Source organism: Vibrio sp. 378 (assembly GCF_033339435.1).
This window is the reverse complement of sequence record NZ_JAWOUO010000007.1, coordinates 1-57,671: the sequence shown is the minus strand read 5'-3', so window position 1 is coordinate 57,671 and position 57,671 is coordinate 1. Positions and strand designations below refer to the sequence as shown.

The 57,671-nt window shown below is 43.5% G+C and carries 38 protein-coding genes (1 of these 38 running past the window's edge); 18 read left to right on the top strand and 20 right to left on the bottom strand.

Features of this window, described 5'->3' with window-relative positions; genetic code table 11:
- From R7Q48_RS14295 to R7Q48_RS14235, 13 genes are all read right to left on the bottom strand, one after another.
- A protein-coding gene (locus tag R7Q48_RS14295; protein ID WP_149192350.1) for a DUF3466 family protein crosses the window boundary here: on the bottom strand, nt 1–721 show its beginning. The gene continues 1,013 nt to the left of window position 1, outside the view; only the first 721 of its 1,734 coding nucleotides appear in the window; its start codon is at nt 719–721; its stop codon lies off the left edge, out of view.
- A gap of 7 nt (nt 722–728) precedes the next feature.
- Nucleotides 729–2,648, bottom strand: coding sequence for an ABC transporter ATP-binding protein (locus tag R7Q48_RS14290; protein ID WP_005377449.1), 1,920 nt, complete (start codon nt 2,646–2,648; stop codon nt 729–731).
- Nucleotides 2,626–2,868, bottom strand: coding sequence for a glutaredoxin family protein (locus R7Q48_RS14285; protein WP_017821808.1), 243 nt, complete (start codon nt 2,866–2,868; stop codon nt 2,626–2,628). The genes R7Q48_RS14290 and R7Q48_RS14285 overlap by 23 nt, the downstream gene beginning before the upstream one ends.
- A 21-nt stretch (nt 2,869–2,889) precedes the next feature.
- Complete coding sequence (rlmKL, locus tag R7Q48_RS14280) at nt 2,890–5,010, bottom strand: bifunctional 23S rRNA (guanine(2069)-N(7))-methyltransferase RlmK/23S rRNA (guanine(2445)-N(2))-methyltransferase RlmL (RefSeq protein ID WP_151514802.1); 2,121 nt, start codon at nt 5,008–5,010, stop codon at nt 2,890–2,892.
- Between the two features lie 486 nt (nt 5,011–5,496).
- Entirely contained in the window at nt 5,497–6,039 is a 543-nt protein-coding gene (locus R7Q48_RS14275) for a cell division protein ZapC (RefSeq protein ID WP_005377444.1), read from the bottom strand.
- A gap of 168 nt (nt 6,040–6,207) precedes the next feature.
- Complete coding sequence (gene pyrD / locus R7Q48_RS14270; protein ID WP_256903212.1) at nt 6,208–7,218, bottom strand: quinone-dependent dihydroorotate dehydrogenase; 1,011 nt, start codon at nt 7,216–7,218, stop codon at nt 6,208–6,210.
- A 311-nt stretch (nt 7,219–7,529) separates the two neighbouring features.
- The gene (locus tag R7Q48_RS14265; RefSeq protein WP_005377441.1) at nt 7,530–12,371 is read right to left on the bottom strand and encodes an NAD-glutamate dehydrogenase; all 4,842 of its coding nucleotides are present in this window, start codon (nt 12,369–12,371) and stop codon (nt 7,530–7,532) included.
- A gap of 201 nt (nt 12,372–12,572) precedes the next feature.
- On the bottom strand, nt 12,573–12,791 hold the full coding sequence (locus tag R7Q48_RS14260) for a DUF2835 domain-containing protein (protein WP_005377440.1): 219 nt from the start codon (nt 12,789–12,791) through the stop codon (nt 12,573–12,575).
- A 65-nt stretch (nt 12,792–12,856) separates the two neighbouring features.
- Entirely contained in the window at nt 12,857–15,463 is a 2,607-nt protein-coding gene (gene pepN, locus R7Q48_RS14255; protein ID WP_256903213.1) for an aminopeptidase N, read from the bottom strand.
- Between the two features lie 226 nt (nt 15,464–15,689).
- On the bottom strand, nt 15,690–16,355 hold the full coding sequence (locus tag R7Q48_RS14250) for a hypothetical protein (protein ID WP_005377438.1): 666 nt from the start codon (nt 16,353–16,355) through the stop codon (nt 15,690–15,692).
- 194 nt (nt 16,356–16,549) lie between these two features.
- Entirely contained in the window at nt 16,550–18,556 is a 2,007-nt protein-coding gene (gene prc, locus R7Q48_RS14245; protein ID WP_017634279.1) for a carboxy terminal-processing peptidase, read from the bottom strand.
- Nucleotides 18,557–18,573: 17 nt separating this feature from the next.
- Nucleotides 18,574–19,200, bottom strand: coding sequence for an RNA chaperone ProQ (gene proQ, locus R7Q48_RS14240; RefSeq protein WP_005377435.1), 627 nt, complete (start codon nt 19,198–19,200; stop codon nt 18,574–18,576).
- A 97-nt stretch (nt 19,201–19,297) separates the two neighbouring features.
- Nucleotides 19,298–19,771 (bottom strand): GAF domain-containing protein, encoded by a 474-nt coding sequence (locus R7Q48_RS14235; RefSeq protein WP_005377433.1) that lies wholly within the window; start codon nt 19,769–19,771, stop codon nt 19,298–19,300.
- A gap of 92 nt (nt 19,772–19,863) precedes the next feature.
- Between R7Q48_RS14235 and R7Q48_RS14230 the strand changes: the two genes are divergently transcribed.
- The 4 genes from R7Q48_RS14230 (at nt 19,864) to rsmF (ending at nt 27,163) form a co-directional block, all read left to right on the top strand.
- Nucleotides 19,864–21,660, top strand: a complete 1,797-nt coding sequence (locus tag R7Q48_RS14230; protein WP_005377431.1) for an ABC transporter ATP-binding protein — start codon at nt 19,864–19,866, stop codon at nt 21,658–21,660.
- Between the two features lie 24 nt (nt 21,661–21,684).
- Complete coding sequence (locus R7Q48_RS14225) at nt 21,685–22,935, top strand: paraquat-inducible protein A (protein ID WP_005377429.1); 1,251 nt, start codon at nt 21,685–21,687, stop codon at nt 22,933–22,935.
- Nucleotides 22,928–25,576: an MlaD family protein gene (locus R7Q48_RS14220; RefSeq protein ID WP_130544963.1), complete on the top strand. Its 2,649-nt coding sequence runs from the start codon at nt 22,928–22,930 to the stop codon at nt 25,574–25,576. The genes R7Q48_RS14225 and R7Q48_RS14220 overlap by 8 nt, the downstream gene beginning before the upstream one ends.
- A 150-nt stretch (nt 25,577–25,726) precedes the next feature.
- Entirely contained in the window at nt 25,727–27,163 is a 1,437-nt protein-coding gene (rsmF, locus tag R7Q48_RS14215) for a 16S rRNA (cytosine(1407)-C(5))-methyltransferase RsmF (RefSeq protein WP_149192330.1), read from the top strand.
- A gap of 283 nt (nt 27,164–27,446) precedes the next feature.
- Here the strand turns inward: rsmF and R7Q48_RS14210 are convergent, their stop codons facing one another.
- Nucleotides 27,447–28,280 carry a S1 RNA-binding domain-containing protein gene (locus R7Q48_RS14210; RefSeq protein ID WP_017633794.1) on the bottom strand — a complete coding sequence of 278 codons (834 nt, stop codon included), beginning with the start codon at nt 28,278–28,280 and terminating at the stop codon, nt 27,447–27,449.
- A gap of 192 nt (nt 28,281–28,472) precedes the next feature.
- On the opposite strand from R7Q48_RS14210, the gene R7Q48_RS14205 reads away from it, so the two are divergent.
- Nucleotides 28,473–29,825: a hypothetical protein gene (locus R7Q48_RS14205; protein ID WP_005377421.1), complete on the top strand. Its 1,353-nt coding sequence runs from the start codon at nt 28,473–28,475 to the stop codon at nt 29,823–29,825.
- Between the two features lie 33 nt (nt 29,826–29,858).
- On the opposite strand, the gene R7Q48_RS14200 is transcribed toward R7Q48_RS14205, so the two are convergent.
- Nucleotides 29,859–30,356 carry a DUF4442 domain-containing protein gene (locus R7Q48_RS14200; RefSeq protein ID WP_005377418.1) on the bottom strand — a complete coding sequence of 166 codons (498 nt, stop codon included), beginning with the start codon at nt 30,354–30,356 and terminating at the stop codon, nt 29,859–29,861.
- A gap of 372 nt (nt 30,357–30,728) precedes the next feature.
- Between R7Q48_RS14200 and R7Q48_RS14195 the strand changes: the two genes are divergently transcribed.
- A complete protein-coding gene (locus tag R7Q48_RS14195) occupies nt 30,729–31,787 on the top strand; it encodes a 3-deoxy-7-phosphoheptulonate synthase (protein WP_005390197.1) in 1,059 nt (352 codons plus the stop codon).
- Between the two features lie 21 nt (nt 31,788–31,808).
- Complete coding sequence (locus tag R7Q48_RS14190) at nt 31,809–32,291, top strand: YajQ family cyclic di-GMP-binding protein (protein WP_005377415.1); 483 nt, start codon at nt 31,809–31,811, stop codon at nt 32,289–32,291.
- Between the two features lie 101 nt (nt 32,292–32,392).
- Here R7Q48_RS14190 and R7Q48_RS14185 read toward each other — a convergent pair whose 3' ends face one another.
- Entirely contained in the window at nt 32,393–33,313 is a 921-nt protein-coding gene (locus tag R7Q48_RS14185) for a bifunctional precorrin-2 dehydrogenase/sirohydrochlorin ferrochelatase (protein WP_005390199.1), read from the bottom strand.
- 460 nt (nt 33,314–33,773) lie between these two features.
- Here R7Q48_RS14185 and R7Q48_RS14180 point away from each other — a divergent pair, with 460 nt between their 5' ends.
- The 6 genes from R7Q48_RS14180 to R7Q48_RS14155 all read left to right on the top strand — a co-directional run bounded on the left by R7Q48_RS14180 (nt 33,774) and on the right by R7Q48_RS14155 (nt 39,010).
- Nucleotides 33,774–34,802 (top strand): amino acid ABC transporter substrate-binding protein, encoded by a 1,029-nt coding sequence (locus R7Q48_RS14180; RefSeq protein WP_005377403.1) that lies wholly within the window; start codon nt 33,774–33,776, stop codon nt 34,800–34,802.
- Between the two features lie 73 nt (nt 34,803–34,875).
- A complete protein-coding gene (locus R7Q48_RS14175; protein ID WP_262601749.1) occupies nt 34,876–35,001 on the top strand; it encodes a hypothetical protein in 126 nt (41 codons plus the stop codon).
- Nucleotides 35,002–35,020: 19 nt separating this feature from the next.
- A complete protein-coding gene (locus R7Q48_RS14170) occupies nt 35,021–36,226 on the top strand; it encodes an amino acid ABC transporter permease (RefSeq protein ID WP_170890643.1) in 1,206 nt (401 codons plus the stop codon).
- A gap of 1 nt (nt 36,227) precedes the next feature.
- Complete coding sequence (locus tag R7Q48_RS14165; protein WP_005389988.1) at nt 36,228–37,325, top strand: amino acid ABC transporter permease; 1,098 nt, start codon at nt 36,228–36,230, stop codon at nt 37,323–37,325.
- 23 nt (nt 37,326–37,348) lie between these two features.
- Nucleotides 37,349–38,098, top strand: coding sequence for an amino acid ABC transporter ATP-binding protein (locus R7Q48_RS14160; RefSeq protein ID WP_005377400.1), 750 nt, complete (start codon nt 37,349–37,351; stop codon nt 38,096–38,098).
- Nucleotides 38,099–38,347: 249 nt separating this feature from the next.
- Nucleotides 38,348–39,010 (top strand): Bax inhibitor-1/YccA family protein, encoded by a 663-nt coding sequence (locus R7Q48_RS14155; protein WP_025766607.1) that lies wholly within the window; start codon nt 38,348–38,350, stop codon nt 39,008–39,010.
- Between the two features lie 76 nt (nt 39,011–39,086).
- On the opposite strand, the gene R7Q48_RS14150 is transcribed toward R7Q48_RS14155, so the two are convergent.
- Entirely contained in the window at nt 39,087–39,461 is a 375-nt protein-coding gene (locus tag R7Q48_RS14150; protein WP_005377398.1) for a chromosome partitioning protein ParB, read from the bottom strand.
- 908 nt (nt 39,462–40,369) lie between these two features.
- Between R7Q48_RS14150 and R7Q48_RS14145 the strand changes: the two genes are divergently transcribed.
- The gene (locus R7Q48_RS14145) at nt 40,370–40,699 is read left to right on the top strand and encodes a TusE/DsrC/DsvC family sulfur relay protein (RefSeq protein WP_005377396.1); all 330 of its coding nucleotides are present in this window, start codon (nt 40,370–40,372) and stop codon (nt 40,697–40,699) included.
- A gap of 2 nt (nt 40,700–40,701) precedes the next feature.
- On the opposite strand, the gene yccX is transcribed toward R7Q48_RS14145, so the two are convergent.
- Nucleotides 40,702–40,974, bottom strand: a complete 273-nt coding sequence (yccX, locus tag R7Q48_RS14140) for an acylphosphatase (protein WP_017634611.1) — start codon at nt 40,972–40,974, stop codon at nt 40,702–40,704.
- Between the two features lie 90 nt (nt 40,975–41,064).
- Between yccX and R7Q48_RS14135 the strand changes: the two genes are divergently transcribed.
- Nucleotides 41,065–42,468 carry a methyl-accepting chemotaxis protein gene (locus tag R7Q48_RS14135; protein WP_318132340.1) on the top strand — a complete coding sequence of 468 codons (1,404 nt, stop codon included), beginning with the start codon at nt 41,065–41,067 and terminating at the stop codon, nt 42,466–42,468.
- Between the two features lie 161 nt (nt 42,469–42,629).
- Entirely contained in the window at nt 42,630–43,823 is a 1,194-nt protein-coding gene (locus tag R7Q48_RS14130) for a class I SAM-dependent methyltransferase (RefSeq protein WP_318132339.1), read from the top strand.
- 70 nt (nt 43,824–43,893) lie between these two features.
- Here the strand turns inward: R7Q48_RS14130 and R7Q48_RS14125 are convergent, their stop codons facing one another.
- Nucleotides 43,894–50,814, bottom strand: coding sequence for a Calx-beta domain-containing protein (locus tag R7Q48_RS14125; protein WP_318132338.1), 6,921 nt, complete (start codon nt 50,812–50,814; stop codon nt 43,894–43,896).
- 401 nt (nt 50,815–51,215) lie between these two features.
- Here R7Q48_RS14125 and R7Q48_RS14120 point away from each other — a divergent pair, with 401 nt between their 5' ends.
- Both R7Q48_RS14120 and R7Q48_RS14115 read left to right on the top strand, forming a co-directional pair.
- Nucleotides 51,216–52,532 (top strand): TolC family outer membrane protein, encoded by a 1,317-nt coding sequence (locus tag R7Q48_RS14120; RefSeq protein ID WP_195723090.1) that lies wholly within the window; start codon nt 51,216–51,218, stop codon nt 52,530–52,532.
- Nucleotides 52,533–52,534: 2 nt separating this feature from the next.
- On the top strand, nt 52,535–53,149 hold the full coding sequence (locus R7Q48_RS14115; RefSeq protein ID WP_031781371.1) for an OmpA family protein: 615 nt from the start codon (nt 52,535–52,537) through the stop codon (nt 53,147–53,149).
- 88 nt (nt 53,150–53,237) lie between these two features.
- Here R7Q48_RS14115 and R7Q48_RS14110 read toward each other — a convergent pair.
- Nucleotides 53,238–57,671, bottom strand: a 4,434-nt coding sequence (locus R7Q48_RS14110) for an Ig-like domain-containing protein (RefSeq protein WP_318132337.1), incomplete at its 5' end; no start/stop codon positions are given.

Here is a 57,671-nt window from a genome sequence, read left to right as displayed (position 1 = left end):
CAGTAAAATTGCCGTCTGTGCTCCAAGCATGGCTTTGCACAACACTTGCGTCACCATCGCCAGTAAGAATATTTGGCTCTACTGGTGCAACTACGGTATTTCGTGTTTCTAATGTAGAAGTATTTTCTGTGCTAACTTTACTCTGATTACCGACAGCTGCACCATCCTCGGTAAGCTGGTTGATAACATTGTTATATTCATTTTTATAAGCAGCAGAATCTTCTTCTATGAACGCTAACGCATTAGAAGTAAAGTCTTTACTACGTTCTTTGTTCCACGGCGTCCAGTTTACTGAAGCCCAAGAGTCACAGGTGGAATAGCGAAGCTGGTTGTAACAGTAACGCTCAAAGTCTTTGAGTTCTTGGATGTAATAAAAGCCAGCGTCTAATCCGAATGGGATTTCTTCACGATAGCTGTTCCCATCCACGGCTTGTGTCGCTGAAATCGGTGTAGTGCGAGTTTCCATTGCAAGTTTAAACTGCTCTGGCGTGCAGTTTGCTGCTGCATCAAAGCAGCCTAAAGCGAAAGGTGAACCTGTTGAAGGATCTGTACCTGCATCGCCCTGTTGAATTGCAACCCCGTAAGCCGTTTGGTAGTCACCGTTTGAACCATGATCCTGAGGTGAAACCTCAACAACTTGATACAATGCCGCCTGTGCGTTCATTGTGGTACCAACCATCATTGCAATGGCGGTCAATTTGAATTTATTACTACAATTCATTGAATTCTTAACTATCCTGTTGCATTGCTTCGAGTTCTTCCCATCTCTCGAATGCGATTTCCAACTCCTGCTCTAGTGCAGCAAGCTGTTCCAATACCGGCTGAGTTTGCTCTACAGGTTTAGCAAAGAACTCTGGATCGTTCACTTGCTCCTGAAGGCTCTCGATATCCGACTCTAATTGTTCAAGTTTAGCTGGTAGAGCCTCTAATTCTCTTTGCAGCTTATACGATAACTTCTTCGAATTGTTCTTAGGTTGCGTAGTTTTGGGAGTTTCCTCAACCACTTTCTCTTTCTTCGTTGGTTTTTCAACCTGACTGCGCGAAGCAAGAACTTGGTCACGCTGCTGTTTAGCATCATGATAACCACCAACGAACTCTTCGATTATACCGTTACCCTCAAAAATCCAGCTGGTTGTTACTGTGTTGTCTACGAACTCACGGTCGTGACTCACTAACAATAATGTACCCTGATAATTGGCAAGCATTTCTTCTAAAAGTTCCAACGTTTCGATATCCAAATCGTTAGTTGGTTCATCAAGAATAAGTAAGTTGTTTGGTTTCAACAAGATACGGGCTAGCAATAATCGGTTTTTCTCACCACCAGAAAGTGCCTTAACCGGGGTTCTGGCGCGCTTAGGTGCAAATAAGAAGTCTTGAAGATAACTCAGCGCATGACGCTGACGTCCCCCAACCATTACTTCTTGTTTCCCATCCGCTAAGTTATCGATCACTGTCTTTTCTGGATCCAAAATCTCTCGGTACTGATCAAAGTACGCTACTTCTAATTTTGTTCCGCAGTGTAAACGACCAGACTGCGCTTCCAATTGCCCTAGTAGCAATTTAAGTACCGTACTCTTACCGCAGCCATTTGGTCCGATAAGTGCAATACGGTCACCACGCATGATGTTAAAGCTAAAGTCGTCGACAATTGTCTTGCCTTCGTAAGCAAAAGATACATTTTCTGCTTCAAATACAATCTTACCTGAACGAGAAGCATCATCGATGTTTAGGTTAACTTTACCTTGAACTTCACGACGGTCACGACGCTCTTCACGAAGCTTTTTAAGGGCTCGAACACGGCCTTCATTACGAGTACGACGTGCTTTAATGCCTTGACGAATCCACACTTCTTCCTGAGCTAGTTTCTTATCGAACTCAGCATTTTGCATTTCTTCGACGCGAAGCATTTCTTCTTTGTCATTTAAATACTGTTCGTAATTACCAGGGAAAGAAGCTAATTGACCGCGATCTAAGTCGACGATGCGTGTCGCCATCGACTTGATGAATGCACGGTCGTGAGAAATAAAGATGATCGAGCCTTTGAAGTCTTTTAAGAAGTTCTCTAACCATTCGATCGTTGTCACATCGAGATGGTTTGTTGGTTCATCAAGAAGCAATACATCAGGATCACAAACCAGCGCACGAGCTAAAGCAGCTTTACGTTGCCAGCCACCGGATAGATCGGTCAGTTTGGTTTCTGGGCTTAGTTTTAAAGCGCCAAGTACGTTCTTAACACGGTCATCAAAGCGCCAAGCGTTAGAATGATCAAGTTGCTCTTGAACTTTCGCCAAACGGTTAATGTTCTTCTCACTTGGGTCTTGAGCAACAAGATCGAGAAGATCGTGATAGATCTTCAATTGTTCGCCGATTTCAGCCAAACCGCCAGATACGTACTCGTAAACCGTACCCTCTTGATTGCGCGGTGGATCTTGTTCAAGCCGAGAAACTACTACGTCTTGAGTTATTTGAATCTTGCCATCATCCAACAAAATGTCGCCGGCAAGCACTTTCATTAACGTGGACTTACCTGCTCCGTTACGACCAACTAAACAAACGCGTTCGTTTTCTTGAAGAGCGAACTCCGCTTTATCTAGCAATGGGTGGTCACCAAATGCAAGTTGTGCGTTATGAATGGTAAGTAATGCCATTATTATCCAACCAATGTGTGAGTTGTTCTAAGTCAAACGGCCAGTTCAACTCAGAATCTTGATATTTTAAGACGGGTATTGTGACGCCGTAACGAGAAAATAGTACATCATCGAACGCAATATCGATGATATCTGTTTGCTCGGCCAAACCGACTTGGTCTACTAGAGCAAATGCCATCTCACAAAGATGGCATCCCTCCGTGCTATACAATATCAGCACGTATTAATCCTTTTGTTTATACTACGCGTGCGTTACTAGCCAACAGTTATGAATCTGTTTATTACGCGCAAAATCTAATGGTAACGTTTGAGAAGAAATATTCTGAGCCTTCAAACCCAATTCAGCGAGTGATTCTTCATCCATCTTGAAGTGACGTTTGTTATTTGAAAATACGATTGTGCCTTCACTTCTCAGTAAACGTTTGAGGTTCTTCATTAGCTTAATGTGGTCACGTTGTACATCGAATGATGTTTCCATACGCTTAGAGTTAGAGAACGTAGGTGGGTCAATAAAGATCAAGTCGTACTCACCTTTTGCGTTTTCTAGCCATTGCAAACAGTCCGCTTGTTCATATTTATGTTGGCGCCCTACACAGCCATTAAGCTGCATATTGTCTTTCGCCCAGTTCAAGTAGGTGTTTGACATATCGACAGTTGTAGTGGAACGCGCACCACCAACTGCAGCGTGCACTGTTGCACTACCAGTGTAAGCAAACAAGTTAAGGAAATCTTTACCCTGTGCCATTTCGCCAAGACGACGACGAGTGATCTTATGATCCAAGAACAGGCCTGTGTCTAGGTAGTCATGAAGGTTCACGATCAGCTTCACACCGTACTCGTTTACTTCGAGCGTCTCTGATACCTGACCTAATTTTTGGTACTGGCTTCGACCTTTCTGTTTCTCACGAACTTTCAGTACAACTTTGTTCGCTTCGACACCGGTCACCTGAATCGTCGCACGGATAATGTCCGTTAGACGACGCTTGGCTTTTTCTTCAGGGATGTTCTTAGGTGCTGCGTACTCTTGAATCACAATTTGATCGCCGTACACGTCGATCGCTACGTTATATTCTGGAAGGTCTGCATCGTAGATACGGTAGCAGTCTAGTTTCTCTTTACGCGCCCACTTGCCAATCTTGCCAATGTTTTTCTTCAAACGGTTTGAGAAGTCTGGTGCGATTTGAACGTTAGTATCTGCACCTTTAACTTCATCAGCGCTGCGCTCGGCAATGCTGTAGTTCTTTTGGTGACACGGTAACGCACCATTGTTCAATTTAAACTGTTTATCAGCGCGCATACGAAGGCAACTCAAGAGCTCGTCTGAGCTAGAGAAGATAGATGCTTTACATCCGCCAAACTCAGATTTTAGCTGTCCACCGAATGCGGTATAGAGCGCAATCAGCCCCGGCTCAGTTCCTAGACGCTCACCGTAAGGTGGGTTTGAAACGATAACACCGTGTTCAAATCCTGCGGGACGAGTAATAGTTGCAGCATCACCTTGCGCAAACTCAATCAACTCTTCAACACCTGCTCTGCGGGCGTTTTCTTGAGCGACTTTTAACACTTTGGGATCGTTATCGAATCCAAAAAACTTAGCGTCAACTTTCTTGACACCCCGTCTAGCTTGAACATTAGCCTCTGATTTAATCTCAGCCCAGGTCTCCGGTTCAAAGTCTTCCAAAACTTCGAAGCCCCATTGTTTGCGCTTAACGCCAGGTGCCATGTTGGCTGCCATCATTGCCGCTTCAATAAGCAAAGTACCAGAACCACACATTGGATCGAGTAATGGTTGATGCCCATCCCAGCCACAACGCATGATAATCGCAGAAGCAAGCGTTTCACGTAATGGCGCACGACCCGATTCTGGTCGATAACCACGCTGATGAAGACCACTACCTACCATGTCTATCCCAAGCAACGCTTTATCTTTATGCAAACGAACGTGAATACGAATATCTGGGCGTTCTTTGCTGATATTAGGACGTGGCAAGCCTTTATTCTCAAAGCAATCTACGATGCCATCTTTGACCTTCATAGCCCCGTATTGGCTATTTCTAATCTCACGGTTTGTGCCGTTAAAGTCCACAACAAAGCGTTTAGAGCTATGAAATTGGTTAACCCAGTTAATAGTGGAAGTGGATAGATACAAGTCCATGTCGTTGTTACACGTGAACTCAGATAAAACACGTACAAATCGAGACGCTAAACGGCTCCACAAACAACAGCGATAAACCTGTTCGTTTGTCGCTTTAAATTTTACGCCTGCCTGTACTGGTTTCGCATTTTCAATGCCTAGTTTAGTCAGTTCTTCAACAAGCAAATTTTCCATGCCATTTGAAGTTACCGCGAGATATTGATTCATAGTGTTCTTTCGCTGATAAAAAATGGCTTCAATTATACCTGACTTTACGATCAATGCCTCGTTTTTAAAGGTATTTTCCCACCCGTTAGTTCAAATCATCACCACTCAAATGATCTAAAACTTTCAACATCTTTAGTTTGAATGTTTTTCATTCATGAACGTATTTTGTTTCCTTTAGAAGAAGTGAATACTTATTTACATGCGTTTTGGTATACACCAGCAGGGATTGGTTGATGTAAATTACTTACAAACACCCTTTATAGGGGAATAAATAGGGTTGTTTTAGGCGCTAGGTTGCCTAATTAAAGGAGTAATCAAATTGAAATAAGTAAAATAAAAGTGACCAGCTTCATGTTTGCATGCATAGAAAACAAACAGTTTCATGGTCTTTCGGATTGGAGTGTCTGAGGAAAGGACAAAAAAAATCGACCCAATAAGGTCGATTAAGGCAAACAAAGGAACGAAATAAAGAAAAATTAAACAGCTTTAACCCACCATTGCCATAGGGGTCATTGCAAAGAGGTGGTTTGCACAAGCCATGCGATCATGCATTACTTTAATCGGCTGCCCAAATTGAAGCGCCTTATTGCCATCAAGAACAAAGGCTTCTTGGTTAACATAAGCACATAAGCTCGATGTTTCGCCTGGTTCTAGAACGATGAACATACCATCAGAATATTGATTTGTGAGAAAGACCATGTCCCCTTCTTGAGGTTCATAATCAGAGGACTGTGCATCGAAGAACCAGCTCTTAGGCTGTACAGGTTTATGAAAACGCTTTGCAGCAACACAATACAGTGTTAATTCAGCTTGGCGATATTCACTGATATCGAGACAGCGAATGCGCTCATTAAACGTTTGAAATGCGCTGGCGTCATCAACGGTAAATTCACTGTTTGAGAAGGCACAGTTAACCAACAATTTTCGGGATAGATTGGTTTGGAAAATCATTTCCTCCCCCAGATCCAGCATTAAGCAAGCTTTTTGCTCGTCAAAATACCAATTCCATTTGTCGCTGGGTTTAAGCATTATTCCGTTCTCTCTTGACTAGTTAAATCAGTGGTAAAGAGGTAAGACGCTTAATTACCTACTCGTGATTTTTAAATTCTACAAACGAACGGATAAAAAAAAAGAGGAAACAAAGTCCTCTTTTTTATGTAACAGGTACTGATTTTTCAGTAGTTTTTGATGTATATGTTATAGATTCTTAACAATATCACGTACGAGACCTGGGCCGTGGTAAATAAAGCCAGTGTAGACTTGAACAAGTTTAGCGCCTGCCATGATCTTTTCTTTGGCTGCAACATAGGAATCTACACCACCAACACCGATAATTGGAAGTTTGTCTCCAAGCTCTTCATGAAGCTTACGTACGACCTCCGTAGAGCGTGATTGCACAGGGCGACCACTCAAGCCACCTGCCTCATTGGCGTGTCTCATCCCTTCTACGATCGTGCGATCCAAAGTTGTGTTAGTCGCGATCACACCATCTATATTGTTTTTCAATAAAGAATCGCAGATTTGGCAGATTTCATCGTCACTTAAATCTGGCGCAATCTTTAATGCTAACGGGACATACTTGTTGTACTTCTCTGATAACTCCGCTTGTTTCGCTTTTAATTCGGAAAGCAGTTCATCAAGCGCTTCACCATATTGAAGTGAACGAAGACCTGGAGTGTTTGGCGATGAGATGTTTACTGCAATATAGCCAGCATACTCATACACTTTTTCCATACAAATCAGGTAGTCCTCTGCCCCTTTCTCAATTGGCGTATCTTTATTTTTACCGATATTAATTCCGAGAACACAATTGAATTTTGCTCGTTTAACATTCTCGATCAAATTATCAACGCCTAGGTTATTAAAGCCCATGCGGTTGATGATCCCTTCTGCTTCCACTAAACGGAATAAGCGTGGTTTATCATTACCTGGTTGTGGTCGTGGCGTTACAGTGCCGACTTCGACAAAGCCAAAGCCCATGGCATCAAATGCTTCAATACATTCGCCGTTTTTATCTAAACCAGCCGCAAGACCAACAGGGTTACGGAATGTTAGACCCATACACTCAACTGGACGAGTTGGTAACTGCTGGCGGTAAAAGAGATCAAGTGGTGTGCCGTTAAAGCGTTGGAAGTTCTTGATTGCAAGATCATGTGCCTTCTCGGCATTGAGTTGGAAAAAGCCAGTTCTGGCTAGACGGTAAAGCATTGTGCCTCCGAAAGAAAAAAGCCCCGTATAAACGGGACAATATTATTTACCGTTTTTCATCGTAATTCAATGAAAATGAACGTAATAAGTAAAAACCTATATCTTTATAAGATTTTTAAATATAAAACAAACAATTACAATCAAGTTTCTGCGATAAAAATCGTAACTAACCGCTTAAAAGCAATCGATTTCACTCTGTTTTAATTTCAATTCAATGTGACAATGTAACTATTTTCGTTCCAAATGTGAATAATAGATAATAAAAAGCCCCGTTAAATAACGAGGCTTTTACTTATGACTTGATTATTCCACTACTCTTTCGATGAGCAGTTGAGGTTTAAAAGTACTAGCTCTCGAAGTGCTACAGAGAACTTAGCAAATTCGTGTACTGAGCCAACTTTGAACTCGTTTAAGATACTCTCCCAGCGGTGCAACGATTGCTCGTTAGTTTCAATCCAATCTTCTAACGCAGCCATCACGTCAAGCTCTTCGGTTGAGCAGCCACAAGTCAGTACCTGAGCGGTAAGTTGACGTTGTTGCCAATCCAGATCTTCACGGAATGCCGCTCTTGCAAGTGCTTGCCAGTTGTTATCAACGGCTTGGCTATTAATTTGCTTCAAGAACCAATGCAACGATAAACGGTCACCCAAGTTAAAGTAGAGTTTCGATGCTTGCTCAACCGTTTTACCTGTTTCACTTGCTACTGATGAAATATCCAGTGCAGATTGTAAGCTTGATAAGCGGGCAACTTGGTGAGCGAGTTTCTCTTCAACCCCTTTCTCTATCCAACCTTGAGCCAACTCATTGTGTTCTTCAACTTCAGACTCAACTAACATAGTGTCTAGGGTTTCAGTGATAACATTGACATCTTGCTTGTAGATAGCAATCAACTCACCGACCGTGCATTTGCCGCTACGGTTACGAAGCAACCAGCGTGCAATTCGACGCAGTGCTCGGCGCACGTAAAACATAATTTCGTATTGAGCTTGCGCTGTCGCAACGTTATCAAGTTTGCGAGTTTGCTTGAGGATTTCTTCTAAATCAAAGATTTCTCTAGCCGCACTGTAAGCGTTGGCAATATCGACAACACTTGCACCAGTTTCTTCTTGCAAACGAGTAACGAAGTTACAGCCCATTTCATTAACCATCTGGTTAGCCAATGCTGTAGCGATAATTTCAGCTCGCAGCGGGTGATTAACCATTTGATCTTTATAGTTACGTCGTAACGCACTTGGGAAATATTCAACAAGTTGTTTTGCATGGAATTCATCATTTGCGATTTCATCCGTAACAAGTTGCTGTTTAAGTACCATTTTACCGTAGGCAACTAACACTGATAGCTCAGGGCGAGTCAGACCTAGTCCCTGTTTTTCACGCTCGATTAGCGTTTCATCATCAGGAATGTATTCGAGAGCACGGTCCAAGTACCCTGCTTTCTCCATAGTGTGGATGAATCGAATTTGCTCCTTAACAATGCCAACACCTTGCTGTTCAGTAACAGAGATCGACTCCGACTGACGGTAAGCATCATCCAAGACAATTTCACCCACTTCGTCTTCCATAGACTCTAGAATTTGGTTACGTTGCTTAACCGTAAGATCGCCATTTGAAACCAGTCCATTGAGGAAGATCTTGATGTTGACTTCATTATCCGAACAGTCAACGCCACCTACGTTATCAACGAAGTCCGTGTTCACTCGACCGCCAGTTAGTGCGTATTCGATACGACCAAGCTGAGTCATACCCAAGTTACCACCTTCGCCAACCACTTTGGCTCTTAAGTCACGGCCGTCAATGCGCAGCATGTCGTTAGCACGGTCGCCAACATCTGTATGAGTTTCTGTTGATGATTTAACGTAAGTGCCGATACCACCATTCCAAAGCAGATCGACTTTCATTTTCAAGATCATCTTTATCAGATCGTTAGGCGCTAAAGATGCTTTCTTAGTACCTAACATTTTCTGAATTTCTGGCGTCAACTGGATCGATTTTGATCGACGAGAGAAGATGCCACCACCTTGAGAGATCAAGTCTTTGTTGTAATCTTCCCAGCTTGATCTTGGCAAATTAAACAATCGGTTACGCTCTTCCCAGCTGCTGGCTGAATCTGGATTTGGATCAATAAAGATATGCATGTGGTTAAACGCAGCTTGCAATCGAATATGCTTCGATAACAGCATACCGTTACCGAACACGTCACCTGCCATATCACCTACACCGATTGCAGTAAAATCAGTGGTCTGACAGTTGATGCCCATTTCACGGAAGTGACGTTTAACAGATTCCCAACCACCTTTTGCGGTGATACCCATTGCTTTGTGATCGTAACCGTTTGAACCACCTGAAGCGAATGCGTCACCTAGCCAGAAGTTGTATTCTGCAGAAACAGAGTTTGCCAAATCTGAGAAGGTTGCTGTGCCTTTATCGGCAGCCACTACTAGATATGGGTCATCTTCATCGTGACGAACAACGTTTTGTGGTGGTACCACCTCTCCTTCAATGATGTTATCTGACACATCTAGCAGTGCACGGATAAAGCGTTTGTAACAACGCTGACCTTCCGCAAAAATTTCATCACGAGTGGTGAGAGATGGCTGGCGTTTACAAACGAAGCCGCCTTTTGCACCCACTGGTACAATTACAGTGTTCTTAACCTGTTGCGCTTTTACTAAGCCAAGAATCTCCGTACGGAAGTCTTCTTGACGATCTGACCAACGCAAACCACCACGAGCCACTTTTCCACCACGAAGGTGAACACCTTCAATATCTGGTGCGTAAACAAAGATCTCGAATGCAGGTACAGGCTGCGGAATCTCAGGAATATCACTTGGCTTCATTTTCAAAGATAACCAAGGCTTAGGCTGCTTATTCTCGTCTACTTGGTAGTAGTTGGTACGAAGCGTCGCCATGATCATTTCGATATAACGACGAATAATACGATCATCATCCAAGCTCTCTACACGATCCAACTGCTCTGTTAGCTTTTTAATTAGATCGTTTTGGCCTTTCTCGCTGCCTTTGTGTTTCGGATCAAATCGCTTGGTGAACAGCTTGACTAGACCTGTCGCTAAGTCTGGGTAGTGGCTTAGCGTGTCTTCGATGTACTGCTGACTGAATGGGAAGCCGACTTGGCGCATGTATCGTGCGTAAGCGCGAAGAATGGAAATCTCACGGCCAGATAAAGACGCACCTAATAACAATCGGTTGAAACCATCACTTTCAAGATTACCCGCCCAAATGGCAGCAAATGCTTGTTGGAAACGATCACGAGCTTCACGAAGGTCAACGGTTTTCTCGCTCTTATGCAGCATAGAGAAGTCAAGGATCCAGAAAGTCTGCCCGTTGTTTTTCTCGATCTCATATGGCGATTCGCCAATCACACGCAAACCAAGGTTTTCCAACATCGGCATTACGTCAGAAAGGTGAATTGGTTCATCACGATGGTATAACTTTAAGCGGACAGCTTTGGAATCTGCACCCTCTTCTTGAGGTCGGTAGAACAACATGCCAAGTTTATTATCATCACTTAACGCTTCTAAGCGCTCGATATCTGCAACCGCAGAACCTGGCATCATGTCCTCTTTGTATGAGCGAGGGAACGCACTCATATATTCTTTTGAAAGAGGAAGGCCTTTACTTTCACCAAAGTTAGCAATGATGGATTCTTTTAGTCTGTCATCCCAAGAGGTAGAAACTTCCATTAGATTTTGCTCGATCTTTTTCACGTCTACGTCAATGTTGTTATTGTCTACACGAACAATGTAATGTGTTCTCGCTAGTGGGCTTTCTGAGAAGTACGTTGTAAATTCAACCTCTTGCTCGCAACCAAAGTACTGCTTAAGAATGCGTTGAGTTTGACGACGCAATTCTGTGTTGTAACGATCTTTAGTGACATAAACCATGCAACTGAAGAAGCGACCAAATGGGTCTTTACGAACAAACAAACGCAGCAAGTCACGATCTTGCATTTGTACAACACCCATTCCCACCTCAAGCAGCTCTTCTTCATTAGCTTGAAGCAACTCGTCGCGTGGGTAGTTTTCTAAGATATTGTGCAATGCTTTGTATGAGTATGATCCGTGACGGTATCCACTTGCTTCAAGGATACGGTCAACTTTTTCGCGGATCAAAGGAATACTTTGTACCGCTTGGTTGTAAACGGCGGAGGTATATAAACCAGTAAAGCGATGCTCACCTATTACTTTACCGTTTTCATCAAACTTCTTAATACCGATGTAATCAGTATAAGCCGGACGGTGGATACGAGATGCTTTGTTACCTTTGGTGATGATCAGAGCGTATGGTTTTTTCGCTTCTAATCGCGCTGAATCTGATAATTCAGAGAGCTTGACGCTACGCACGCGCTTGTCATCAGCAAACAGACCTAGTCCTTTTTCTTTAGCAGGAACAAGTTCGGTATCACCATTGACCTCTTTTAAGTCATAATCTTTATAACCCATAAAGGTAAAGTTATGATCTTCTAGCCAACGAAGAAATGCGATCGTTTCATCCATACGATCAGTTTGGATAGAAACACGATCTTTATTTTTCTCAAGTTCATCAGTAACAAACTTAAGCTTATCAACCATCTGCTTCCAGTCATCAACGACTAAGCGAGTATCAGATAGAATTCTTAACAGCTCTTCTTTAAGCGCTTGCATCTCGTCTTTACTAGTAAGGCGGTCTACCTCTATGTGGAAAAGTGATTGAAGAACACCACCCTCACCGTTTACGTCTGTAACTTGGCCTTTTTTATCACGCTGAATCTGTGTTGGGTTATTCAACATTAGGTGACAAACAAGATCCAAACGCGCTAAAGCCATTTTGACTGAGTCCACTAAGAATGGACTATCTGGAACAACAATTTCTACGATTGTGTGTGTGGATTGCCAGCCTTGACGACTTACGGTCGGGTTAAATACTCGAACCGAAATCTCTTCTGGTTTTTTTTCATTGATATGGTGCCAAAGGCTAACGACAGCACCATAAAGGTCGGATTCGTTTCGCTGAATTAGATCATCATCAGCAATGTTACTGAATAAGTGTTGAGCAAGTTTAGTTACAAGCGTTTGGTGAGAAAGCTCGAGTTTGTCTTGAATCAGTTGGTAAACCTTTTCAAGCAGAACCGGCACTACATTTTCACGCGCGGTCATATTCACACTCCACATTAGAATTGTTGTTTTGTAGGGGGACTTAGTAGCTAGGTTGTTACCTTAGAAACTAAGCATAGGTAATGCATGTGCCCATTGTAAAAGCATAATTACAAATGTTTAACAACTAATCGTAGTGGTAAGAGGTGAAATGTCCGATTCTGTGACTAAGATTCCTATTTAACTCTCTGCAAATACAATACATCACAGAGTTTCTAACTTAAGAAACTTATTATTTTGGTCAGTTGTTAGTCTAAACTGGCCTCTAACGCCCAATTGACTAAGAAATGGTCTAAATCTCGCGGCGGGTAACTGCAAACGCAAACCGTTGTGTGTGACAACTTGAACAACACTTGCCGCACCAGAATAATGAGATAAAAACGTTTGATATGAAATGTTGAGATTGAAGTAGTAATAGTTCATGAAGTGAAAACTAAGTGACATAAACAAATAAGGTGGTCTTAATGACCACCCTATTGTGTTGTTTACTATTCGTCTAGTGCTTTAGTCACTTTTTCGAATAGATCTTTAGCAAGATTATCCATTGCTTTGAGCTTTTCAAGTTCTGCACGAATCATTGCTTGGCGAGCTTCATCGTATTTACGGAACTTAAGCAAAGGATCAATCATTCGAGAAGCTACTTGTGGGTTCGAATCATTTAGTTGGCGAAGAATTTCACCGGCAAACTGGTAACCTACACCGGATTTATCATGGAAACGTACAGGGTTCGCACTTAAGAACGAGCCAATTAAGCTGCGCGTACGGTTCGGATTTTTCAAACTAAATGCTTCGTGGTTCATGGTTGCTTTTACTTTTTCAAGAGCATCCTCTGCAGGATTGCTACCTTGAAGTGCAAACCACTTATCCATAACCAAACCATCGTGCTTCCATTTATCGCTATAATCAGCCATAAGTGCTTCACGACACTCGAGCTGAGCGTTATTTGCGGCACTCATCGCAGCAATCGTATCTGTCATGTTATTTGCAGATGCGTACTGCGCGTTGACTAAATCATTACCTTTTTCCGTATATGCTAGGTACTGAAGGCAACGGTTACGTAAAGCACGCTTGCCAATAGCAGCATGGTCGATCGTATACTCTGTTTGCTTAAGCGTGTGATAAGTTGCACTTAGCTCATCTTCTAATTCCTTAGAAAGTGACACTGTAATGCTGTTTAGCACTTTGTCTACGGCATCGATATCAATTTGCTGGTACCAACCAGTAATCTCATTGATTGAAGGCATAGAGAAAACTTGAGCAATGAAAGCTGGCTCAAGCGTTTCATCCAACAGCACACCGCGGAAAGCATCTATCACACCTTCAGAAAGCGATACTTCTTGTCCCGCTTGAACATTTTTCACATTCTGACGAATGTATTTAGCCAATAGCATTTGGCTAGCGTCCCATCGAGAAAAATCGTTCGTTGCGTGCTTCATCAAGAAGACTAACTCGTCATCGCTGTAATCGTATTCTAATTTGACTGGTGCCGAGAATTCACGCAACAAAGATGGCACTGGCTGTTCTTCGACATTTTCAAATACGAACGTTTGCTTATCTTGTTTAATATCCAGCACGTTATGAACAGATTCACCGTTAATCACCAGTGGGATAACTCGACCTTTCGAATCATACAACTCGATATCGAACGGAATATGCAGCGCTTGTTTTTCTGCTTGGTCTTGCGTCGGCTCCGTAAATTGCTCTACCGTTAGTGCGTAAGTTTTTGCATCAGCGTTGTATTCGCTATTTACGCGTATCGTTGGTGTACCCGATTGGCTGTACCACAAACGGAACTGTTTTAAATCAACACCGGTGGCATCTTCCATTGCAGAAACAAAGTCTTCACACGTCGCGGCGGTACCATCGTGACGTTCAAAATAAAGTTTCATTCCTTTTTGGAAGCCCTCTTCGCCAAGGAGTGTATGGTACATGCGAATAACTTCGCTGCCCTTTTCATACACCGTTAACGTGTAGAAGTTATTCATCTCAATGACTTTGTCAGGACGAATCGGGTGAGACATTGGGCTTGCATCTTCCGCAAATTGAGGACCACGAATAATACGTACGTTATCAATACGGTTATCAGCACGAGAACCTAAGTCAGAAGAGAATTCTTGGTCACGGAATACGGTTAAGCCTTCTTTTAGACTTAGTTGGAACCAGTCACGACAAGTGACACGGTTGCCAGTCCAGTTGTGGAAGTACTCATGACCGATCACAGCTTCGATACCTAAATAGTCACGATCTGTCGCAGTTTGATCGTTCGCCAGAACATATTTTGAGTTAAAAATGTTCAAGCCTTTGTTTTCCATTGCACCCATGTTGAAGAAATCAACAGCAACGATCATATAAATACCCAGATCGTATTCCAGGCCAAAGCGTTCCTCATCCCACTTCATCGAGTTGATCAAAGATGTCATCGCATGACCTGCACGATCTAAGTTACCTTTATCAACAAAGATTTCTAAATCAACACTGCGACCTGACATCGTTGTATATTTGTCACGCAATACATCAAAGTCGCCTGCAACAAGGGCGAACAAGTAAGCTGGTTTTGGATGCGGATCCTGCCATTGAACCCAATGACGACCGTTCTCTGCATCACCTTCTGCAATTCGGTTACCATTGCTCAGCAAATATGGGTAAGCCGCTTTATCTGCGATCACTTTTGTTGTGTATTTTGCTAGAACATCCGGACGGTCTAGATAGTACGTGATACGGCGGAAGCCCTCAGCCTCACACTGAGTACAAAATGCGCCGCCTGATTTGTACAAACCTTCGAGTGCTGTATTCGCTTCAGGATCAATTTTGGTGACGATTTCAAGTTCAAACTCGGATGGAAGATCGGTCAGTACCAGCGATGACTCCTTCACCTCGTGATGAGCCCAATCCTCACCATTTACTTTTACAGCGCGTAGCTCAAGCCCTTCGCCATCGAGTTCTAGCGTTGTTGTATCGCCTTTTTGAGCAACTTTTGATACCGCCGTAACGATTGTGTCATTGTCATATAGATCAAAAGTAAGATCGATATCAGTAATCGCATGAGATGGCTCTTTATAATCTTTACGATATTTGGCCAGGGGAGCTTGAGACATGAGCATAAATCCTTGTATGTCGAACAACAAAAATACCAGACTGCATGATCAAAAATGCAGTTCTGGTATCACTATATAAGCTATTTGTAGGGGTTGTGGTATCAGAATACAAGTCTTTCCATCAAAAAACGGAGCTTTTAGTGCTCTAGCTCCGTTTTTTGGTTAACATTTAAACAACATTAATGACTTACCGTACGCACGCGTAATTTGGCGCATGTTAAAGGCATCATGGCGTAACTCTATTGAGTACGGCGTACATATCACCATTGGAATCTTCGATCGTTAGCTCATTCTTGTTGAGCTTATACGTGGTTCCATGCTCGCCATTTTCATACAACAGAACCAGAAACTCATCTTCTGTGTAAAACACACCTTGTTTGATGGACTCATCCCCTTCTTCGTTCGAAACCCTAAACATGAACACGAAATCAGGTTGAAGTATCAAATCCATCTGATTAATGTTGTTTGCCACAAGACCGTCGCCAGATACGTGAGAGCTAGACCAAATACCTGCAAGTGAATTGGATAATCCCTTAGTGAATGTTACACCATTAAGATCAAGCGTATTATGGTTGTTGCGATACGCATAAATTTGAGGCTCGTCGGTGTTTAAACCAAGAACGATGGTGTCTTCATTTGCGTTATACAGCCCTTCCCAATGGTCAACGGAATAGTCTTTCTTTTGAATATCAATAGAAAAGCTGTAGTCAGAACCTAATGAGAGTTTGATCGCGCGAAAGTTTTCAGCCGACTCTTCGGGGTTTGGGTTCATTAAATACCAGTCTCCGATGAGAAACGGCGTGTCAAAGTGACTTAATTCATCTTCTCTGGTGTTTTCTCCACCAAACACACTAAAGCAGCAAAAGCTAAGTAAAATAAAGAACCACTTCATATCGGCATCCTTATCGTTTTCTTTTAGCTTAGCCAGTAGTCCTCACTTTCGCGAAATTTTAGATGTAGATCACGTAAATTATTGGGGGAAAATAAGCGAATATCTTGCTCGATATCGAGATAGCGGAAGACAAAAAGGCATAAAAAAAGAGTGAATCTGAAAGACTCACTCTTTTTATTCTAAATTGCCAGTTATTATGACTGATTTTCCTGCTTAAGTAGATCGACCATAATCGCGACAGACTCATCTAAATAAACATCAGGAGCCTCGTAGTCTTTTGGTATGTCATCCAATGTTTTGAATGCTTTTTTACCCAAAGCAACTTGACGTTCATTTATGCGTTGTAATCGAAGGGCTTCCGCTTTATCCGATTCAGCTTTACGAACTTTTTCGTTCAAAGACAAAGTATTATCGTCTTTTTCTTTACGATATTTCTCGATGTCTTCATTGATAAAGCGGAACTCCATCTCATCAGAAATACGCTTGTTATGAAGAGCAGTAAGTTTTTCAACTAAGGCGTCGTTACTTGGAAACGTTTGATATTGTGCTTTATCAATCTGATCCCAAGGTAAAGCATTGTCTTCAACACTTTCACCAGTTTCAGAAGCCTCAATTGGCGTTGGGTACGAAATATCTGGTGCAACACCACGATTTTGCGTACTTCCACCGTCAATACGATAAAATTTCTGAATCGTGTACTGAACATAACCTAGCTCTTTATCGAAAAGATCATAAATATGATTCAGTGAACGATGTTGCTGAACTGTACCTTTACCGAAAGAGTTTTCACCTAAGATGATTGCACGATTATAATCTTGCATTGCCGCTGCAAAAATTTCAGATGCTGAAGCACTGTAGCGGTTAATCAATACCGTCAATGGGCCATCATAACTCACTTTTCCATCGGTATCGGCATTCACTTTGATGCGGCCATAGCTGTCACGGACTTGAACTACAGGGCCTTCTTTAATGAATAAACCTGTCAATGCCGTTGCTTCTGTTAGCGCACCACCGCCATTGTTGCGTAGATCAACGATTACGCCGTCAACGTTTTTGGTTTTCAACTCAGCTAGTAATTTATCGGTGTCTTTCGATAAGCCGACGTAGAAACTTGGTACTTCTAAAATACCAATCTTCTTACCGTCTTTTTCGATGATTTCTGACTTAACCGCACGATCTTCTAAGCGAACTTTGTCACGAACAATTGTGACAATGTAACTCTTCGCATCGTTACCTTCTGGCAAGATCTGTAGATTAACCTTTGTGCCTTTAGGGCCTTTGATTAACTGAACAACATCATCCAGACGCCAACCGATCACGTCGACAATTTCTTCACCGTCTTGTCCAACACCAGTGATTCGGTCCCCTTCACCAAGTTGCTTACTCTTTGATGCCGGACCGCCAACAACAAGTGAACGAATTACTGTGTAATCGTCTGTCATTTGCAAAACAGCGCCGATGCCTTCTAGAGAAAGGTTCATTTCCGATTGGAATTGCTCGGCATTACGTGGAGAAAGGTAGCTTGTATGAGGGTCAACCTGTCGCGCGAAGGCATTCATATACAACTGAAATGCGTCTTCATTGTTGGTCTGTGTGATGCGCTTCATCGCGTTGTTATAACGCTTCTCTAAAACTTCTTTAATCTCTGGCCACTCTTTGCCAGTCAGTTTCAGATTTAACGCGTCATATTTCACACGCTTGCGCCACAACTCGTTGAGCTCTGCTTCGTCTTTTGGCCATGCGGCCTCAGAGCGGTCTAACTCTATCTCGTCATCGGTATCAAACTTGATCTCTTCATCGAGTAGAGTTAACGCATAAGCAAAACGATCGAAACGCTTCTGCATTGAGAGGTTGTAAACATCAAAAGCAATTTGGTTGTTGCCCGATTTAAGCTGATCATCAAGCTCGACTGACCAATTTTTAAATGAATCGATGTCTGCTTGAGTAAAAATATTTCTATTGTAATCAAGCAACTCTACATAGCGTTCAAAGATCGCTTTAGAGAAATCATCATTGAGGCTGAAGTGCTTATAATGAGAGCGGGTAAATCGCGAGGTGACTCGTTTGCTAGCTGTTTCATGCTGAACTTCAGGAGAAAGAACCGGCAGGTCATCTTTATGTAGTTTGGCTTCAAGAGCCTGAGCTGATGCTGCTAGCCATAAGCTAGCAGCAATCAGGGTCACTTTTGAACGGCAATTCATGCGTAGGAGTATCTCCTTTATGCGCGCAAGTGCTCCGCTTTCACAACCATTTGTAGGCCGTTAGCAAGTTGAACACGTACATCATCCTTATTGATTTCAACAATGGTCGCTGCCATGTTTCCTTTGCCCATGTTCACGTTAACTGCGTTACCTACTGTGATTTCATCAGCATTTAGAGCGCGCGTTTCTACAGGCTTAGTTGGTTTTTGTACTTTTGGTTTATTAGTACGACGAGGCTGTTGAGGCTTTTTAGCCGCAGGTTTCGCTTTCGCCTTACCCTCTTCACGAGCTTTTTGTGCTTGTTCTTTACGACGAGCCTGAACTTTCGCCTTGCTTTCTGCAAGTGTCGCTTTCGCGTGTTCAACGTGCTCTTCTTCTAGCTCACCACAAGGGTTGCCATCTAGGTCTACACGTACTGCACCTGGTTTTACACCGTGTAGGTAACGCCATGATGAAGTGTACTGTCTTAACGCTGCACGAAGCTGTGTTTTGCTTACTTTTTCGTCTTCATTTAGACGTTCCGCAAGATCTTGAAAAATACCAATTTTCAGAGGTTTTGCTTCACCTTCTAAAGTAAAGCACTTAGGGAAACATTCAGCAATATATGCAATAACTTCTTTGCTGTTTTTTAACTTTTCAGTCATGAGGGGTCCTGATTTGAGCGGATTTCCGCGAGCATTAAGAAAAAATATTCTCGTATTATAGTGACATGCCAAGGAAAAACCACACTCGAAGGCTAATTTATGCGTCGTTCGCGTGTGAATTAAGCAGCTTTTCTACTTCAACCATGAAATGAGTGAGACCTTCTTCGTCTGTTTCATTAAATCGGCCAATACTTGGACTATCAATATCAAGTACACCAACCACCTTTCCATTAATAGAAAATGGAATCACAATTTCTGAATTGCTCGCTGCATCGCACGCAATATGCCCCTCAAATTCGTGAACGTCGTATACTCTTTGTATAGTATTAGTTTGTGCAGCAGTACCGCAGACGCCTCGACCCATTGGGATACGAACACAAGCTGGTTTTCCTTGGAACGGACCAAGAACAAGCTCTTCACCTTTTGTTAGGTAAAAGCCTGCCCAGTTAAGATCGTCAAGTTCCATGAAAAGCAATGAGCTCAAGTTTGCTAGGTTCGCAATAAAGTCTGGTTCAGACTCAATTAGAGCAACAGCTTGTTTGGTTAGTCTTTGGTATTGTTCTAAGTTCATATTAACTTCCTACTTACTATAAAAGCTTCCATTCTCAATGTATGGCGCTAAAATGCAGCCCTACTTTATAATAGGACTTATTCTCAATTACAATGCTTCTGAAAAATGACACTATTAGCCGTTCTTGGTTGATAACACAAGTAAAAAAGCACAAGTCCAAGCTGATCATAGCGAACTTGATAGCGGTGCTTGCAACCTTGATTAGTGTTCCAATTCCCCTCCTCATGCCTTTGATGGTTGATGAGGTCTTATTGGACCAGCCTGCAAAAGGCTTAGATGCCATGAATGCCATTCTCCCTGAAGCGTGGCACACTCCGACAGGCTATATTTTCTTCACCCTGTTCTTGGTTGTTCTTATGCGAGCTGCGAGCCAAGGATTAAATATCCTTCAAAGCCGACAATTTACGCTTGTTTCAAAAACCATCACGTTTGAGATGCGCAGTAAAATGATCGACAAACTCGGCCGTATCAGCATCCGACAATACGAAACCAAAGGTAGCGGAGGAATCAACGCACACCTTATCACTGACATTGAGACCATTGATAAATTTATTGGTTCTACGTTAGCAAAATTCGTTATCAGTTTTCTGACTGTTATTGGTACTGCTATCGTTCTACTTTGGCTCGATTGGCGACTTGGTCTGTTTATCCTGTTAGTTAACCCTATTGTCATTTACTTCTCACGTAAACTAGGCAGTATGGTTAAACATCTGAAACGGAAGGAAAATCATTCTTTTGAAATTTTCCAAAACCGTTTAGTTGAAACATTAGATGGAATCTACCAACTACGCGCGGCCAATAAAGAGCGAGAATTTCTCCAGCAACTCAAAGACAGTGCGAACCAAGTTCGCGTTGATGCAGACAAGTATGCTTGGCAATCTGAAGCGGCTGGTCGCGTTTCTTTTCTTCTCTTTTTGATCGGCTTTGAATTATTCAGAGCTGTCGCAATGTTAATGGTCATGTTCAGTGACCTTACTATTGGCCAAATATTTGCCGTTTTTGGTTACCTATGGTTCATGCTGTCTCCTGTTCAAGAGTTGCTTGGGATTCAGTTTTCTTGGTACAGCGCTAAAGCCGCATTAAAACGCATCAACGACTTATTAGAGTTAGAAGAAGAGCAGAGACCGGTTCCTAAGGTAAATCCTTTCAAAGAAGGTAGAGAAGTTGATGTTAAAGTAGAAAACATTAATTTCTCTTACAATAATGAAAACAAAGTCCTAGATAATCTTTCTTTACATATGCCGGCAGGAAAGAAAGTGGCGTTGGTTGGTGCAAGCGGCGGTGGTAAGTCAACCTTGATACAATTACTTATTGGGGTTTACCGTCAAAACTCCGGTAGCATTCGCTTTAATGATGAATTAACAGAAGATATTGGTTTTGAAGTAATTCGCGACAAAATTGCCGTGGTATTACAGCAACCTATACTATTTAACGATACCTTGAGGCATAATCTAACGCTTGGTGGGAATTTTGACGAAATGTCACTTTGGCGTGCGCTTGAAGTGGCTCAGCTGCATGATGTAATTTCTCAACTTAACCACGGCTTGGATACTCAAGTTGGTCGTAATGGCATTCGTTTGTCAGGAGGTCAACGACAACGGCTTGCCATTGCTAGAATGGTGCTGAGTAATCCTCAATTTGTTATTTTAGACGAAGCCACGTCTGCGCTAGATACCGCTACTGAAGCGGCTTTACACAAAGCACTGACCGAGTTCTTACGTGGTAGAACAACATTAATCGTTGCGCACCGACTATCCGCTGTGAAACAAGCCGATTTGATCTACGTGCTTGAAGATGGGAAAGTGACGCAAACAGGTACTCATGGTGAGTTAGTTGAGCAAGAAGGCTTATATCAAACCTTATATGGGGGCATACAGTCCCACGCTTAAATCGTTCAAGCTAGAGAGGTCGTTATGACCTCTCTGTCTAAGCACGCCATGCAACCCAATAACGTACGTTTGTGCCAAGGTTGTGAATTGCCTGTCGACATCGTCGACTTACCCCATGGCAAAAATGCACACTGCCCTCGTTGTGGTACACAATTATATCGCGGAGGTAGCCCTAGCCTCTCTGGTAATCTAGCCGTCGCGATAACCTGTATCCTACTATTTATTCCATCGCACTTTTTTAACTTTATTAGCATCCGACTCTTTGGTGTGATGATTCCGGCAACCCTGCCTTCAGGGATGATCACATTGATGGAAGAAGGATTTGTTCTTCTTTCATTGCTCATTCTATTTTGTAGCTCTCTAGCGCCACTGACGGTTTGTGTTTCAGTGGTAACGGCGCATATTTCTTTACATCAACGATGGTTCCGTGGGCTTCGTATCTCACTGTGGCTAATTCAACATTTGAAGCATTGGGTTATGTTGGATGTGTTCTTAGTTAGCATCGCCATTTCCTGTTTTAAACTCCAAGATTATTCCGACATTTTCGTCGGCCCAGGGTTAATTGGTCTGGTTCTTTTGCAGATATTTACCGTTTTGTTAGTTTCAAGAATCAGCGTGCGTCGTTATTGGGAAGCTTGGAAACCAGAAAGTTTATATGCTTTTGAGCATAAAGATGTGCATTGCCATGAATGCCACTTGTCCCAGCCTGAAGGTGACCATTGCCAGCGTTGTCATCACGAGTTATATCATCGCAAGCCAAACTCCATTCAGAAAACATGGGCTTACCTCATCGCAGCAACGGTCGCCATCTTCCCCGCTAACCTGATCCCTATTTCCATCTTGCTTACCAATGGTAAGCGTTTGGAGGACACTATTTTTTCAGGCGTGGCAGGTTTGGTAAAAAGCGGCATGTATGGAATCGCTGCGATCATTTTTGTTGCCAGTATCGTTGTCCCGGTGATTAAAATACTTGGGCTCGCCTACATCATGCTTTGCATCCAATTCAAACGTTCGGTGTTTAAGAGACAACGAATGATGGTTTACTTTGTTGTTAAATGGATCGGTAAATGGTCTGTGATGGATTTATTTGTTATTTCTATCATGATGACTTTAGTCGATCGTGGTCAGATACTGGATTTCACACCAGGATATGGCGCCGTAGCATTTGGTGTTGTCGTAGTGTTGACCATGCTTGCAGCAGAAAGTATTGATCCAAGGCTAATCTGGGACCAAACAAGCCCAAAACAATCAGAAAAAGAGTCAATGAATGAGTGATCAGAACAGTTCTCAAACGTCATACGTACCAGATGTAAAGCGGAGTAAAGGCATATCTCCTCTTTGGCTGTTGCCAATTTTGACCATGGTCTTAGCTGGCTGGCTTGTGGTGAAGTCGATACACGATGCAGGACAACGAGTGCAAATCTATTTTTCTGATGCCGCTGGTCTTGTCGCCGGCCGAACCACTATCCGTTACCAAGGATTAGAAGTCGGCATGGTAAGAGACATTAACCTCACCGAAGATCTCGGCAGTATTTATGTCGATGCTGATATCTATCCTGAAGCTGCAAAGTTACTGAACGATAAAACACGCTTTTGGTTAGTAAAACCAACAGCTAGCCTAACGGGAGTTTCCGGACTGGATGCGCTCGTCTCAGGTAACTACATCTCGATTCAACCCGGAGATGGTCAAGAGTTTGAGACAACATTCCATGCGTTAGACTCTGCCCCAACAGATTTACGCGTTTCTCAAGGTTTGAATATTAAGCTCAAAAGCCGTGATTTAGGTGGTGTATCGGTTGGCTCTCAAATTGTTTATAGGAAAATCCCAATCGGTGAAGTGTACAGTTACCAGCTAGATGAAGATGCAAAATCTATCACTATTCAAGCCAACATTCAGGATCAATACCGACATATCATTAACAACCGCAGTCGATTCTGGAACGTCAGTGGAATTGGTGCCAGCATCGGTTTTGAAGGTGTCGATGTAAGACTAGAAAGCATGAGTGCCTTACTAGGTGGCGCCATCGCCGTCGACTCTCCGGATGATGGTGAGCCTGTAGAAGAGAACACCGAGTTCCGTTTGTATAAAGATTTGAAAACTGCTGGTCGAGGCATCGCGGTTAAAATCGTCCTACCTGATGACAGCAAGATCAGCGGAGAAGGCGCTCCAATTATGTATCGCGGAATCGAAATTGGCCAAGTTACGGACTTGAGCCTTTCCGAAGGCCGAGAAGTGATATTGGCGTCAGCGGCAATTCAACCCGCTTTTAGTGACATGCTGACGACAGGTACTCGATTTGTCTTAGAAGAAGCAAAAGTGTCCCTTTCTGGTGTTGAAAACATTGCTAATTTAGTACGAGGAAACTTCTTAACGATCGTGCCGGGCGCGGGTGAACGCTCTCGCCGCTTTACTGCCATTCGTAAAAACGTGTTTAACCAACAGCAAGAAAAGTCCATCGCGATTCGGTTGGTATCCGACAATTCGTTTGGCCTAGATAGCGGTGCCAATGTACTTTATAAAGGCATCGTTGTTGGTTCAATCATCAAAGTGGGCCTAGTCAAGGAAGATAAAAAATCACAACACGAAGTATTTATGGATGTATTGATTGACCATGAATACAAGCATCTGATCAAATCAAACAATCGTTTTTATGTAACCGGCAGTGCGTCAGCAGAGTTAACTGAATCGGGGCTCAGCGTTACCGTTCCTCCAGCAAAGCAGTTGTTAACCGGGTCAATTAGTTTTGTGAGCGAAGGCAAGCAGGATATTCAAAAAGAGTATCAACTGTTCCAAAATGAATCATTGGCTGAATTGGCGCAGTACAATCAAAGTGGCTCTAGGGCGCTAACACTATTTGCTTCTGAATTGCCGCCGATTTCCAAAGGCAGCCCTCTACTCTATCGTAATCTTCCAGTTGGTAACGTCTCCGATTTCCAACTAGTTGATGGCGGAGTACTAATTAAGGCTACTATCGAAAACCGCTTCGCTTATCTTGTAACGCCACAAACCGTTTTTTGGAATCGTTCAGGGATTGAGATAGATGCATCATTAGCTGGCGTCAGTGTGAAAGCACACCCTTTGAAATCGTTAATAGAAGGTGGCATCGCTTTTGACTCCGTGCCAGGCGTTGAAAACAAAATCGGAGAAAACTGGAAGCTGTATTCTGATCAAAAAACCGCTCGCAAGTTTGGGCGCGTCATTGCTTTAGAAACCGACGGTTCGCAAGAGATTGCTAAAGGAATGCCGATTGAATATCAAGGTGTTAAAGTTGGTGAAATCACTCTGGTTGTACCGAATTTTCGTCGTAACATGGTTGAAGTCACTGCAAGGATCCTACCTGAATACGTAGAAAACATTGCGGTTGAAGGCTCACATTTTTGGCTAACTGAACCAGAAATTGGTTTAGGTGGCGTTAAAAACCTCGGGGCGTTGGTTTCGAAATCCATCAGTGTTGAACCAGGTAAAGGTAAAGCTAAATTTGATTTTCAATTAGAAAATAGTTCAGAACGCGTGCATGGAATCATGTTTACGTTACAAAGTGAACAAAGAGGCTCAGTACAAGTCGGTACCCCTATTCTTTACCGCCAGATGGAAGTTGGCCAAGTGACCGACGTAAGCCTAGGAGAATTTGCTGATCGCATCGTCACGACTATCAAAATACAGCCTGAATATGCTTACCTCGTTCGTCAAAACAGTGTGTTCTGGAATGTTTCAGGAGTAGATGTTTCCATCGGGCTTACTGGCGCTAACATCAAAGCGGGAACCTTTGATAGTTTAGTTCGCGGAGGAATTGCGTTTTCAACGCCAGAGCAATCGACTATTCCACCAGCGGCAAAGAGTGGGCAATCTTTCTTTTTGTATCCACAAGCTGAAGAAGGTTGGACTCAATGGCGTACAGCGATTCCTAAGCCGTAGAATAAAGCTCAATTCACGTACAATTGAAGTTTGATCACTTTAAAAGAGCAGCAATCGCTGCTCTTTTTTAATGCTCGGCCCTTGTCACTATTCGTTTCTGCTTCGCTTTCGTATATTATTTGCCACAAATTCTGCAAACGAGATCCCACATTGCATCCTAATGTTTACATCCCAGACGCGTTTCTGGAAAAAATCCAAACGATCCTTCCTGCTCACCTCAACATGGAAGACTTTATCGCGTCTTGCCAAAAGCCACTGCGCAAAAGTATTCGAGTTAATACGTTGAAGATCAGCGTTGAAGCGTTTTTAGAACGAGCAGAAACAAAAGGCTGGAAGCTTTCTCCTGTGCCTTGGTGTGACTCGGGGTTTTGGATTGAAGCGGATGAGTCAGTTGTACCATTAGGCAACACAGCAGAACACATGTCTGGCTTATTCTACATTCAAGAAGCCAGTTCCATGATGCCGGTATCTGCTCTGTTTATGAATGATGAATCTTACGATGCCGTGTTAGATACCGCAGCCGCTCCAGGCTCAAAAACCACTCAAATTGCAGCTTTAATGAACAACGAAGGTGTACTTGTGGCCAATGAATACGCCGCAAGTCGTGTAAAAGTACTGCACGCTAATGTGGAACGTTGTGGGGTACGTAACGCCGCACTAAGTAACTTCGATGGACGCGTTTTTGGCGGTTGGCTACCAGAACAATTTGATGCGGTTTTGCTCGACGCGCCTTGCTCTGGAGAAGGCACCGTTCGCAAAGACGAAGATGCGATGAAAAACTGGACGCAAGCTTCCGTACTCGACATCGCTGACACGCAGAAAGATCTTATTGAAAGCGCCTTCCATGCATTAAAGCCCGGTGGTGTGATGGTTTACTCAACATGTACGCTCAGTACAGAAGAAAACCAACAAGTTTGTCATCACTTGAAAGAAACCTTTGGGGATGCTGTAGAGTTTGAAAGCCTTGAGAACTTGTTTGAAAACGCAGAGGCAGCTCTAACTGAAGAAGGTTTTTTGCATATTTTCCCGCAGGTCTACGACTGTGAAGGGTTCTTTGTTGCAAGAATTCGCAAACTGGCTGCTGTTGAGGCGCCAGAAGTCAAAAAGCGCATGGGGAAATTCCCCTTTGCTAAAACTTCAAAAAAAGAATCGACAGAAATTGCTCAACAACTCCAAAGCGCGTTAGGTATTAAACTTCCAAATGACAGTTCTGTATGGCTTCGCGATAAAGATGTCTGGCTGTTCCCTAATGCTTTAGAAGCGATGATCGGCGAATTACGCTTCTCCCGTATGGGTATAAAGATCGCGGAAGCCCATAAAAATGGCTACCGTTGGCAACACCAAGTCGCGACTGCCCTGGCGACAGGCTCTGAAAGCAACGCCATTGAACTCAGTATTGAAGAAGCGCGCGAATGGTACATGGGGCGTGATGTTCGCCCACAAACCATTCCTGAGGGAATGAAAACAGGTAAAGGCGAAGTGCTTGTCACCTATCAAGGCGCAGTTATTGGCCTTGGCAAGTGGGTAAGCAACCGAATAAAGAATGGCCTCCCTCGCGAATTAGTACGAGATAAGAACTTATTTTAAAAGACGTAACGAACCATAAATAAATGAAAAGCCATCGTATTTGCGATGGCTTTTTAATTCGTAAGTATGAAAGCAAGTGGGCTCGCTAGCGATCCGGACACGCTGTACTAAACTAGTTGTATCAAAGTAATGCTTTGATGTGGCATTTCTCTCTATGTTAACCAACAAAATTATTGTTGGACAAGTTTAGCGCAGGCTCTGCGGAGCCGTTTCCCCTAGGCCCAAAAAAAGGAAAAGTTTGGGCCGTTTTTTTGGCTGTAGATCCGCTATACGTGAGTTTGGACTACGCTAGACGAATACCGTCTTTCTCAATGACAATTTTACCCTGCTTGTATAAGCCACCGATGGTCTTTTTATAAGTCCCTTTACTTGTGCGGAAAGCATCAAAAATCGCTTCAGGAGACGACTTGTCATTCAAAGGCAAAAATCCGCCTTTCTTCTCTAGCAGGTCAAGGATCTTACTAGAAAGATCGTCCATTTTCGCCACACCGACTTTTTGTAGAGCAAGGTCGATTTTGCCATCTTCACGAATGTGCTTAATAAAGCCTTTCAGCTTTTTACCGATGTAAAGCTTACCAAAAACATCCGATGGGAAAATCATGCCCCAATGCTTACCGTTAACGATAGCTTTATAACCAAGTTGACTACGCTCTGCGATGATCAAATCAACTTGTTCGTTAACTTCATAATTCGCTGGAGTTTTATCTAACCATTTATTGAACTTAGTCGTACCAACAATGCGACCTGACGCTTTGTCGGTATAAACATACACTAAAATGGTTTGTCCGGCAGAGAAGCGAGTGCGTTGCTCACTAAAAGGAATCAGTAAGTCCTTTTCTTTGATGCCCCAATTTACAAAAGCACCTGTCGCATTCACACCCTCAATCTTCATTAAACCCCATTCACCCACTTGGGCAATTGGTCTTTCAATGGTCGCAGCAAGTTGGCTTTCTGAATCGAAGTACAGAAATACGTCTACATGCTCACCAATTTCAGTACCCTCTGGTACATACTTACTAGGTAGTAGAACAGAACCGTAATCATCGCCATCCAGAAATACGCCAAAATCAGCCTTTTTAATGACTTCTAAGCTGTTAATTTGACCAATTTTAATCATTGATTTTGTCTCTTTTTAAATTTACGTGGAATTATACCTAAACTAACAAGAAAATCAGAGAGAAAAGCATAGTGCTCTGTTATGCTGTTGTCGTTCAGCTATATGCCCCAGTCACTCTTTTAGCACTCTTATACTTACCTGCTCAACGGAACGCATAAGTTAAGAATGCTTTAGCAAAGTCAGGAGCTTTCTTTGGTCACCGTCGATAAACAAGACTCAATAACATTAAAAATCAGTCATGCACTCGCAAAGAGCAAAAGTGTCGACCTAGATATTTACTTTTTTATACCTGGTGAGCTTGGTTTAAACGCCGATATCATCAGTGAATCCGAATTTTATTACACCTCAATCACACAGCAACGATCTTATTACAGTACTGAAATCCTTCTTCCGCTAGTACACAGTCGACTTGCCAAACGTGGACGCCTGTCGAATCAGCAATACCGAGTAAGTTTGAGTTTGTTCGCTTACCAATACGTTATCGCGCTAGACAAAGCGGTAGCAAGTTTAAACAAGCATGAGAACAACTCCGTAACGGAAGATGAAGTGGACGAAGTTATCGAGCTCACGCTTGAGATCTTAAAGCGCTTGCGGCGTTCTATTCCTTATGAAGAGAACTTAAAACGCTACTACGTTAACATCGATAACTATCTGTCTTGGTATACCGAGCAAAAGTTCCTGTCACTGGTGGCCCATCTACCACGTGAAGGCGACTATGGCACGATTAAAAAGCGTCTGATCACGCTATGTGAGAAAGAGCAAGCCCATCGTAAACTCAACAAATACAACTCATCAAGAGTCGTTGAAGACGTTACTCGCCTATCTAACAAAATGCGCTTGCTAAGGCGATTGATTGAACACCCTATCGTGCTTCGTGAAGAAACCATATCGATGGGTAACAACATTAAGCGCGCTATCAAAGGTATTGCAACCGGTTTAGTGATGGTTGTCGTGACCTCAACCGTGATTCTCGCTCGCGATTATCTGGGGGAAATTTCTGCCTCATTCATTATCGCGATGTCTTTTATTTACGCTTTACGAGAAATCTTTAAAGATGATTTACGCGATGCCATGTGGCGATGGATCCGTAAAGGCAAGCCAAAATGGCGTAAGAAGTATGTTGACCCAACGACGAAAAAAGTGGTTGGCAAAAAATTGGAGTGGCTCGATTATCGTACCTTAAGTAGCTTGCCGGATAAGATTCAAAGAATACGTAAAAAGCGCGTCGTGCAACGTGAAGAGCAGATTCTTCATTATCACGAGAAAACCGAAATGGCGACCTCTCTTTTCTTGAGTGGTTACGAACAAACGAGAGAAACATTGAACATCAGTTTGCGCCCTATCATCCGCTTGATGGATAAAAGCTCAAACCGAGTTTACCGTTTAAATGAAGGTCAAGTAACCAAAGAGTCAGTAGAGAAACGTCATTTGCTCAATGTGATTGTCAAAGAGGACAACCACACTGATGAGCCTGTTTATTACCGCTGGAAAGTGGTCTTAAATCGCTCCAAAATCGTCTCTATCGAGAAGATTGAACTCAATTAAGCCACCGCCTTTAAACAAGCGAGCCACAAACCACTAGGCAGCCTCTTTTCTTTGTTGGGCTGCTTTTTTTATCGAAAGAGTAAGCGAGAATTCAGCCATTGGCTCGTCACCATGTAAGTTAGGACACAGCGCGACAATTTTTACGTCACGATTTACTCGTTCACCCGTTGCCAAGGTGTGCTCGAGCATCTCATCAATGACATGACCATCATTGCAAACAAAGTGCACATCGGCTTCCGGGCGCTTTAAAAACTCGGCTTTCACACCTTTAAATGCTAGCGAGATCGCTTCTCCCTTTTCTTGCGCTTTACTCATAGCAAGAAAACCACCAGCAACATCAGCGCCAACGGCTAAAGCGCCGAAATACATGCTATTCAGGTGGTTCTTCGTTCTTCTGCGCAATGGGATACGAACCTCAACATGCTTGCTATCTATCGCAATGATTTTAGGGTGGCAAAGCCAAATCAGCGGCACTTTTGAAAAGCCAAACAGATTTAGATACAAATTCGCACGACGTAGAGCTGATAACATTTTGGTCTCCTTACCAATCTAGTCAGACCAGTTAATCAACGAAAGAAATAGATGTCAAAGAAATGTTAACAAAAGCTCGATCTCACGAGTTATTTAACCCTCAGGAAGTGACGGCGTCACCCGTAAGGTATGAAGTTTATCGCAGTTACTTAGATTACCTTACAGCGAGATAGAGAAAATGGTTATAAATTCAAATGTATATATATTGATTTAATGATCAAGTTTTGTCATTTATACATAAGTCATTTAAATGAATACCTACACCTTTGTATACAATTCGGTATTTCCTGGCGAAGATTCCCGTGAAACGGTTTATTCCTGCCTGTAATTCCGTTATCTTTACCCCTTCGCAATAGAGAATAAAGCTATAACATGCCTATAAAAACAGATGAATTGAGAACCCAACCTTTGGGTCCAATGCCTACCCCAGCAGAGCTAGGTAGTGTACATCCTATTACGGATGACGTTGCAGACCGTATCGCTCAATCTCGTCGTCAGATTGAAAACATTTTATCGGGTGAAGACGATCGCCTTCTTGCGATTGTAGGTCCGTGTTCTGTTCACGACACTGAAGCTGCCATTGATTACGCCACTCGCCTGAGTGAAATCCAAGACAAGTACAAAGACGAGCTATTTATCGTGATGCGTACTTACTTTGAAAAGCCTCGTACAGTAGTTGGTTGGAAAGGTTTGATTACGGACCCTAACCTAGATGGTTCTTACGCACTTGAAGCTGGTCTTCATAAAGCTCGTAAACTACTACTGGATATCAACAAGCTTGGTCTTGCGACTGCTACTGAGTTTCTTGATATGATCACTGGCCAATACATCGCGGATTTGATCACTTGGGGCGCGATTGGTGCTCGCACAACGGAATCACAAATTCACCGTGAAATGGCGTCGGCACTATCTTGCCCAGTTGGTTTCAAAAATGGCACAAATGGCAACGTAAAAATTGCAATTGATGCAATTCGCGCATCGAAAGCATCGCATTACTTCTACTCGCCAGATAAGAACGGTCGAATGACGGTTTACCGCACAAGTGGCAACCCTTACGGTCATATTATTCTGCGCGGTGGAGAAAAAGGCCCTAACTTTGATGAAGCATCAGTCAAACAAGCATGTGATGCTTTAGCTGAGTTTGGATTGCCACAACGTTTGGTTGTGGATTTCAGCCATGCAAACTGTCAGAAGCAACACAGAAAACAAATCGACGTAGCTCAGGACATTTGTAACCAAATTAAGTCAGGCAGCACTCGTATTGCGGGTATCATGGCTGAAAGCTTTATTCTTGAAGGCAATCAGCCAATGACTGACATCAATAACCTAACGTATGGTCAGTCTATTACAGATCCATGCCTAGGTTGGGAAGACACTGCTACAATGCTAGATATGCTGGCAAGCGCTGTTAAGTCCCGAAAGTCCCTATAACAAAATAATCAAGGAATCTTCATGCCATCGTTTGATATTGTTTCTGAAATCGATACGGTTGAACTACGTAACGCCGTTGATAACGCTAACCGTGAATTGTCTACTCGTTTCGATTTCCGCAACGTAAATGCGAGCTTTGAGCTAGTAGAAGAAAACGTAAAAATGTCTGCGGAAGGTGACTTCCAACTTAAGCAAATGCGCGACATTTTACGCGGCCACTTAGCGAAGCGTAACATTGACGCGAACGCAATGGATGCACAAGACCCAGACGTTACTGGTAAAAACTGGCACCAAACTCTGCTTTTCCGCCAAGGTATTGATACTCCAACGGCGAAAAAAGTAGTGAAACTTATCAAAGACGCAAAGTTAAAAGTACAAGCCTCTATTCAAGGCGACAAAGTACGTGTTACTGGTAAGAAACGCGACGACCTGCAAGCGACAATGGCAGCGATTCGTGAAGCAGAGATGGGTATCCCATTCCAGTTTAACAACTTCCGTGATTAATCAATCTGAGAAGTAAATAAAAACGCCAGCGCATAATCCGCTGGCGTTTTTTATTGGCTTTAGTGTAACGAACTACGTATCCACTTTAGCATTTGGCATTGCTAGATAACTAAGTCCTGCCCTTGCAGCAATACGAATTCGCTCGTTCCTTGTGGTATGAACACGCAAATTCGAAGCTTTTCAGCTTTAGCCTTAGCCAGCATATCCGAAAGCTCAGCAGCGCTCGAGAAAGCTTCTCTTTCTGCATCTCTTCGTATTAGTTCTAACACATTCGCTTCACATCGAGTTGAGTACAGAGCCAGCTCCGCTTGTTGCATATAGCGTACGGCTTTTATTGGCAACATCTCAACATCTTTCCCAACATGAACCCAAGTACAACTTCCCTTTTCATCTAAAGGTGTTGCCATGGTCGCTTGGTAAATTGCTTCTAACTCTCGATTATCTCGTGCGTTTTCAACCTCGGGATTCGAGAAGAATTGCTCCCAAAACTTACGGCGTAAATCGACGCTAGGCAATGCCTCTTTAATTGAGTTTCGCTTTGAGTTAGCAAAATCCGCCATCAACCCCATGTTTTGTGGCAGTATCGATTCAAGCTTTTCACGGATGTTTCGAATTAAAACTGGCGAAGCTCCACCACTAGAGATAGCGATTTGGATGCGGCCACGATTAATCATTGACGGCGTGATGAAATCACAGTAAGGCTTATCATCCACAACGTTAACCAAGATGCCTAGCTCTTTAGCATCTTTGTACACTTGGTGATTTAGCTCAGGATTGTCTGTCGTCGCCCACACTTGAACAAAGCTTTTAGTGACAATGTCACTCGAATAGAAACGTTGTACCCAGCGCAGTTGATGCTCAGAAGCAAGCTTAGACAGAAAATCAACCAACGTCGGAGAAACGATAGTCACATCCGCCCCAGCCTTTAGCAACGCTTCCACCTTTCGGCTTGCCACCTCACCGCCACCCACGACGAGAACGGGTTTATTAATTAAATCTAAGAACAGAGGAAAATATCGCATTTCAATCCATGATTACTCTAATTAGCTGTTGTAGACCATGCTACCAAAAATGGGGCAAGCTCATCACCCTGTTTCGGTATCACAAATAATTTTTGTTTGAATTTTTACTGAACTTCACCTTGCTCAGCTAATGACAGTTTTAATAACAACTTTTTATTCTTTTGTATTGTTCACTCTTCTATTGATTGTTCTGATGCACCAAATTGTCCATGAATTGCACTATTTACAAACAATTAACATTTCGTCATTCTAAATCTCAAGGCACTTTGTAAGTTCTCTCAAAACTTCATTTAAATTATATATTTGAGAATTAACAGATCCTTTCCTACGCTTATAACTGGTTGATCTATCGAATGCCGTTTCTTCGAAAATCAATCACGTAGGACGATAACTCTAACGAATTGGACACGTTATTTCAGGTCACTCCTGATTAAACATGGATCATACAGGAAGGATACAAATGGCAAATAAACTCACAGTTCTTGCTTCCGTCGTAGCGGCTTCTACTGCGATGATGGCAACATCAGCTCAAGCAGCAGACACTACTCTGGACAAAGTCACAAAACAAGGCTTTCTTACTTGTGGCGTAAGTACCGGTCTACCTGGTTTCTCTAACCCTAACTCAAAAGGCGAATGGGAAGGTATCGACGTAGAATATTGCCAAGCACTGGCTGCAGCCGTTCTTGGGGATAAAACGAAAGTTAAATATGTACCCCTAACCGCAAAAGAACGTTTCACTGCGCTTCAATCTGGTGAGATTGATGTGCTTTCCCGTAACACGACCTGGACTCTCCACCGTGACACTGCACTGGGCCTAAACTTCGTAGGTGTGAACTACTACGACGGTCAAGGTTTTATGGTGAAGAAGGAACTTGGTATCTCAAGTGCTAAAGAGCTTGATGGTGCGTCGGTGTGTGTTCAATCAGGTACAACAACCGAGCTAAACCTTGCAGATTATTTCCGCAACCAAGGCATGGCGTACAAACCCGTGGTATTCGACACAGCTGCGCAAACTTCGAAAGGTTTTGATGCGGGACGCTGTGACGTATTAACAACTGACCAATCTGGCCTTTATGCACTACGTTTGAATTTGAAAGATCCGTCCTCTGCGGCCGTTCTTCCAGAAATCATCTCTAAAGAGCCACTAGGTCCAGTCGTTCGTCAAGGCGATGATCAATGGTTTAACATCGCTAAGTGGACATTGTCTGCGATGATTAACGCTGAAGAATACGGTATTAGTTCGAAGAATGCGGATGAAATGCTGAAGTCAACAGATCCAAACATCAAGCGTATCCTCGGTGTTGATGGCCCTAAAGGCAAAGGGTTGGGTATCCGCGACGATTGGGGCTACCAGGTTATCAAACAAGTTGGTAACTATGGTGAAAGCTTCGAACGTACAGTCGGTACTGGTTCGCCGTTAGAAATCTCTCGTGGCGTTAATGCGCTATGGAATGCAGGCGGCTTTATGTACGCGCCACCAATCCGATAGAAAGAGTTAATCAGGGCGGTTCATGCCGCCCTTTTTCTTGATTATATCTCACTGTATGAGTAAGGATCGCTCATTGGATGGCGAAAAGCGCTCGCTTGGTGGAACGGCTTTAAAGGTTCGTAAGCCACTAGACATGAGAGCGTTATTCTTTAGCCAGCAAGGACGAAACTTCGTTATACAGGCCGATATCTATAACTAAGGTTTGAGGTTATCGCTGTATGAAACCGACACAAGATGCATCGCCAAGTACGATGTCCAAACCAAGCGGAAGCAAGAGCCTGATTTATAATCCTGCCTTTCGTTCTGCTATTTTCCAGATCATTGCCATTGCTGCACTGGTATTTTTCTTTTACACGATTGTAAACAACGCTCTCAATAACTTAGATGCTCGTGGTATTGCAACGGGCTTCGGTTTTCTGAATCAAGAAGCCGGGTTTGGTATTGGGTTAACATTAATTGAATACGATGAAACGTACTCTTACGGTAGAACATTTATCATCGGCCTTCTTAATACGGCGTTAGTCTCTGTATTAGGTATTATTCTGGCTACTGTGATTGGCTTTACCATGGGGGTTGCCCGCCTTTCTTCTAACTGGTTAGTTAGTCGTTTAGCGGCAGTTTATATCGAAACTTTCCGAAATATCCCCCTTCTTCTGCAAATATTCTTCTGGTATTTCGCTGTTCTTCAAGCATTACCCTCACCACGCCAAAGCTTAAGTCTTGGTGAAGCTATTTTCCTGAACGTTCGTGGCTTATATTTCCCTGCACCGACTATGGAACCTGGCAGTAGCTACGTTATTGCGGCGTTAATCTTCGGGGTAATCGCAAGCTTATTAATTAATATATGGGCGAATAATAAGCAACGTCTCACTGGGCAACAAACCCCAATGGGAAGAATAGTTTTGGGTTTAGTTGTTGGCCTTCCATTGGTTGTGTACTTCCTTGCTGGTATGCCAATTTCACTGAATTATCCTGAACTAAAAGGGTTTAACTTCCGAGGTGGTATTAGCATTATTCCTGAATTGGCTGCGCTACTTTTGGCATTGAGTGTTTATACAGCTTCTTTCATTGCTGAGATTGTTCGCTCTGGTATTAATGCGGTTAGTCATGGTCAAACCGAAGCAGCGATGTCGCTAGGCTTACCACGCTCGAAAACTTTAAAGCTTGTTGTCATTCCTCAAGCGTTACGAATTATTATTCCACCTTTAACCAGTCAATATCTCAACCTCACCAAAAACTCATCGTTAGCGATGGCGATTGGTTACCCAGATCTTGTCTCTGTGTTTGCTGGTACTACCCTGAACCAAACGGGACAAGCGATTGAGATCATTGCGATGACGATGGGCGTGTACTTGACATTAAGTCTGATTACGTCTGCATTAATGAACTTGTATAACCGTAAAGTCGCGCTGGTGGAGAGATAATATGAGTACTCATCAATTTCAACCGGATCTCCCACCACCCGCCAATACTGTAGGCTTCGTTGGTTGGATGCGGAAAAATCTATTTAATGGCCCTATCAATTCCATTGTTACTGTCATTCTTGCGTATATTGTCGTAACTGCAATATGGTATATCGTGGATTGGGCGTTTATTAACGCAGACTGGATTGGCTCAACGCGTGACGACTGTAGCCGAGATGGTGCTTGCTGGGTATTTATCAGCGTGCGCTGGGAGCAGTTCATGTATGGTTTTTATCCAGAGTCCGAACTATGGCGCCCTCGCCTGTTCTATATCACATTAGCCATATTTACTGTTTTACTCGCGTATGAGAAGACACCGAAACGGATGTGGATTTGGCTTTTCTTCGTAAACATCTACCCATTCATCATCGCTGGACTTTTATACGGTGGTGTCTTTGGACTAGAAGTGGTCGATACACACAAATGGGGTGGACTACTCGTTACGCTCATTATTGCGTTAGTTGGTATCGTAGTTTCACTGCCAATAGGTGTGGTGCTTGCGCTTGGTAGACGTTCAGAGATGCCGATCATTCGCAGCATTTGTACCGTCTACATTGAAGTTTGGCGTGGCGTTCCGCTGATTACGGTTTTGTTCATGGCTTCGGTTATGCTTCCATTATTTATGTCTGAAGGTTCAGAGACAGATAAACTGATTCGCGCCCTTATCGGTGTGGTTATGTTTGCCTCAGCTTACATGGCAGAAGTGGTACGCGGTGGTCTACAAGCCATTCCTAAAGGTCAATATGAAGCCGCTGATGCGCTTGGGTTAAGTTACTGGAAAAAGACTGGGCTGATTATCTTGCCACAGGCGCTAAAGATTACTATTCCTTCTATCGTGAACACTTTCATCGGTTTGTTTAAAGACACCAGTTTGGTACTCATCATTGGTATGTTTGACGTACTCGGTATAGGGCAAGCAGCAAACACCGACCCTGAATGGTTAGGTTTTGCTACAGAAAGTTATGTATTTGTCGCGTTAGTGTTTTGGGTATTTTGTTTTGGCATGTCGCGCTATTCGATATGGCTTGAAAACAAACTTCATACCGGTCACAAACGATAACTCATCAAGATCAAGGACGTATTATGACGCAACAACAAGATTACATGATCCAATTGAAGGACATGAATAAATGGTATGGTGAGTTTCACGTACTAAAAAATATTAACCTCGACGTTAAGCGCGGCGAGAAAATCGTTATCTGTGGTCCATCAGGGTCGGGAAAATCAACGATGATTCGCTGTATTAACCGTCTTGAAGAGCACCAAGCAGGCAGCATTTACGTCTCTGGTACGGAATTAACTGAAGACTTAAAGAACATTGAAGCAGTGCGCCGAGAAGTGGGCATGTGCTTTCAACACTTTAATCTCTTCCCTCATTTAACCGTACTGGAAAACTGTACGCTCGCGCCTATCTGGGTGAAGAAGATGCCAAAAGATGAGGCAGAAGCAGTTGCGATGAAATATCTGGAACGTGTAAAAATTCCAGACCAAGCGGAGAAGTATCCCGGTCAGTTGTCTGGTGGTCAGCAACAACGTGTGGCGATTGCTCGCTCTTTGTGTATGAACCCTAAAGTCATGCTTTTTGATGAGCCAACATCTGCACTCGACCCGGAAATGGTTCGCGAAGTACTGGATGTAATGGTCGAACTCGCCGAGGAAGGCATGACTATGCTATGTGTGACACATGAAATGGGCTTTGCTAAAGAAGTTGCCGATCGCGTGATATTCATGGACGCAGGAGAGATCATCGAAGAAAACAACCCGGTCGATTTCTTTGAGAATCCTCAATCGGATAGGACCCAAAACTTCCTAGCGCAAATCTTACACCACTAAGATTTAGCCGAATCGACATAAAAAAGCACTGGTTTCTGTGAAGCCAGTGCTTTTTGTTACTAAATTCAAAAATCTGTGTAAGAATCAACATAGCTATGCTAGGCAGTAATATTGTGTTACAAGTTGCCAAATACATAACATCTTATTTCTATTATTATTTTATCTAAGTTACGTATGGTTAGGGCTTGATTTTTTGAACTTTCAATCCCATAAATGTACTTAAAAGAAAGTCTCTTATCGAGGAAGATTATGAACAGTCCAATGTTTACCCGCACTTCAACTCAAGAAAGTGCTCTACAAACGAACAAAGTATTGCGTAATACTTACGCTCTACTTTCAATGACACTTTTATGGTCGGCAGTCGTTGCTGGCGTTGCAATGGCATTTAACCTTCCACATCCAGGTATCATCCTAATGCTGGTTGGTTTCTACGGCCTATTATTCTTAACAGAAAAAAACCGTAACAACAGTCTTGGCCTTGTGTTTACGTTCCTATTTACTGGCTTCTTAGGTTACACCGTTGGCCCTATTCTAAACATGTACATCGGTGCAGGCATGGGCGATATCGTATTAACCGCACTCGGTGGTACGGCACTATCTTTCATGGCAGCATCGGCATACGCACTAACAACGAAACGTGACCTATCGATGATGGGTGGCTTAATGCTATCACTATTTGTTGTGCTGGTTGTGGGCATGATTGCAAGCTTCTTTATTCAATCAACCCTGTTACACTTGGCGTTGAGCAGCTTGTTTATCATTTTCTCTACTATGGCGATCCTGATGACAACACAAAGCATTATTCGTGGCGGTGAAACAAACTATATCTCTGCGACAGTAACTTTGTATGTATCAATCTACAACATCTTCATCAGCCTACTAAGCATTCTAGGTATTATGAACGACGATTAATCGTTTCTCGTTAAGTAGAATCAAAAAGCCCGAAGGTAATTCCTTCGGGCTTTTTCTTTGTGTGCAATTCAGTGTATTACGCCTGCTCTACTGACAACTCGATAACTTCGTCAGCTTCTGGATTTTCTCTAAAGCGTCTCACTTTGATCGTTTCCTCTCCTAACATGATTTGCTTGGCGATTCGGTGCATACCGTCAAAAACACGATAGTCACTGGTTAAGATTACCGGATACGACAAATCAGCATTGTTGATTCGTTGGCAATGTTTTGCAATTTCGCGGCAGGTTGGCTGTGGCCCTTCATGACTAAACCAAGTCACTTCATTTGGGCCTTTGATATCATCAATCGAAATTTCTTCTACAGGTAAGGATTCTGCAAGTTGCCAAATACGCTCGATGGACCAAGTGGATTTTACATTGTCATTAATCTCAATGTAACGTTGTTTCGACATGACTAACTCCTTGTCATCATTGTTGTTTCTAACCTGAATACAGGCTTTCATTAATCCAATGAGAATATCGGTCTATGAAAACAAACACAACGTTTAAGCTATTAATTCTCAAACAATCGCTATATCGCTTGTATGAGCGCTTTATAATCACCTCTCTCAGTTTGTAAACTGATTTCAGGGTATAACTTGTCTTAATTCAAACCGCGACTTCGCAATCGCTCATCGACTGATGACAAGAAGCAAAATACTCCAAACGCAACCCACCAATAACCGAACATCTTGAGCGCGGGCAACCAGACTACTGATTTACCAGCTACGCTAAAAAATATGTAGGCCGACATCATCGGTGTCACTAACATGACTCCCCAAGTCAAAAAAAGTAACGGCCCATAGATGTACTGCAACCAAGCATACTTCGGTTTTATAGGATTATGTTTTACAAATCCCGTCAGACATAGAAAAGAGAAAATGCTAAAGCATGCTTGCAGTACCGCCCATCCAATGGAAACGAAAAGATTCGACCACTCCATACACTCCTGAATTGCTCCGTGTTGTTGTTAAGCATGGGTGAACATAACGATTTTTTTCAATTTATTCTTTTGATTTAAAACTAGTTTATATTCGTTGTGATCGACTTATCTAAAACAATAAATATAACTGACAAATCAATCACACCAGGCGAATTGCATAACAATGCAAAACCACCGATATCAACCCCGAAAATTTTCTAACAACACGAATAAAAAAACAAATTTATGCTTAAAATATAATTTAAGAGTATTCAGTTATAGGCCACTACTTTGTACGCTTTTGATTCGCTCGATACGACTTCGAGATTCTTTTGTTGAGAACATTCTCGGCTGTCGCTAATCTATAAACATCCATGTTTACTTAACGGATAAAACGTTATGTTCGTTTACAACGGCAAAGAAATTGAAACGGATGCTCAAGGCTACTTATTGGATCATACTCAATGGGAAGAAGGTATGATTGAGCTTTTAGCAAAAGAAGAAGACATCGAGCTTACGGATGCTCATTTGGAAGTTGTGCATTTTGTGCGAGACTTTTATGAAGAGTTTAATACCTCCCCTGCAGTACGTATGCTTGTGAAAGCGATGGAAAAAGCGCACGGCCCGGAAAAAGGTAACAGTAAGTATCTATTCAAGCTGTTTAAAAAGGGACCAGCCAAACAAGCAACCAAATTAGCCGGCCTACCAAAGCCAGCTAAATGCTTGTAGATTCATAAAATTTTAAAACCGCGTAACGGCTTATACGACGCAGGCTCCTGCATCACATGCTCTACTGTTGCCGTTCGCGGTCCTTCTTGTAACCATTCCGAAAACGCAACTATTTGCGCGTCTGTTCCACACGCCATCACTTCAACATCACCATTGTTTAGGTTCTTCGCATAACCTGTTAACCCTAGCTTCAATCCTTGATGGGAAGTATGGTAACGAAAGCCGACGCCTTGAACGTGACCTTTTACTATAAATCTCTCACACTTTACGTTCATCTTTGTACCGCTTCTTTTTACTGAGTGATATATTCTTTGCGTCTATTCACCCCACTAAGGATAGTGGGTTTTTGCACGGTTATTATAATTATGAAAGAAATTCCATTCCGCTGGATTGATAAGTATCTCATTCACTTAAAGATTCAAGAAAAGTTCTATTTGCTCTTCGTTCTCCCTCTTCTTGCTTTAGTCATTCTCACACTCGTCCTTAATAGCGCGGCTAATACACTGATCTCAAATATGTACCAAGAAGAGCTCATGCTTATGAAAGGTCTGATAGAGGCAGGCAACCTTTCTCAATCTCAAGTAGCAAGCCTCATCGCTGGTTCAGAAACCGTTTCTATTGGCTCTGGTTCGCAATCCGTGTCTGTTTTAAATGGTACGTACAGTTTGGTTGCGAACCATGAACTTTCTTTATGGGCTGCCCTATCAACGACTCAAGTAAGCATTATCTGTGTGAGCTTGTTTATTCTCGCTCTTGGCGTTTACTACATCATGACGTTTATTGGCGGCGCGATGTTCACGATGAACAAAGCATTAAACACTCTTGCGGGTGGCGACTTAACTGCGAGAATGAACTTCTTCCCTGTTCGCGACGAGTTTAGTGAAATTGCTATTACGATAGACAAAGTTGCAGAACGAGAGCAACAAATGGTGCTGTCGATTCAAGAGTCTGTGGCGTTAATGCAACAAATTAGCTCAGACCTGAATCAATCGATTCATCACAGTTCAGATATTTCAGCGACTCAGCAGGAACACCTCAACTCTCTTGCGAGTGCAACGGAACAAATGGCATCAACGATTCGAGAAGTCGCGACACTAGCTCACGATTCAAGCACGCAAACCGATGATGCGCGAAACGTGGCTCAGTCTGGACAAGTGAAAGTTGAGAATACGCTTCACTCGATTTCGAACCTTTCTAATGAGATTCAATCTGCGTCTCAAGCCGTTGCCGAGTTAGATGCCAATGCAGCACAAATTGATGAAGTCGTGACAACCATCAATGGGATCTCCGAGCAAACCAACCTACTTGCTCTGAACGCGGCTATTGAAGCTGCACGTGCTGGAGAACAAGGTCGTGGATTTGCGGTCGTTGCGGATGAGGTTCGCGCTCTTGCGGGACGCACTCAGCAAGCGACAGTTGAAATCCAAACGATGATTGAATCATTACAGCGTAACAGCCAGTCGCTTACTAAGCTGATGGAAGTGACAGTTAATAATGCAAATGAGGGACAAAACCTCATGACGGAAGTGAATCACGAAATCGGCTCTTTGGCAGATAAAAATCAAACTATCTCCGACAGTAGCATTCAAATTGCAACAGCAGCTGAAGAGCAAGGTGTAGTCGCGGACAATATCGCCTCAAGCGTTGAAGAGATTCGAGTTCAAGCAGATAACGTGTGCAATATGATAAGCACGACTTCACAAAACGTTGATCAACTGCGTAAGCAAAGCGACACCATGGAAACACTACTTACTGGACTTAAAGCATAGCAACGGAATCTGTTACAGCAAATTCAAATAAAAGGGTCACTTTAGTGACCTTTTTTGTATTTAAAAGTCACTACAATGTACTGGATTGCCGAGGGATATTGCTTTTACCATTCACATCCCGGACAATACGCCCCTTTCAAAATTCAACAAGAGCTAATGAAATGACAGCTGCTATCTATTTGGTTAAAGGTCGTGAGAAATCGGTCAAGCGCAAGCACCCTTGGATCTTCTCTCGAGGCATCAACAAAGTTGAGGGCGAACCTGCTCTTGGCGAAACGGTTGATGTATTCACTCACGACGGTAAATGGCTAGCTAAGGCGGCATATTCGCCAGCTTCACAAATTCGTGCTCGTATTTGGAGTTTTGATAAAGAAGAAATCGACACCGCGTTTTTCGTTAAACGACTTAAAGACGCACAACTTCTTCGTGAAGACATTATCGAACGTGATGGCCTTACGGGTTATCGCCTTATCGCAGCAGAGTCTGACGGCTTACCAGGCGTTACGATCGACCGTTACCAAAATTTCTTTGTGTGCCAACTTCTCAGTGCTGGCGCAGAACACAATAAGCAGGCTATTGTTGACGCTCTGGTTGAGTGCTTCCCTGATTGTAATGTGTACGAGCGCTCTGACGTGGCCGTTCGTAAAAAAGAAGGTTTAAAAGAGATCACGGGCGTCTTGCACGGCGAAGAGCCACCTAAATCGGTCGTCATCGAAGAAAATGGCGTAAAGATTAGTGTAGATATCGTTGGCGGACACAAAACAGGTTTCTACCTAGATCAACGTGATAGTCGCCAGCAAGCGATGAAATATATGAAAGGCAAAGAAGTTCTTAACTGCTTCTCTTACACTGGTGGCTTCGGACTTTACGCTCTAAAAGGTGATGCAAAGCGTGTGATTAACGCTGACGTGTCACAACCTGCTTTAGATACCGCAAAATTCAACGCAGAACTAAACGAGTTTGATATTTCGAAGAAGCGTGCCGTCTTCCTAAATGCAGAGGTGTTTAAGCTGCTTCGTGAGTATCGTGATCAAGGAACTCAGTTCGATGTTGTGATCATGGACCCACCGAAGTTCGCAGAGAGCAAAGCACAACTAAACGGCGCATGTCGTGGTTACAAAGACATCAACATGCTAGCAATGCAAATTCTAAAACCGGGCGGCACGCTACTGACCTACTCGTGCTCTGGCTTGATGGATCAAGTTCTGTTCCAGAAAATCATCGCTGATGCAGCCGTAGACGCTAACCGCCAAGTAAAGTTTGTGGAGCGTTTTGAGCAAGCCGCTGACCACCCAACCGATACCGCATATCCAGAAGGTTTCTACTTAAAAGGTTTTGCATGTAAAGTGCTTTAATTATTGCCTGAACTTACTGCATTACTAAATGAAAAACGGAGCTTTCGCTCCGTTTTTCATTTTGAATCATTTACTCTCGTAATTGTTCAAGATTAGAAATCAAACTATTGGCAATATCAGAAGCAGAAGCTCCGTCAAAATTAACCTCCAACTGTTGTCCATCTTTATTTATGGTCAGAGTTGAGTTACCTCCACTTTCAGTCACCGCCACCGTGATATCATCCACGCTTCCGTGATAATCGCCAGAGCCGAGATCATCAAGTAATGTGGAAATATCAGTACCACTCATATCATCAAATACATCGGTAAAATCGAGCTGATCCCCGTCACTGAAATCCGTCACGGTGTCAGTTGCGGATTGCATCTCTGTCCACTTGAAGATGTCATCACCTCCGCCACCAGTCAAAATATCATTACCTAGACCACCAATTAGAATATCATTACCATCGGTGCCTACAAGAACATCATCTTGGTCTGTTCCCATGATGATATTAGGCTCTTGCTGTAACGAAGCAGTCTGTGTACCGAAAGCGGTCACTGTTTCAAAAGAGACATTGTTAAAATCAATATCAACGGTTGCAGTGGTATCGCTTTCTAAACCATCTGAGTCAATCGCTTTGTAATCAAACGAGTCGTTTACATTATTAAAACTTGTAATCTGAGTACCAACTAGAGTAAAGCTGGCTTTATCACTTGAACTGTCTGTTTCAGGGAACAAGCGAATCTCATCAAAACTGCCATTACTTAGCGATACGTCAGCGTAACCTTCTTGATTACCAGTAAATACGATGTCACTGGTGTGTATGGTTTGTATATCAACAAGAGTATCGCCCATATAAAAGTATGCTTGAATCCAAGCGCCGCCACTGTTAAACCTATCATTCAAGCTTGCTAGGTTTAACCTTGCTTCTCTAGCTTCAAGCCCTTCATCTAATTCAATGGCAATGAACTCACTCGTACTAATTTCATCCCCTTGGCCAGTTTCGCCCGGTGACACTACAACTAAACCTACCTGCTGAGCGGCAAAGTCGACCTTGATTTGAGCATTATTGACAAAGTCACCATTACCATCAATGGTTCCTCCAAAGAAACTTAAACCGTTAACATCGACTGAATCGGCAATGAAGTCTTTAGAAAATTCATCGAGTAAATCTTGGGAATCAAAGCTTTGCTCATCAAAGAAGTCTTCCGTTAGTGCATACCTGACTTCCGTAGTTTCTGGAATCACATCACCAATGTCCAATATGACTTCATTGTTCTGATCATCCAAGTAATAGAGATAGCCATAGTCTGGAAGCGTCGTGACACAGATGCTCGTTTCTTTATCATCTTGAAGATCAAAGTCATCTTCAAAGTCTTGCGCATGTGGTGCAAAGTCAATTAAAGCGTCTCCTCCCACACTAAGGTCAACCGAAATGCCAAAGTCTTCTACTGTCGGAGGTGTATTGTCATCATCAATAATCGTACCAAGGCCTGACGCTGCAGGTGATTGCCCTTGAATCGAACCAGTTAAAACAAAGTTTTCTGAAGATTCATAAATCTGGTCTTCAACAGTGTTTACCGTAACACTAAAGTTAGTATCACTCGCAGGTACGGAGACATCAAACGTTCCATCAGGGTTTACCGCAATAACTTCCGTCGTGTTATCAGCATAAGTAATGGTCACACTCGTAGCGTTAAAATCATCTCCAGCGACAGCGGTTCCGTCTAAGAGAGACATACTAACCATAATCGCAACCGCACTTGCATTACTCAGTGTAACGTTAAATTTCGCATCGTTACCTTCCACCACTTGAATATCCGTAATTTCAGTGACAGTTGGTATGTCTGCATCATCGTTAATCGTTACGGTACCGACCGCAGCAGTTGTTTGCACAGCAGTGGCACCGGATAATGTAAAGTTCTCATCACCCTCATAAATATCATCGTTTAACGTCACCATAGTAACGTTAAATGTTGTGTCTAAAGCTGGTACAATGACATCAAACGTACCATCTGGGTTCACTGAAATAACGTCGGTACTACTATCAGCGTAGGTAACGGTTACTGTCGTATTTGTATAATCCGAACCTCCTTCAGCTGTCCCATTTGCTAATGTCATATTAACAACGGTGTTTGTGGTACTTGCATTGCTTAAAGTGACTTCAAGCGTTGCCAGCTCACCTTCACTAACTATGGCATCCGTAATCGCTGCTACAGTCGGTCGGTCATCATCAGGATCTGGTCCTGGGCCACTACCATCATCAACAATAGTACCGGTACCAATCACAGAGCCAACTTGGTTATCAGTGTTACCTGATAACGTAAAGGTTTCAGGTCCTTCGAATAAGTCATCATCTGTTGTACTTACAGAAACACTATAAGTCGTATCATTTGCGGGCACATCGACAATAAAGCTGCCATCTGGATTTACCGTAACGACTTCTATGCCGCCACTCTCATAAGTAATTGTTACTGAAGTATCGGTGTAATCCACACCGCCTTCTGCTGATCCGTCAGTCAGCATCATATTGACAGTGGTGTTGGTGGTGCTTTCATTACTCAACGTTACATCTAGTGTTACAATATCACCTTCGTTTACCGTTGTAGAGGTAATCGCTGCCACTGTTGGGCGATCGTCATCTGGATCAGGTCCTGGCCCCGAACCATCATCAAGAAGAGTCCCTATACCCATTGCAGATGTAATTTGAGTGGCAGTTTTACCCGAGAGTGTTAAAGTCTCTGCGCCTTCGAATAGGTCATCATCAATAGTATTCACTGTGACGCTGAATGAGACGTCGTTCGCGGGAACTGAAACATCAAATGTTCCGTTTGCGTTGACAGTAATGACATCTGTTGAGTTATCCGCATAGGTAACTGTAACCGATGTATTGATGTAGTCTATGCCCCCCTCTGCGCTACCATCAGCGAGCACCATATTGACCAAACTTTCACTATCACTAGGGTTACTTAAAGTAACATCAAAAATGATAGGTTCACCTTCATTAACCACTTCACTAGAAATAGAGGCAACGCTGACTGTATCGTTATCAAGAATCGTTACCGTGCCTGTAACCGGAGTTGTTTGTATCTCGGTCTGTCCAATTAATGTGAAATTTTCATCGCTTTCGAACAGCTCATCGTCGGTGGTACTTATCACAACGTCAAAGGTCATATCACCAGCTGGTACGGACACATTAAATGTACCATCAGGGTTCACAGGGATAACGTCTGATGAACTATCTGCATAGGTAACAGTAACAGACGATTTGGTGTAATCTACCCCTCCCTCTGCTGTGCCATCATTAAGTGCCAGATTAACGAGAGTATCCGTAGTGCTTAGGTTACTCAAAGTGACAACCAACGTAGCAGACTCACCTTCGTTTACGGTTGTATCACTAATTGCCGCAACAACCGGACGGTCATCATCCGGATCTGGACCCGGACCACTGCCATCGTCCACTATCGTTGCCGTACCCGTATCGCTGCCTTGCACCGCGCCAATGCCAGTTACTGTCACACTGAAATCTTCAGGGCCTTCATAAACGGTGTCATCAATGGAAGCGATACGCACATCAAATTCGGTTTGCCCGGCAGGCACCGTCACCACACCATCATTTGGCACTGCAACCCAGCCACTTCCCGTGCTGTATTCTAAGGTGCCCAAATCTCCAACTTCGGTATCGCCAAGATTAAGACCCAGTTCCACCTGCGTTTCCGCTTCAGACGCGTTCGATAAGGTGACTGTGAAGTTCGCCGTATCACCTTCATTAATAATGCCAGCATCGGTAATAGTCACGCTCGGGCGGTCATCATCCGGATCAGGGCCCGGGCCACTGCCATCATCCACTATCGTTGCTGTACCCGTATCACTGCCTTGCACCGCCCCGATGCCGGTTACTGTCACACTGAAATCTTCAGGGCCTTCATAAACGGCATCATCAATGGAAGCGATACGCACATCAAACTCGGTTTGCCCGGCTGGCACCGTCACCACACCATCATTTGGCACTGCAACCCAACCACTTCCCGCGTTGTATTCTAAGGTACCTAAGTCACCGGCTTCAGTGTCACCCAAGTTGAGGCCTAGCTCGACTTGAACAGTGGACTCGGAGGCATTCGACAGCGTCACTTTGAAGTTCGCCGTATCACCCTCATTAATCGTGCCAGCGTCAGTGATGGTCACATTCGGGCGGTCATCATCCGGATCAGGGCCCGGGCCACTGCCGTCATCCACTATCGTCGCCGTACCCGTATCGCTGCCTTGCACTGCCCCAATGCCAGTTACTGTCACACTGAAATCTTCAGGGCCTTCATAAACGGTGTCATCAATGGAAGCGATACGCACATCAAATTCGGTTTGCCCGGCTGGCACCGTCACCACGCCATCGTTTGGCACTGCGACCCAACCACTTCCCGTGTTGTATTCTAAGGTACCTAAGTCACCGGCTTCGGTGTCACCTAAGTTGAGGCCAAGTTCCACTTGAACTGCAGATTCGGAGGCATTCGATAAGGTGACTTTGAAGTTCGCAGTCTCACCCTCATTAATAATGCCAGCATCGGTAATAGTCACACTTGGACGGTCATCATCCGGATCAGGGCCCGGGCCACTGCCGTCATCCACTATCGTCGCCGTCCCTGTATCGCTGCCTTGTACCGCCCCAATGCCAGTCACCGTCACACTGAAATCTTCAGGGCCTTCATAAACGGTGTCATCAATGGAAGCGATACGCACATCAAATTCGGTTTGCCCGGCTGGCACCGTCACCACGCCATCGTTTGGCACTGCAGCCCAACCACTTCCGGTGTTGTATTCTAAGGTACCTAAGTCACCGGCTTCGGTATCGCCGAGATTAAGACCCAACTCCACTTGCGTTTCCGCTTCAGACGCGTTCGACAGCGTCACTTTGAAGTTAGCTGTTTCACCTTCATTAATGATGCCAGCATCAGAGATGGTCACATTCGGACGGTCATCATCCGGATCGGGACCCGGACCACTGCCATCGTCCACTATCGTTGCCGTACCCGTATCGCTGCCTTGCACCGCGCCAATGCCAGTTACTGTCACACTGAAATCTTCAGGGCCTTCATAAACGGTGTCATCAATGGAAGCGATACGCACATCAAATTCGGTTTGCCCGGCAGGCACCGTCACCACACCATCATTTGGCACTGCAACCCAGCCACTTCCCGTGCTGTATTCTAAGGTGCCCAAATCTCCAACTTCGGTATCGCCAAGATTAAGACCCAGTTCCACCTGCGTTTCCGCTTCAGACGCGTTCGATAAAGTGACTTTGAAGTTCGCAGTCTCACCCTCATTAATGGTGCCAGCATCGGTAATAGTCACACTTGGGCGGTCATCATCGGGATCAGGTCCTGGACCACTGCCGTCATCCACTATCGTTGCCGTACCTGTATCGCTGCCTTGCACCGCGCCAATGCCAGTTACTGTCACACTGAAATCTTCAGGGCCTTCATAAACGGCATCATCAATAGAAGCAATGCGCACATCAAACTCGGTTTGCCCGGCTGGCACGGTCACCACGCCATCATTTGGCGCTGCAACCCAGCCACTTCCCGCGTTGTATTCTAAGGTACCTAAGTCACCGGCTTCAGTGTCACCCAAGTTGAGGCCTAGCTCGACTTGAACAGTGGACTCGGAGGCATTCGATAGCGTCACTTTGAAGTTCGCCGTATCACCTTCATTAATAATGCCAGCATCGGTAATAGTCACACTTGGGCGGTCATCATCGGGATCAGGTCCTGGACCACTACCGTCATCCACTATCGTTGCCGTACCCGTATCACTGCCTTGTACTGCGCCAATGCCAGTCACGGTCACACTGAAGTCTTCAGGGCCTTCATAAACGGTGTCATCAATGGAAGCGATACGCACATCAAATTCGGTTTGCCCGGCTGGCACCGTCACCACACCATCATTTGGCACTGCAACCCAGCCACTTCCCGTGTTGTATTCTAAGAGACCTAAGTCACCGGCTTCGGTGTCACCTAAGTTGAGAGTCAGTTCAACCTCAACATCTATAGCTGATGGATTAGATAACGACACTTTAAAGCTAGCCGTTTCACCCTCATTAACTATCCCTGCATCGCTCATCGTTACCGTTGGGCGATCATCATCAGGACTTAAACCTGGCCCACTACCATCATCAACAATGGTTGCCACCCCGGTTGCAGGTGTATTTTGTTCTTCTGTTGTGCCAGAAAGCGTAAACGTTTCTGGGCCTTCGAATATAGAGTCATCTATAGAGTCGAGAGAAACCGTAAACCCGCTTTCACCTAATGGGACCGAGACTGTAAAAGTACCGTTATCATCAACCAAGATTTCTTCCGTTGTACCATCAGAAAATGTTATGAGAACACGCTCATTAACGTAGTCACTTCCGCTCTCGTCAGTTGAACCGCCAGTTGCGGTGCCATCAAGTAGCGACAAAGTGACATCAGTATTGTCCTCTGTTGCTTGGTTTAAAGTAATATCGAATACAACCTGATCACCTTCGTTGATAGTCGGACTGGATATTTCCTGAACAATTATCGTTGCAGGAATGGGGGTTGCTGTTGGTTCTGGTGGTTGTATTTGGAGAATATCGAGTAGCGTCTCTACTTGAGTACTTGAAAATCCTGTTCCGTCAGTTCCCACTGTCTCAAAATTGGTACTAGCGAGTAATTCAGCACCTGTGCGATCTATAGCTCCCGTATTCTGTGGGCTAGACCCGTTTCCTTCACCTGCAGCAGGTTCAAACTCTTCACCCAGCTCTGTCGGGTCTTCCCCACTCGCAATTGCTTCAATTAACGCAGTGATATCATCAGTTACATTTATTGAACTTCCTTGTGGTGTCACCTGCTCGATAACAAGTTCAGAAGTATCTGATACTTCATCGATTATTAACTCTCCTGGTTGAGGTAGTTGACCCTGACCTAAAGTCCTAATCTCCCCGTCCAACCCGATAACGACAATGTTGCCCGCCAATGAGCTAAAAGTTACACGTTCCATATCTACCTCGCCCCACTTCAAACCAAGTCAAAAGTTTGTCACCCCTACATTTACGTCTATAGTTTAGTCAAAATCATCATATTTTCGTTGTATGTGTAGCTTGTAGGACGTTTGATAACTCTAGGGGCAGAGTTACAAAAAAGCGCAGAGTGACACAGGCCGTGAAACGCTATGATATTAAGAATTCAAGCTTTTCTCCGAGCTAAACTTGCTATGTTGCTAAGCAACATTCGACATATGTGCTAAGGTTTTAAAAGGCGAAATCTTGGATTTTTGAAACAAAAGCTTTGTTTTAACAGTAGGTTGATAAATCCCTTACTCAAGCACTGTTATTTATGATGTTTCGTCTCAGTTATGAGATGAAATAGCAAAAAGCAACACGAATTTTTAGGAGAAATACCGTGAAATGGAACCGACTAAATATTGCTTGCTGCTGTAGTTTAATGGTGTCTATACCCGTTTTCGGTCAAACTTTAGAGCAAGCCGTGGCATTGACGTTAAAAAACAACCCTGACATTAAGAGTGCATTTAATGAATTTACGAGCCGAAAATACGTAAATGAAGCATCTTCGGGTGCTTACTTACCCTCTATTGATCTAGATGCGGGTATTGGGTATGAAGGATTAGACCCTTCTGACGAGGTGGGACGTGGAGATACAGATTACACTCGAAAAGAAGCATCGGTGACACTAACCCAACTTATCTGGGACGGCAGTGCGACTCTTAATGATATCGACCGAACTGCAGCGGATGCTGAATCAGTAAGATTTCAACTTTTGGCCGACGCATCGGATAAAGCACTTGAAGTCACCAAAGTGTATCTAGACGCTGTAAAAGCTTACGAAATACTCAAGCTGTCTGAAAACAACCTGGCTGTTCACAAAGATATCTACGATGACATTAAAAAACGAGTCAACTCGGGTATCGGCTCTACCGCTGACTTAACGCAAGTAGAAGCACGTTTGGCAAAAGCACACGGCAACTTAGCCGCTGCTCAAAATAACCTGTATGACTCTCACACGATGTTCACTCGTTTAGTCGGTCAAACACCGCAAGGGCTAATCTTTCCGAGAGCGGACCAAAACTTTATTCCGTACACAATTGATGAAGCGGTAGGCTTGGCATTTGAACTGCACCCCGTTATTCAAGTCGCACTCGCAGACGTAGACTCGGCTAAGTTTCAATACAAACAGTCTAAAGGTGTTAACTACCCAACCATTTCCATTGAAGCTTCGCAAACATGGCGTGACGACGCTGATGGTTTAAAAGGTCGCAGTGATGAGACACTTGCCATGCTGCGTCTACGCTACAACCTGTTTAATGGCGGCAGTGATGCAGCGAACTCAGAAAACTTCGCCTACCAGCTAAATAAAGCAAAAGACTTGCGTGAAGGTGCCTATCGCAATGTTGAAGAAGGGTTAAGACTTTCTTGGAGTGCGCTTGATTTAACATTACAACAAAAAGAGTTTCTGTCAGATCATGTTGACTCTGCGTCTGAGACCGTAATTGCTTACGAGAAGCAATATCGCATCGGTAAACGAACACTGCTTGATCTATTGAACACTGAAAACGAGCTCTTTGAGGCGCGTAAAGACTACTTAGATTCTAAATACGCAGAGCAGTACGCCAAATATCGAGTGATGAACGCAACAGGTCAACTGTTGAGTGCATTAAGGGTCGAAATGCCTAAAGAATGGCTAGAAGAAGTGGAGTATTAATTATGAAACACATAACTCTTATTGCACTCTCATTGATGATTTCGGCATGCAGTTCATCCGATAAAGGCGATGAGTATGATTACATCGATACGCCAATTGCCGATCAGTGGGCTGATCATATAGATGATGACTCAGACGGTGTTATTAACGAGCGCGATTTGTGTCCGGGTACTCCTTTAGGAGCCGAGATAGATAACGATGGCTGCGGTTCGTATGTCGACTCCTCACAAGAAATGCAAATTCGAGTCCTATTTGCGAACGATTCCGATGTTATAAACCCTATCTTTACGCAACAAATTCGTGAGTTGTCCGATTTCTTGAAAGAGTACCCAAATACGTCTATCGAGATTCAGGGCTATGCTAGTCGCACTGGTACTGCAGAACACAATCTCGACTTATCCAAGCGCCGGGCTGAGAACGTTAGAAAAGAACTCATGACGAATGGTATTAGTGGGGATAGAGTTACCATTGTGGGCTATGGGGACACAGTGCTTGCAACACAAGGCACTGACCAAGTGAGTCACGCGCTAAACCGTCGAGTAACCGCAACAGTGATTGGTCACAAGGGCGAAGTTAAGAAAGAGTGGACCGTTTTCACTACACTTCCAAAAAGCTAACACAACCATAAACAGAACGTAAAAATAAAAGGTCTAGCAAATTGCTAGACCTTTTTTGATTTTCAATTTTACCTAAATGGTAACGCCACTACATATCTTTGTATTGCGCCTCTAAACTTGCAATCAAGCTTTGAGTCACATCATCAACGCTTGCACCGTCAAAATGGATGTCTAATGTCGAGCTACCTTTTGTAATACTCAGGTTTGTCTCAGAGCTGCCATCTGGTGCCACTTCTACGTGATACTCTCCGACATCACCGGTATGATCACCTGATTGAAGATCATTAAGAAGCTCTCCAATTTCATCTTTAGATAAGTCATCAAAGAGATCAGAGAAGTCTAGAGTGTCTTCATCTTTATTGAAGTCAGTGACAGTGTCGCGTTCATTGGACACATCAATCCATTTAAAGATGTCTTCACCGTCCCCCCCTGTCAAAATATCATTGCCGAAACCACCAATTAAAATATCATTATCTGCACCACCGAACAGCTTGTCGTCACCGCCTTGTCCAAACAAAATATCATCACCTGAACCACCAGAGATGGTGTCTGCTTGGTCGTAATAACGAGACTGTTCAAATTCTGCTTGGTTTTCAGTAATGTAGTGATGAACTTCTTCTTTCGTAACTAACGAAACATCCTTACCTAGTTGAGATGCTACGTAGTTTTGTAGCGCGGAAACTCCTTGCTCACCATCGACGTCGAAACGCATGGCATCACCAAAAATAATGTCATTTCCATCAAGGCTGTTAATCTCATCTTTGCCTTGCATCAATGAAACTTCCTTACCAAGGATCACTTCTGCTAGTTGGTTTACATCTATGTTAGCTCTTACTACACCATCAGAGTCGAAGTTTTCTAACGAATCTTCATCTAAGTAGCGACCAAGACCTATCGAACGAACCTCACTAAATTCAGCCAATGCTTGATATGCATTATTCGCTTGAGATAGAACATTATTTCCATAATCATCATAGACATATGAGTTAAGCATTCTCCCCACCTGTTCACCAGTAGAGAGCGAATACACCGCCCCGCGAAAATCTATGATTGTTTTATTGTTGTATGTGACTGTATCACCAAACCTGTAATCACTTGGCAAAACATCCGCTAGCGTCACTAACTTTTGTTCTGACACGCCAAGTACGACACCCTCCCAACCACTAAACCAACTCGTATTGTTATCCGTAGCTTGGTTTGGTTGACCATCAGATATGAAATAACTTAGGTTTGTTGCGCCACTATCGGCATTAGCAAACCAGTCTAGTGCAGATTGGAACCCGGCTTCATAATTTGTATTACCATCACCGATTTGTAAAATTGCATCCAATGTAGACTCTATTTGCGATGTTGCGTTGTCAGCACTCAAATCTAATTCAAGTACCTGAGAGCTCCCAGTAGCAAATGTGGTCAATAAAACGTTCACTTTGCCCGAATGAGGGCCACTAGCACTTTCGGTAAGAGTATTCAGCACTGTTTTTAGCTCACCTAGCGCTAGACCAACGTCGTAACCCATGCTGCCTGATGTATCGAGCATAAAAGCAATGTTGTAGTCCTGCCCCTCGACAATCTGTAATCCTTGAACATCGCCAACAATCACATCATTGCTATCAGATCCAGCTATCTTGTTATCACCATGCGTACCGGAAACAAAATCATAATCTCGAACTGAAACAGAAGCCGTGTCCGTTCCCATTTGAGTATTGTTATTAACTTCAACACTTCCTGCCGTCGCTGTTACATCAAAATCTAACGAACCATTGTAATCGGCTGGTACAGTAATCGTACCGCTTAGTTGATGACTGGTTTGATTTGGTGCACTTGAAAGGTCAACCGTGTAAGAACCATCGCTGTTTTCAGTAACCGTTTTGCCATTCACCTCTAATGTTAGCCCTGAAGGAATTCCCGTTAAGGTGACGCTATCGTTAATGAATGACTCACTGCCATCCACATCGATAAGATCAAGGTTCAGCTCAAAAGAGACTTGCTGCTCTGTAAGTACAACATACTCTCCTGTGTTGTTATTTAGCTTGATAATGGCATCTTGGAAGATAAGTTGTTCAATTTCATAAAGGTGGTCACCCGACTCTTTATGAGTGCTCGAAACAACATCTTTTGTATCAATAAATCGGCTATCTTCGACAATCCAATACGGGACCTCTGAGTGGTCAGATGCAGGGTAATAGTTGAAGTTGTAATCAGACAACTTGCCAGAGTAAACAACTGTGTCCGTCTCCGCTTGATCATCTAATGAACCAATACCGCCATAGATAGAATCATTACCTCCTCCAGTCACAAAGATATCACTGCCTTGAGCATCAACGTTCGCACCTGCTTGTTGATCTCCGACAAAGCTCAGTGGCGATTCAGTGTCACCGCTTAGCATTAAGTCATTACCAACATGTCCGTTATTAAACGTTTGTGTCACCACATGTTCAAAGTCAAGCCCTGGTAAATTACTTGCCTCAAGCAGATCTTTAAGTTCTTCGTCTGTAGACCAGCTTCCGCCTAGTGTCACAGGTACAGACGTTACTGGACCGAAAGTAAGGTCAATCTTAATTGGGTCCGCGACAGGCTCTATGTCGATACTCAACGTACCTGAAGCAGAAGAATTGCCATCACTAACAGTGAAATGAATCTGCTCGTAAGTATCCAAGCCGTTCCCAACACCGTCTTTATCGAAAACATTTGCACCAGATTCATGTTCAGCAGGAACATAACGAACAAGACCATTTTCGATATCAGAAGCGAGCACACTTCCAGAAACCGCTTCCCAACCATCAGAACCTTTCACTTGCAGTGAGCCATTTAGAGCAGAAGTGTCAAACTCAACACTTATACTACTATCAACGATGCCTAAATGTTCTAGTGTTATAACAATAGCTTCGTCTTCTAATCCGGAAATTTCGTTGCTTTGAACTGCTGGCGGAACATCATTATCATCAATATAGCCAACGCCAGACACATCTCCGACTTTAATCACAAGACTCTCTGTTGATTCAACCAACTGATCATCAATACTTGGAATGGTAATCTCAAAGCCATTCACTCCGGCTGGGACAATAAGGTATCCGCCCAAATACTTCACGCCATTAGTAAAAGTTGCGTTCGACAAATCAATGTCTTGAGAGCTCACACTAGAACCCTCTGCAGAGAAATCCACTTGATACTTAACGGTCTGATCTGTCGCGTTATTTAGTGAAACAGAAAACGTGACATTGTCACCCTCAACAACAGTAACACCTGCAATGCTCTCCACCACAGGTCCATTTTCCGCAACATTACCATCTAGTATTTCGTTAACGATATTGACCGTAGACGGATCACTAACTCCACTTTCAGAATCGACTGCCACATATCCAAAGCTATCTCCGGCAGGAATACCTTCTACATAACGTAACTCCCAGTTCCCTTCATTTTTCGTAGAAAAATCTAACTGAGTAATGACCGAACCTTCAGGAAGAGCTAGTTCTTGCCCAAAACCAACGCTTGTTTCTTGGAATAGCATGAAGTTGCCTTCAGGCTTCAAGAACTCGAACGTTTGAGTCTGTTCGATATTGTTTGAATCTAAATACGTAACCGTAATAAGCGCAGCGTTGTCATCACCGTAATCAAACAATCCACCTAATCCATCTAAGCCAAGGTTTACGCTGCCCACAGGGTTATTAGACAAATCGATCGTAATTGTCTCGCCTTTCTCAATACCCTGCCCATCATTGTCAGCAATACCGTTTCCGATATGTGACACTTGGCGGTTGTATTGAGCAAGTTCACCACTATCAGAAGATATAGTGATGGAGGAACCATTAACTAAATACTCAGTACGGGAGTGTGATGGACCTCCGTCCTCACTTAGCCCCCAATTATTGAAATCTGTTGTAGACTCGGAACTATTTGGTGTATCTGGGCGATCCTTGATACCTAATAAGAAACCCACATTATCAGCTTCATAGTAAAGGCTATCTTTTTCATAAAGAGTGTCACTGACTTCTTTTATTTCATGCAGTTCACCGTTGTTATCTCTGAAGAACAATGTTCCTGAGGTCGGTAGTTCAGTAATCCGCACATGCAAATCGTTGCCATTTAAGTCATCTTCAATATCCGCTATATGATCCTGAGAGTCGCCATCACCTAAAGGTTTCGTATCAGTATCAAATACAACTTGCGTCAAAGGCTTGTCAGTAACATGCGTAAAGTCCTCACTGTCAGGCCTGTCATTCACTGGTGTGACATCGACGTTCACCGTGGTGGACTCCGATACCCCACCGGAGGTGACGATGTAGGTGAAGCTGTCTGTGCCGTGGAAGTTGTCGTTTGGCGTGTAGGTTACGCTACCGTCCGGGTTGACCGAGACCGTGCCGTTGGCTGGACCGTTATTGGTATCGAGCGACACCACTTTGTCGTCGCCTTCGAACGTGTCGTTACCTAAGACCTTGATGATGGTTGGCGTGTCTTCCACAACCGTCGCGTTGTCTGCCACGATGTCTGCCACAGGCGCTACTGTGAAGTTCACCGTTTGGCT

Bases quoted from the DNA above. Each gene is read 5' to 3' on its own strand.
- yccX (WP_017634611.1), bottom strand. From the start codon at position 40,974: ATGAACGTAAAGTGTGAGAGATTTATAGTAAAAGGTCACGTTCAAGGC.
- R7Q48_RS14195 (WP_005390197.1), top strand. From the start codon at position 30,729: ATGCCTATAAAAACAGATGAATTGAGAACCCAACCTTTGGGTCCAATG.
- R7Q48_RS14165 (WP_005389988.1), top strand. From the start codon at position 36,228: ATGAGTACTCATCAATTTCAACCGGATCTCCCACCACCCGCCAATACT.
- R7Q48_RS14230 (WP_005377431.1), top strand. From the start codon at position 19,864: ATGCTTCTGAAAAATGACACTATTAGCCGTTCTTGGTTGATAACACAA.
- R7Q48_RS14160 (WP_005377400.1), top strand. From the start codon at position 37,349: ATGACGCAACAACAAGATTACATGATCCAATTGAAGGACATGAATAAA.
- R7Q48_RS14260 (WP_005377440.1), bottom strand. From the start codon at position 12,791: ATGAACTATTACTACTTCAATCTCAACATTTCATATCAAACGTTTTTA.
- R7Q48_RS14200 (WP_005377418.1), bottom strand. From the start codon at position 30,356: ATGTTATCAGCTCTACGTCGTGCGAATTTGTATCTAAATCTGTTTGGC.
- R7Q48_RS14290 (WP_005377449.1), bottom strand. From the start codon at position 2,648: ATGGCATTACTTACCATTCATAACGCACAACTTGCATTTGGTGACCAC.
- R7Q48_RS14275 (WP_005377444.1), bottom strand. From the start codon at position 6,039: ATGCTTAAACCCAGCGACAAATGGAATTGGTATTTTGACGAGCAAAAA.
- rlmKL (WP_151514802.1), bottom strand. From the start codon at position 5,010: ATGAATCAATATCTCGCGGTAACTTCAAATGGCATGGAAAATTTGCTT.
- R7Q48_RS14180 (WP_005377403.1), top strand. From the start codon at position 33,774: ATGGCAAATAAACTCACAGTTCTTGCTTCCGTCGTAGCGGCTTCTACT.
- R7Q48_RS14125 (WP_318132338.1), bottom strand. From the start codon at position 50,814: ATGGAACGTGTAACTTTTAGCTCATTGGCGGGCAACATTGTCGTTATC.
- R7Q48_RS14210 (WP_017633794.1), bottom strand. From the start codon at position 28,280: ATGATTAAAATTGGTCAAATTAACAGCTTAGAAGTCATTAAAAAGGCT.
- R7Q48_RS14130 (WP_318132339.1), top strand. From the start codon at position 42,630: ATGACAGCTGCTATCTATTTGGTTAAAGGTCGTGAGAAATCGGTCAAG.
- R7Q48_RS14220 (WP_130544963.1), top strand. From the start codon at position 22,928: ATGAGTGATCAGAACAGTTCTCAAACGTCATACGTACCAGATGTAAAG.
- pepN (WP_256903213.1), bottom strand. From the start codon at position 15,463: ATGTCTCAAGCTCCCCTGGCCAAATATCGTAAAGATTATAAAGAGCCA.
- R7Q48_RS14145 (WP_005377396.1), top strand. From the start codon at position 40,370: ATGTTCGTTTACAACGGCAAAGAAATTGAAACGGATGCTCAAGGCTAC.
- R7Q48_RS14115 (WP_031781371.1), top strand. From the start codon at position 52,535: ATGAAACACATAACTCTTATTGCACTCTCATTGATGATTTCGGCATGC.
- R7Q48_RS14235 (WP_005377433.1), bottom strand. From the start codon at position 19,771: ATGAACTTAGAACAATACCAAAGACTAACCAAACAAGCTGTTGCTCTA.
- R7Q48_RS14155 (WP_025766607.1), top strand. From the start codon at position 38,348: ATGAACAGTCCAATGTTTACCCGCACTTCAACTCAAGAAAGTGCTCTA.
- R7Q48_RS14225 (WP_005377429.1), top strand. From the start codon at position 21,685: ATGACCTCTCTGTCTAAGCACGCCATGCAACCCAATAACGTACGTTTG.
- R7Q48_RS14185 (WP_005390199.1), bottom strand. From the start codon at position 33,313: ATGCGATATTTTCCTCTGTTCTTAGATTTAATTAATAAACCCGTTCTC.
- R7Q48_RS14135 (WP_318132340.1), top strand. From the start codon at position 41,065: ATGAAAGAAATTCCATTCCGCTGGATTGATAAGTATCTCATTCACTTA.
- R7Q48_RS14170 (WP_170890643.1), top strand. From the start codon at position 35,021: ATGAAACCGACACAAGATGCATCGCCAAGTACGATGTCCAAACCAAGC.
- proQ (WP_005377435.1), bottom strand. From the start codon at position 19,200: ATGACTGAAAAGTTAAAAAACAGCAAAGAAGTTATTGCATATATTGCT.
- pyrD (WP_256903212.1), bottom strand. From the start codon at position 7,218: ATGCTTTACCGTCTAGCCAGAACTGGCTTTTTCCAACTCAATGCCGAG.
- prc (WP_017634279.1), bottom strand. From the start codon at position 18,556: ATGAATTGCCGTTCAAAAGTGACCCTGATTGCTGCTAGCTTATGGCTA.
- R7Q48_RS14150 (WP_005377398.1), bottom strand. From the start codon at position 39,461: ATGTCGAAACAACGTTACATTGAGATTAATGACAATGTAAAATCCACT.
- R7Q48_RS14265 (WP_005377441.1), bottom strand. From the start codon at position 12,371: ATGACCGCGCGTGAAAATGTAGTGCCGGTTCTGCTTGAAAAGGTTTAC.
- R7Q48_RS14250 (WP_005377438.1), bottom strand. From the start codon at position 16,355: ATGAAGTGGTTCTTTATTTTACTTAGCTTTTGCTGCTTTAGTGTGTTT.
- R7Q48_RS14190 (WP_005377415.1), top strand. From the start codon at position 31,809: ATGCCATCGTTTGATATTGTTTCTGAAATCGATACGGTTGAACTACGT.